Annotated in this window: 55 protein-coding genes; 44 read left to right on the top strand and 11 right to left on the bottom strand. The window is 65.1% G+C overall.

Translation table 11 applies throughout. From position 1 onward, the window contains the following. Positions 1 to 14: 14 nt before the first annotated feature. The 5 genes from ACMGE0_RS19910 to ACMGE0_RS19890 all read left to right on the top strand — a co-directional run bounded on the left by ACMGE0_RS19910 (position 15) and on the right by ACMGE0_RS19890 (position 6775). Complete coding sequence (locus ACMGE0_RS19910; protein ID WP_436817619.1) at positions 15 to 2690, top strand: heavy metal translocating P-type ATPase; 2676 nt, start codon at positions 15 to 17, stop codon at positions 2688 to 2690. Next, positions 2687 to 3148, top strand: coding sequence for a Cu(I)-responsive transcriptional regulator (gene cueR, locus ACMGE0_RS19905; RefSeq protein WP_436817618.1), 462 nt, complete (start codon positions 2687 to 2689; stop codon positions 3146 to 3148). Before ACMGE0_RS19910 ends, cueR begins: the two co-directional genes overlap by 4 nt. Before the next feature lie 293 nt (positions 3149 to 3441). After that, positions 3442 to 3642 carry a heavy-metal-associated domain-containing protein gene (locus ACMGE0_RS19900; protein ID WP_436817617.1) on the top strand — a complete coding sequence of 67 codons (201 nt, stop codon included), beginning with the start codon at positions 3442 to 3444 and terminating at the stop codon, positions 3640 to 3642. A gap of 158 nt (positions 3643 to 3800) precedes the next feature. Then, a complete protein-coding gene (locus ACMGE0_RS19895; RefSeq protein WP_436817616.1) occupies positions 3801 to 5225 on the top strand; it encodes an MFS transporter in 1425 nt (474 codons plus the stop codon). 89 nt (positions 5226 to 5314) lie between these two features. Then, the gene (locus ACMGE0_RS19890; RefSeq protein WP_436817615.1) at positions 5315 to 6775 is read left to right on the top strand and encodes a protein adenylyltransferase SelO; all 1461 of its coding nucleotides are present in this window, start codon (positions 5315 to 5317) and stop codon (positions 6773 to 6775) included. Positions 6776 to 6779: 4 nt separating this feature from the next. On the opposite strand, the gene ACMGE0_RS19885 is transcribed toward ACMGE0_RS19890, so the two are convergent. Beyond that, positions 6780 to 7391, bottom strand: coding sequence for a class I SAM-dependent methyltransferase (locus ACMGE0_RS19885; protein WP_436817614.1), 612 nt, complete (start codon positions 7389 to 7391; stop codon positions 6780 to 6782). 412 nt (positions 7392 to 7803) lie between these two features. Here ACMGE0_RS19885 and ACMGE0_RS19880 point away from each other — a divergent pair, with 412 nt between their 5' ends. Next, positions 7804 to 8370 carry a hypothetical protein gene (locus ACMGE0_RS19880; RefSeq protein WP_436817613.1) on the top strand — a complete coding sequence of 189 codons (567 nt, stop codon included), beginning with the start codon at positions 7804 to 7806 and terminating at the stop codon, positions 8368 to 8370. 238 nt (positions 8371 to 8608) lie between these two features. Continuing rightward, positions 8609 to 9985, top strand: a complete 1377-nt coding sequence (locus ACMGE0_RS19875; RefSeq protein ID WP_436817612.1) for a DNA-packaging protein — start codon at positions 8609 to 8611, stop codon at positions 9983 to 9985. A 359-nt stretch (positions 9986 to 10344) separates the two neighbouring features. Here ACMGE0_RS19875 and ACMGE0_RS19870 read toward each other — a convergent pair whose 3' ends face one another. Continuing rightward, the gene (locus ACMGE0_RS19870; protein ID WP_436817611.1) at positions 10345 to 10473 is read right to left on the bottom strand and encodes a hypothetical protein; all 129 of its coding nucleotides are present in this window, start codon (positions 10471 to 10473) and stop codon (positions 10345 to 10347) included. A gap of 156 nt (positions 10474 to 10629) precedes the next feature. On the opposite strand from ACMGE0_RS19870, the gene ACMGE0_RS19865 reads away from it, so the two are divergent. The 13 genes from ACMGE0_RS19865 to ACMGE0_RS19805 all read left to right on the top strand — a co-directional run bounded on the left by ACMGE0_RS19865 (position 10630) and on the right by ACMGE0_RS19805 (position 18369). After that, on the top strand, positions 10630 to 11244 hold the full coding sequence (locus ACMGE0_RS19865; RefSeq protein ID WP_436817610.1) for a hypothetical protein: 615 nt from the start codon (positions 10630 to 10632) through the stop codon (positions 11242 to 11244). Between the two features lie 54 nt (positions 11245 to 11298). Next, a complete protein-coding gene (locus ACMGE0_RS19860; RefSeq protein WP_436817609.1) occupies positions 11299 to 11607 on the top strand; it encodes a Dabb family protein in 309 nt (102 codons plus the stop codon). A 110-nt stretch (positions 11608 to 11717) separates the two neighbouring features. Continuing rightward, entirely contained in the window at positions 11718 to 12899 is a 1182-nt protein-coding gene (locus tag ACMGE0_RS19855; protein ID WP_436817608.1) for a phage portal protein, read from the top strand. 55 nt (positions 12900 to 12954) lie between these two features. Further along, positions 12955 to 13233, top strand: coding sequence for a CopG family ribbon-helix-helix protein (locus ACMGE0_RS19850; RefSeq protein ID WP_436817607.1), 279 nt, complete (start codon positions 12955 to 12957; stop codon positions 13231 to 13233). Then, a complete protein-coding gene (locus ACMGE0_RS19845; RefSeq protein ID WP_436817606.1) occupies positions 13230 to 13535 on the top strand; it encodes a type II toxin-antitoxin system RelE/ParE family toxin in 306 nt (101 codons plus the stop codon). Before ACMGE0_RS19850 ends, ACMGE0_RS19845 begins: the two co-directional genes overlap by 4 nt. A 243-nt stretch (positions 13536 to 13778) precedes the next feature. Further along, positions 13779 to 14099: a DUF6107 family protein gene (locus ACMGE0_RS19840; RefSeq protein WP_436817605.1), complete on the top strand. Its 321-nt coding sequence runs from the start codon at positions 13779 to 13781 to the stop codon at positions 14097 to 14099. Positions 14100 to 14361: 262 nt separating this feature from the next. Further along, entirely contained in the window at positions 14362 to 14943 is a 582-nt protein-coding gene (locus ACMGE0_RS19835) for an HK97 family phage prohead protease (protein ID WP_436817604.1), read from the top strand. Continuing rightward, entirely contained in the window at positions 14940 to 16211 is a 1272-nt protein-coding gene (locus ACMGE0_RS19830; RefSeq protein WP_436817603.1) for a phage major capsid protein, read from the top strand. Before ACMGE0_RS19835 ends, ACMGE0_RS19830 begins: the two co-directional genes overlap by 4 nt. A 118-nt stretch (positions 16212 to 16329) precedes the next feature. Beyond that, a complete protein-coding gene (locus ACMGE0_RS19825; protein ID WP_436817602.1) occupies positions 16330 to 16899 on the top strand; it encodes a head-tail connector protein in 570 nt (189 codons plus the stop codon). Continuing rightward, the gene (locus ACMGE0_RS19820) at positions 16899 to 17231 is read left to right on the top strand and encodes a phage head closure protein (protein WP_436817601.1); all 333 of its coding nucleotides are present in this window, start codon (positions 16899 to 16901) and stop codon (positions 17229 to 17231) included. The genes ACMGE0_RS19825 and ACMGE0_RS19820 overlap by 1 nt, the downstream gene beginning before the upstream one ends. Continuing rightward, positions 17228 to 17626: a DUF3168 domain-containing protein gene (locus ACMGE0_RS19815; RefSeq protein WP_436817600.1), complete on the top strand. Its 399-nt coding sequence runs from the start codon at positions 17228 to 17230 to the stop codon at positions 17624 to 17626. The genes ACMGE0_RS19820 and ACMGE0_RS19815 overlap by 4 nt, the downstream gene beginning before the upstream one ends. Before the next feature lie 54 nt (positions 17627 to 17680). Next, positions 17681 to 17935, top strand: coding sequence for a hypothetical protein (locus ACMGE0_RS19810; protein WP_436817599.1), 255 nt, complete (start codon positions 17681 to 17683; stop codon positions 17933 to 17935). After that, positions 17932 to 18369 (top strand): hypothetical protein, encoded by a 438-nt coding sequence (locus ACMGE0_RS19805; protein WP_436817598.1) that lies wholly within the window; start codon positions 17932 to 17934, stop codon positions 18367 to 18369. Before ACMGE0_RS19810 ends, ACMGE0_RS19805 begins: the two co-directional genes overlap by 4 nt. On the opposite strand, the gene ACMGE0_RS19800 is transcribed toward ACMGE0_RS19805, so the two are convergent. Beyond that, the gene (locus ACMGE0_RS19800) at positions 18353 to 19579 is read right to left on the bottom strand and encodes an MFS transporter (protein WP_436817597.1); all 1227 of its coding nucleotides are present in this window, start codon (positions 19577 to 19579) and stop codon (positions 18353 to 18355) included. The two genes, ACMGE0_RS19805 and ACMGE0_RS19800, sit on opposite strands and share 17 nt — an antisense overlap. A gap of 95 nt (positions 19580 to 19674) precedes the next feature. Between ACMGE0_RS19800 and ACMGE0_RS19795 the strand changes: the two genes are divergently transcribed. From ACMGE0_RS19795 to ACMGE0_RS19695, 21 genes are all read left to right on the top strand, one after another. Continuing rightward, positions 19675 to 20082 (top strand): phage major tail protein, TP901-1 family, encoded by a 408-nt coding sequence (locus tag ACMGE0_RS19795; RefSeq protein WP_436817596.1) that lies wholly within the window; start codon positions 19675 to 19677, stop codon positions 20080 to 20082. Next, positions 20082 to 20447: a gene transfer agent family protein gene (locus ACMGE0_RS19790; protein ID WP_436817595.1), complete on the top strand. Its 366-nt coding sequence runs from the start codon at positions 20082 to 20084 to the stop codon at positions 20445 to 20447. Before ACMGE0_RS19795 ends, ACMGE0_RS19790 begins: the two co-directional genes overlap by 1 nt. Beyond that, entirely contained in the window at positions 20444 to 20656 is a 213-nt protein-coding gene (locus tag ACMGE0_RS19785; protein ID WP_436817594.1) for a rcc01693 family protein, read from the top strand. The genes ACMGE0_RS19790 and ACMGE0_RS19785 overlap by 4 nt, the downstream gene beginning before the upstream one ends. Positions 20657 to 20680: 24 nt before the next feature. Then, a complete protein-coding gene (locus ACMGE0_RS19780) occupies positions 20681 to 21217 on the top strand; it encodes a phage tail tape measure protein (RefSeq protein ID WP_436817593.1) in 537 nt (178 codons plus the stop codon). A 21-nt stretch (positions 21218 to 21238) separates the two neighbouring features. Further along, complete coding sequence (locus ACMGE0_RS19775; protein WP_436817592.1) at positions 21239 to 21877, top strand: phage distal tail protein, Rcc01695 family; 639 nt, start codon at positions 21239 to 21241, stop codon at positions 21875 to 21877. Next, positions 21874 to 22749, top strand: a complete 876-nt coding sequence (locus ACMGE0_RS19770) for a phage/gene transfer agent baseplate hub protein (protein ID WP_436817591.1) — start codon at positions 21874 to 21876, stop codon at positions 22747 to 22749. The genes ACMGE0_RS19775 and ACMGE0_RS19770 overlap by 4 nt, the downstream gene beginning before the upstream one ends. Beyond that, entirely contained in the window at positions 22746 to 23186 is a 441-nt protein-coding gene (locus ACMGE0_RS19765; RefSeq protein ID WP_436817590.1) for an NlpC/P60 family protein, read from the top strand. Before ACMGE0_RS19770 ends, ACMGE0_RS19765 begins: the two co-directional genes overlap by 4 nt. Before the next feature lie 400 nt (positions 23187 to 23586). Further along, positions 23587 to 27387: a baseplate multidomain protein megatron gene (locus ACMGE0_RS19760; RefSeq protein WP_436817589.1), complete on the top strand. Its 3801-nt coding sequence runs from the start codon at positions 23587 to 23589 to the stop codon at positions 27385 to 27387. An 18-nt stretch (positions 27388 to 27405) separates the two neighbouring features. Then, positions 27406 to 27618, top strand: a complete 213-nt coding sequence (locus ACMGE0_RS19755; RefSeq protein WP_436817588.1) for a hypothetical protein — start codon at positions 27406 to 27408, stop codon at positions 27616 to 27618. A 116-nt stretch (positions 27619 to 27734) separates the two neighbouring features. Then, positions 27735 to 28001: a hypothetical protein gene (locus ACMGE0_RS19750; RefSeq protein ID WP_436817587.1), complete on the top strand. Its 267-nt coding sequence runs from the start codon at positions 27735 to 27737 to the stop codon at positions 27999 to 28001. A 54-nt stretch (positions 28002 to 28055) separates the two neighbouring features. Further along, positions 28056 to 28727, top strand: a complete 672-nt coding sequence (locus ACMGE0_RS19745; RefSeq protein WP_436817586.1) for a response regulator transcription factor — start codon at positions 28056 to 28058, stop codon at positions 28725 to 28727. Next, on the top strand, positions 28717 to 30141 hold the full coding sequence (locus tag ACMGE0_RS19740; RefSeq protein WP_436817585.1) for an ATP-binding protein: 1425 nt from the start codon (positions 28717 to 28719) through the stop codon (positions 30139 to 30141). The genes ACMGE0_RS19745 and ACMGE0_RS19740 overlap by 11 nt, the downstream gene beginning before the upstream one ends. Before the next feature lie 271 nt (positions 30142 to 30412). Beyond that, on the top strand, positions 30413 to 30847 hold the full coding sequence (locus tag ACMGE0_RS19735) for an RT0821/Lpp0805 family surface protein (RefSeq protein WP_436817584.1): 435 nt from the start codon (positions 30413 to 30415) through the stop codon (positions 30845 to 30847). 149 nt (positions 30848 to 30996) lie between these two features. After that, on the top strand, positions 30997 to 32133 hold the full coding sequence (gene ccmI / locus ACMGE0_RS19730) for a c-type cytochrome biogenesis protein CcmI (RefSeq protein WP_436817583.1): 1137 nt from the start codon (positions 30997 to 30999) through the stop codon (positions 32131 to 32133). Further along, positions 32130 to 32630 (top strand): cytochrome c maturation protein CcmE, encoded by a 501-nt coding sequence (gene ccmE / locus ACMGE0_RS19725; RefSeq protein WP_436817582.1) that lies wholly within the window; start codon positions 32130 to 32132, stop codon positions 32628 to 32630. The genes ccmI and ccmE overlap by 4 nt, the downstream gene beginning before the upstream one ends. Beyond that, entirely contained in the window at positions 32627 to 34615 is a 1989-nt protein-coding gene (locus tag ACMGE0_RS19720) for a heme lyase CcmF/NrfE family subunit (RefSeq protein WP_436817581.1), read from the top strand. The genes ccmE and ACMGE0_RS19720 overlap by 4 nt, the downstream gene beginning before the upstream one ends. A gap of 182 nt (positions 34616 to 34797) precedes the next feature. Next, positions 34798 to 35235 carry a cytochrome c-type biogenesis protein gene (locus ACMGE0_RS19715; RefSeq protein ID WP_436817759.1) on the top strand — a complete coding sequence of 146 codons (438 nt, stop codon included), beginning with the start codon at positions 34798 to 34800 and terminating at the stop codon, positions 35233 to 35235. Positions 35236 to 35385: 150 nt separating this feature from the next. Continuing rightward, positions 35386 to 36963, top strand: coding sequence for a Do family serine endopeptidase (locus ACMGE0_RS19710; protein WP_436817580.1), 1578 nt, complete (start codon positions 35386 to 35388; stop codon positions 36961 to 36963). 74 nt (positions 36964 to 37037) lie between these two features. After that, positions 37038 to 37796 (top strand): response regulator transcription factor, encoded by a 759-nt coding sequence (locus tag ACMGE0_RS19705; RefSeq protein ID WP_436817579.1) that lies wholly within the window; start codon positions 37038 to 37040, stop codon positions 37794 to 37796. An 87-nt stretch (positions 37797 to 37883) separates the two neighbouring features. Continuing rightward, positions 37884 to 39275: a sensor histidine kinase gene (locus tag ACMGE0_RS19700; protein WP_436817758.1), complete on the top strand. Its 1392-nt coding sequence runs from the start codon at positions 37884 to 37886 to the stop codon at positions 39273 to 39275. Between the two features lie 33 nt (positions 39276 to 39308). Further along, positions 39309 to 42260 (top strand): bifunctional [glutamine synthetase] adenylyltransferase/[glutamine synthetase]-adenylyl-L-tyrosine phosphorylase, encoded by a 2952-nt coding sequence (locus ACMGE0_RS19695; protein ID WP_436817578.1) that lies wholly within the window; start codon positions 39309 to 39311, stop codon positions 42258 to 42260. Positions 42261 to 42452: 192 nt separating this feature from the next. Here ACMGE0_RS19695 and ACMGE0_RS19690 read toward each other — a convergent pair whose 3' ends face one another. Further along, on the bottom strand, positions 42453 to 44789 hold the full coding sequence (locus tag ACMGE0_RS19690; protein ID WP_436817757.1) for a PAS domain-containing sensor histidine kinase: 2337 nt from the start codon (positions 44787 to 44789) through the stop codon (positions 42453 to 42455). A gap of 166 nt (positions 44790 to 44955) precedes the next feature. Then, complete coding sequence (locus tag ACMGE0_RS19685; protein ID WP_436817577.1) at positions 44956 to 46155, bottom strand: MFS transporter; 1200 nt, start codon at positions 46153 to 46155, stop codon at positions 44956 to 44958. A 140-nt stretch (positions 46156 to 46295) separates the two neighbouring features. Between ACMGE0_RS19685 and ACMGE0_RS19680 the strand changes: the two genes are divergently transcribed. Continuing rightward, complete coding sequence (locus ACMGE0_RS19680) at positions 46296 to 46847, top strand: TetR/AcrR family transcriptional regulator (RefSeq protein WP_436817576.1); 552 nt, start codon at positions 46296 to 46298, stop codon at positions 46845 to 46847. 166 nt (positions 46848 to 47013) lie between these two features. Here the strand turns inward: ACMGE0_RS19680 and pepN are convergent, their stop codons facing one another. Further along, a complete protein-coding gene (gene pepN, locus ACMGE0_RS19675; protein WP_436817575.1) occupies positions 47014 to 49662 on the bottom strand; it encodes an aminopeptidase N in 2649 nt (882 codons plus the stop codon). 308 nt (positions 49663 to 49970) lie between these two features. On the opposite strand from pepN, the gene ACMGE0_RS19670 reads away from it, so the two are divergent. Continuing rightward, the gene (locus ACMGE0_RS19670; protein ID WP_436817574.1) at positions 49971 to 50909 is read left to right on the top strand and encodes a DMT family transporter; all 939 of its coding nucleotides are present in this window, start codon (positions 49971 to 49973) and stop codon (positions 50907 to 50909) included. A 13-nt stretch (positions 50910 to 50922) separates the two neighbouring features. On the opposite strand, the gene ACMGE0_RS19665 is transcribed toward ACMGE0_RS19670, so the two are convergent. From ACMGE0_RS19665 to ACMGE0_RS19645, 5 genes are all read right to left on the bottom strand, one after another. Further along, positions 50923 to 51078 (bottom strand): hypothetical protein, encoded by a 156-nt coding sequence (locus ACMGE0_RS19665; RefSeq protein ID WP_436817573.1) that lies wholly within the window; start codon positions 51076 to 51078, stop codon positions 50923 to 50925. 26 nt (positions 51079 to 51104) lie between these two features. After that, positions 51105 to 51296: a hypothetical protein gene (locus tag ACMGE0_RS19660; RefSeq protein ID WP_436817572.1), complete on the bottom strand. Its 192-nt coding sequence runs from the start codon at positions 51294 to 51296 to the stop codon at positions 51105 to 51107. A 172-nt stretch (positions 51297 to 51468) separates the two neighbouring features. Further along, positions 51469 to 52365: a uracil-DNA glycosylase gene (locus tag ACMGE0_RS19655; RefSeq protein ID WP_436817571.1), complete on the bottom strand. Its 897-nt coding sequence runs from the start codon at positions 52363 to 52365 to the stop codon at positions 51469 to 51471. A gap of 285 nt (positions 52366 to 52650) precedes the next feature. Next, entirely contained in the window at positions 52651 to 53943 is a 1293-nt protein-coding gene (locus ACMGE0_RS19650) for an Hsp70 family protein (RefSeq protein ID WP_436817570.1), read from the bottom strand. A 144-nt stretch (positions 53944 to 54087) separates the two neighbouring features. Further along, positions 54088 to 54978: a LysR family transcriptional regulator gene (locus ACMGE0_RS19645; protein WP_436817569.1), complete on the bottom strand. Its 891-nt coding sequence runs from the start codon at positions 54976 to 54978 to the stop codon at positions 54088 to 54090. Positions 54979 to 55082: 104 nt separating this feature from the next. On the opposite strand from ACMGE0_RS19645, the gene blaOXA reads away from it, so the two are divergent. After that, positions 55083 to 55889: a class D beta-lactamase gene (gene blaOXA, locus ACMGE0_RS19640; RefSeq protein WP_436817568.1), complete on the top strand. Its 807-nt coding sequence runs from the start codon at positions 55083 to 55085 to the stop codon at positions 55887 to 55889. Positions 55890 to 56101 lie beyond the last annotated feature (212 nt).

Below are 56101 nucleotides of genomic sequence, written 5' to 3'. Positions count from 1 at the left end.
GAGAATTTCCGCCCATGAATGAGACCGTAAAACCGATCCGTCCCGCCGAACCCTTCACCGTTCCCGTCGAGGGGATGACCTGCGCCTCCTGCGTGCGCCGCGTGGAAAACGCTGCGGCAAAAGTGCCGGGTATCGACAGGAGCGCCGTCAATTTCGCGACGAAGAAGCTGACTGTCGAATCCGCGGAAGGCTTTTCGCCGGAGGCTCTCGAAAGGGCGATCAGCAAGGTCGGCTACGAGATCCCGCCCGCCGCCATGCAGCATGCGCTGCGCGAGGCGGGGATGGCGCGTGGAGGAATTGCCCCTCACCCCGGCCCTCTCCCCGCAGGCGGGGAGAGGGGGCAGGAACGTGCGGCGTATGACCTTCTCCCCGTGCACGGGGAGAAGGTGCCCGGCAGGGCGGATGAGGGGCGAAACCATTCCCATGCCGCGCTTGATTACGCCGCTCATTACGACCCCCACGACCATATGCACATGCATGCGGGCGAGGAGGGGGCGCTGAAGCGCGATCTCGGCCTCGCATTCGTGCTCACGCTGCCGCTCTTCGTGCTGGAAATGGGGAGCCATTTCTACGATCCCTTCCACCACTGGCTGATGGGCGTGATCGACACGCAGAACCTCCATTACCTCTATTTCGTGCTGGCGACCGTGGTGATCTTCGGGCCTGGCTTTCGGTTCCTGAAGATCGGGATTCCCGCGCTCCTGCGCGGCGCACCCGAAATGAATTCGCTGGTCGCCGTCGGCGTGCTGGCGGCCTACGGCTATTCGCTGGTGACGACGTTCGCGCCGCAATGGCTGCCGGAAAGCGCCCGTTTCGTCTATTACGAGGCGGCGGCGGTGATCGTCACGCTGATCCTGTTCGGCCGGCTTCTCGAAGCCCGTGCCACGGGCCGCACCGGCGAGGCGATCGAAAAGCTCGCGGGCCTGCAGGCCAAGACCGCCCGCATCGAGCGCGACGGCAGGGTCCTGGATATCCCGGCGGGCGAGGTCGTCGCGGGCGATATCGTGGTGATCCGGCCGGGCGAGCGCATTCCGGTGGACGGCACGGTGATCGACGGCCAGTCGAACGTGGACGAATCGATGATATCAGGCGAGCCGCTGCCGGTGGAAAAGGCGGCGGGCGCCACCGTGGTCGGCGGCACGATCAACAAGACAGGCGCCTTCCGTTTCCGCGCCGACAAGGTCGGCCGCGACACGATGCTGGCGAATATCATCCGCATGGTCGAGCAGGCCCAGGGGGCGAAACTGCCGATCCAGACGCTGGTCGACCGGATCACCGCCTGGTTCGTGCCCGCCGTGATCGGGCTGGCGGTCGTCACCTTCGCCGTCTGGTTCTTCGTCGGGCCGGAACCGGCGCTGACCCATGCGCTGGTCAACGCGGTCGCCGTGCTGATCATCGCCTGCCCCTGCGCCATGGGGCTTGCGGTTCCGACCTCGATCGTCGTCGGCGGCGGCCGCGCGGCCGAGCTCGGCGTGCTCTTCCGCAAGGGCGAGGCGCTGCAGGAGCTGCGCAACGTCGAGCTGATCGTGCTCGACAAGACCGGAACGGTGACCAAGGGCCGGCCGGAACTGACCGACCTCGTCACCGCCGAAGGTTTTGCCGGGGACGAGGTGCTGAAACTGGTGGCGGCCGTCGAGGCGCAGTCGGAACACCCGATCGCCGACGCCGTCGTCAAGGCGGCGGAGGCAAAGGGGATCGCCGTGCCGAAGGCGGAAGGGTTCGAAGCCGTGACCGGTTACGGCATCCGGGCCGAGGTGGAAGGACGTGCGATTGCGGTCGGCGCCGACCGGTTCATGCAGAAGCTGGGGCTTTCGGTGGAGGCCTTCGCCGAAGCTGCGGCAAGGCTCGCAGACGAGGGCAAGACGCCGCTTTATGCCGCGGTGGACGGCAGGGTGGCCGCGGCGATCGCCGTTGCCGACCCGCTGAAGCCGTCGAGCCGCGCGGCGATCAGGGCGCTCAAGGACATGGGCGTCGAAGTGGCCATGGTGACCGGCGACAACCGCCGCACGGCCGAAGCCGTCGCCCGCCAGGTCGGCATCGACAAGGTGGTGGCCGAGGTCCTGCCGGAGGGCAAGGTCAGGGCGATAAGGGAGTTGCGTATGGGCAGTGCCGAGATATTGCACGAAGGACGGCACGGCAGACTCCCGGTGATCTCCCCCCTTGAGGGGGAGATGTCGGCGAAGCCGACAGAGGGGGGTAAAGACGGTGCGGCCGGCGAAGACGCCAATGATGTGCCCGCGCGGCACCCCCCTCTGCCCTGCCGGGCATCTCCCCCTCAAGGGGGGAGATCGGCAGGTGGCAGCGCATCCGCTTTTCGAACTGTCGCCTTCGTCGGCGACGGCATCAACGACGCGCCGGCGCTGGCGGAGGCCGATATCGGCATTGCCATCGGCACCGGGACGGACGTGGCGATCGAGAGCGCCGATGTGGTTCTGGTCGGCGGGGAACTCACCGGCGCCGTCTCGGCGGTATCGATGAGCCGCGCGACGATGACCAATATCAAGGAGAACCTGTTCTGGGCCTTCGGTTACAATGTGGCGCTGATCCCGGTCGCGGCCGGCGCGCTCTATCCGGCCTTCGGCTGGCTGCTGTCGCCGATGATCGCGGCCGGCGCCATGGCGCTGTCGAGCGTCTTCGTGCTCGGCAATGCGTTGAGGCTGAAGACCGTCAGGATTGGAGAGACAAGATGAACATAGGCCAGGCATCCGAGGCCTCCGGCGTATCCGCCAAGATGATCCGCTACTATGAGGAGATCGGGCTGATCCGGCCGATGGGTCGCACCGGCAACAATTACCGGGTCTACGGCGAGGACGAGGTGCATATCCTGCGCTTCATCAGACGGGCGCGCTCGCTGGGCTTCTCGCTGGAGGAGACCGAGACGCTTTTAAAGCTCTGGCAGGACCGGAGCCGCGAGAGCGCCGCGGTCAAGGAGGTGGCGACCGCCCATATCGCCGATCTTGAACGCCGCATCGCCGAGATGCAGGGCATGGTGAAGACCTTGAAGCACCTCGCCGATTGCTGCGGCGGCGACCACCGGCCGAACTGCCCGATCCTCGACGATCTAGCGGGCGATGGCTCCGCAGAGGGCGACTTGGCATCGGGCGATACGTTGCGGCCTGTGGAGAAGAAAACGACACAGCATGCTTGAGGCTTTAAGACGAGGGTGAGCGTGGAGGAAAGCGGAGCGGCATACCGATCTCCCCCCTTGAGGGGGAGATGCCCGGCAGGGCAGAGGGGGGTGTCGCCTCGATACTCCGCGGCCGCGTCGTTTGCAGCACCGCCGCCACCCCCCTCTGTCGCTTCGCGACATCTCCCCCTCAAGGGGGGAGATCGACGGGAGTGTGCCGCGGTGGTCCACTCCCCTTTGACCTTCCTCCGGCAGCAGCTTGCCTGTCCGCGACGGGAGGTGCAGAAGACAATCACCGAAAAGGAGAACCTTGAATGACGACGATTTTCACCGTGCCGGACATGACTTGCGGCCATTGCGAAAAGACGGTGCGCGGCGCGCTCGCCGAGGCTCTGCCGGGTGCCGCCGTGGCGATCGATCTGACGGCGCAGACGGTGGCGGTGGAGGGCGATGCGGCGAGGGCCGAGGAAGCGATCCGCGAAGCGGGATACAGCCCGGAGAGGGCTGCGGGCTGAGATCGGCGCAGGGTTCTGTTCACTCCGCGCCTCAATGGGATGTTCGGAAAGCCCGGGATTGTCGTCGGCGCAAAAACTGACGGTTTCGCAACCTATTGAAGTGAAACGATTTTATTTTCATTCCCTTGCTTGACCTCAACGGCGCTTGAGGTTGTAGCGTGCCCGCCGACAGTGAGAACAGGAAAGGGCGTGGCGTGCTGCAGGACGTGAATGCGGGGTGGTCGAGGCTTATGAAAGGCCGCGACGGGGCGATGCTCGGGCTGATTTCGGCGGGTATCGGGTTGCATGCCTTCAACCAATTCGCGATCGTCGCCGCACTTCCGCCGGCGGCCGAGGAGATCGGCGGCACCGCCTATTTCAGCTGGGCCTACAGCCTCTATTTCATGGGTTCGATCGCCGGCGGCACGGGGGCGGCGGCGCTGCGCGACCGGTTCGGCGTCCGCGCGAGCCTGATGTTCTCGACGCTTCTCTTTGCGGCGGGCGGCCTTCTGGCGCTGGCGGCGCCTGCCTTTTCCTGGATCATGGCGGGACGCCTGCTGCAGGGCGTTGCCGACGGGCTGATCGTGGCGATCTGCTACAGCCTGATCCCGGCGAATTTCCCCTCCGCGCTGATCGCCCGGGTCTTTGCCGTGGAGGCGATCGTCTGGGCGGTCGCGGCGATCGCCGGGCCGCTCGCGGGCGGGTATCTCACCGAGGCTTTTTCCTGGCGGGCGTCGTTCCTGGCGGTTGCGCCCTTCGTCCTGCTGCTGCCGGTCCTGACGCTGGTCGCAAGACCGCGGGTGACCGAAGCCGCACCCGTGCCGCTGTCCTCCGCGACGATCGCGCTCTGCCTCGCCGCCTCTTTCGTTCTGTCGCTGTCGTCCGTCGCGACCGGCGGTGCGATGCAGGCGGCGGCGATCGCGGCGGGAGCGGCGCTTTTCCTGGCGGTGCTGAAGCTCGACGGGAAGATCGGTCCGAGATTGTTTCCGGCCGGCGCCTTCCGGCTCGGCTCTGTGCTGGGGCACGGGTTCTGGGTGCTGTTCCTGATGTCCGCCAGCCATTCGGTCGGCAGCGTCTATCTGGCGCTGATGATCGGCGCCGTCTTCGATTTCCGGCCTGCCGTCGTCGGCTATGTCGTCGTCACCATGGCGCTCACCTGGAGCGCGGTCGCGGTGCTCGCGAGCCGGGTGGTGGCGCTTGCGCCCCGGCATATGTGGATGCGCAGCGGTGCGCTGTTCCAGCTTGCCGGTTTCCTGGCGCTCGGCACGGCCTTCGCGACGGGTTCGGTCACCTTGCTGATTCTCGGCCAGGTGGCGATCGGCGCCGGTTTCGGAACCGCCTGGGCGAGCGTCAACCAGGCGGCGATGGAGGCGGCCGGCCGCTCCGAGCGGGACCTGACCAGCGCGCTTCTGCCGACCATCTCCACTGCCGGCTATGCGATCGGTGCCGGGATATCCGGCATGATCGCCACCGCCACCGGGCTGGTCGCGGCGCTGGAGAACGGCGGGACCGCCGGGCCGGCATTCTGGCTTTACGGCACGGCGGCGGCGGGGGCCGCGGTGACCTTCCTGCTCGGCTTCGGCGTGCGGCTGAAAGCCGGTTGAGCCGCGCAACAAAAGCGCATTCCGCTTGTTCGGCGGGGGAGATTCCCCATATTGGGGAGGGTCGCTTCGGCCGAAGGAGTCCTTTTCCCGTGTTCCAGTTCGACAATTCCTATGCCCGCCTGCCGGACAGGTTTTTCGCCTCGGTCTATCCCGAACCGGTCGAGGGGCCGAAATTGTTGAAGTTCAACGAGGAACTGGCCGGGGAACTGGGCATCGAGACGGATTTTTCCGACCCCGCGCGGCTCGCGGCGATCCTCGCCGGCAATGTCGTGCCGCCCGGCGCCGAGCCGATCGCCATGGCCTATGCGGGCCACCAGTTCGGCAATTTCGTGCCGCAGCTCGGCGACGGGCGGGCGATCCTACTCGGCGAGGTGGTCGACCGGAACGGACGGCGCCGCGACATCCAGCTGAAAGGCGCGGGGCCGACGCCCTTTTCCCGCCGCGGCGACGGACGCGCAGCACTCGGGCCGGTGCTCAGGGAATATATCGTTTCGGAAGCGTTCGCCGCACTCGGGCTTCCGGCGACGCGCGCACTGGCGGCGGTCGCGACCGGCGAGCCGGTCTATCGCGAGCGGGTCGAACAGGGCGCCGTCTTCGTCCGCGTCGCGGCAAGCCATGTCCGGGTCGGCACGTTCCAGTTCTTCGCCGCGCGGGGCGACAACGAGGGCGTGAAACTGCTCGCCGATTACGTGATCGAGCGGCACTATCCCGAATTGAAGGCGGCGGAAAACCCTTACTCTTCGCTGCTGCGGGCCGTGGCGTTCCGGCAGGCGGATCTCATCGCCCGATGGATGGGCGTCGGCTTCATCCACGGCGTGATGAACACCGACAACATGACGATTTCCGGCGAGACGATCGATTTCGGCCCCTGCGCCTTCCTCGATGAATATAATCCTATGAAGGTCTTCTCCTCGATCGACCAGGCGGGCCGCTACGCCTATCGCAACCAGCCGGGCATCGGCCAGTGGAACATCGCGCGGCTGGCGGAATGCCTTCTGCCGCTGCTCGACGAGGATCAAGACAGGGCGGTGGGTGCGGCGAATGCCGTGCTGAAGGAATTCGGCGAGCGGTTCCAAAGCGAGTGGCTCGGCGTTTTCGCGAAGAAGATCGGGCTCTTTTCCGAAGCCGGGGGCGACGGGGAGCTGGTGCAGCACCTCCTGGCCGCCATGCACGAAGGGGAGGCGGATTTCACGCTCGCCTTCCGGCGGCTTGCCGACGCGGCGGAGGCTGACGACGAGGCGTTTCTTGCCTGCTTCGCCGATGCGGAAAAGGCGCGGGACTGGCTCGGCGTCTGGCGGGAAAGGCTGGCGGGAGAGGCGCGATCGGGCGAAGAGCGTGCGGCGGCCATGCGGGCCGTCAATCCGGCCGTCATCCCCCGCAACCACCGGGTGGAGGAGGCGCTTTCGGCCGCCAACTACAACGATCTCAGCTTCTTCGAACGGCTGCTTTCAGCGCTGGAGAAGCCTTACGAGGAACGGCCGGAATTCGCCGATCTGATGGTCCCGCCGAAGCCGGAAGAGCGGGTTTCGGCAACGTTCTGCGGGACGTGACGCGTCACGCCGGGCGAGCGCTGCCTTCATACATGAAGGTCATCGGCTTCGGCCCGGGCATATAGCCCATCTCGACCCGGTCGATCCGAAATCCGTTCCGTTCGATCATCGACCGGATCGGGCGGTTGAGATGGCAGCCGCCGCTGATGGGCCGCCAGGCAGGCGTGATGGCGTCCTGCCACCAGCGCACGCCCCGGTCTGGCGACCTGCCGTGTTCGACGAAGAGCAGCCGGCCTCCGGGCCTTAGGACGCGGCGCATTTCCGAAAGTGCCGCGGCGGCGCCCGGAATGGTGCAGAGCGTCCAGGTCGTCACGACCGTGTCGACGCTCCCGTCGTCGAGCGGGATATTCTCCGCGGAAGCCTCGATGAAATCGACGGGGATTCCGGCGGGGACGGCGCGGCGAGCCATGTCCAGGAGGCGGGGAGAAGGCTCGAGCGCCAGGATTTCCCGCGCCGGCGGGCGGTAAAAGGGCAGGTTGAGGCCGGAACCGCTGCCGATCTCCAGCACGCGCCCCTCGGCCGCGCCGATGACTCGTTCGCGATACGGGCGCAACCGCTCGTGCCGCATGGCAAGATCGCAGAGCTTCGGCAGGATGACATCGCCGTAGAACCCCATGGAAAGCTCCTCCGTCCCGAGTTCCTCAGCAGTTTACCATGGATTTTCCCGCGGGGTTATTACGCCGGATGGATGACATCGGCCGCCCAGGCGGCACGTGCTGCCGGAAGAGTGGTTCCGCCGGCGATCCGGCCCCTTCCGGATTTCCGCTTATAAATTTTCGCTAATTAGGAAAATAGTCCTTGACGGCGTGACGGTGGTTTGATAGTGTCCTGCCATGGTCGAAGAATTGCGTCGGCGGGCAGCCTTCAAAGGGCTGTCGGCGCAAGGCTTCCAGTCATCGGCCCGGTCCTCCAAACCGGGCCTTTTTTTCGCGACATCGGCATCGGAGCGTCAAGCGACCGGAAACGGGCGCGGCGCGATGCCGTCTGCGCCAAGGACACGCGCCCAGAGACACGCATGGGAGACGGCCATGGATGAATTGGAAAATTTCGATCCCGCGCTTTTCGGGCTCTGGGCGGAACGGTCCGTCTATGGCGACGGGGTGCCGATGGAGGACGCGGCGCTGGCGGACGAGGTGCGCGGCGTGCTGCTGGAGACCAAGTCGGCCGAAGGCGCGGCCTCGCCTGCCGAGGAATTGCGCCGCCTGCTCAATGAGATGACCGTCGAGATGCGCGACCAGTTCGCCACCTTCCGGCGCATGCGGGCCTCGGCCGAAAAGGCGCTGACCGACGGCGACGAGGCGGCGCAGAAGCTGGCGCGCGCCGACGTGAAGGCGGCGACCGACGGCATGTCGCTGATCGTCCGCACGCTCGAAAAGGTCGACGGCCTGCAGCGCCAGCTCGCCCGCGACCGGGAGATGGAAGCGGAGCGCGCGGCGGACGAGGGCGGATATGAGGAGGCCGTACGTGAGGTCGAAAGGCTTATCGAAGAACGGGCTCAAGCGCTTTTTAAGAAGCAGTGTCTCGCCGCTGGCATTGATCCAGGCGAGCCCGGCGGTGAGAAAAGGAATCAACCGGAACCGTCCGACACCGGATGAACAGAACGCAATTGAGGTGCTGACCGAGTACGGAGAGACGATGACCGGGATCAACGAGGTTCGCGTCGCGGCTTGCAAGGCAGTACAGGCCGGTGCGGCAGTTGCTTCTACGCCTCAGGGTGATGGATTGGCTGGCCGCCCAACCGATGAGGTGGAGGAGGGCAGGTGCGGTGCACTCCCTCTTCTCCCCAGCGGGGAGAAGTCCCGAGCAGAGCGAGGGGATGAGGGGGCCGATAGGATGGCTTCGCCCCCCTCATCCGGTCCTTCGGACCACCTTCTCCCCGATGGGGAGAAGAAGGAACCTGACGGCCTCTCGCCACTCCCACGCAAGCCGAGTAGGTGGCGCGATAGTCCTCTCGTCTACCACTCCCGCCCCCTCCGCCGTGATTGGCGAAATACCGCCCGCCCCGAACAGAAACCTCCGGCGGGCGACTGGCGGACCTGGCTGATCATGGGCGGGCGCGGCTCCGGCAAGACCAGGGCCGGCGCCGAATGGGTGCATGCGCTGGCCTCGGCCGGCGAACGGTCGGAGCTGCGGATCGCGCTGGTGGCGGAAACGCTGGGCGACGCCCGCGAGGTGATGATCGACGGCGTTTCCGGCATCTGCCGGATCGCGCGGTCGAAGCGGCCGGATTTCGAGATATCGCGGCGCCGGCTCGTCTGGCCGAACGGCGCGGTGGCGCAGATATTTTCCTCCGAGGACCCGGAGGCGCTGCGCGGGCCGCAATTCCACTTCGCCTGGTGCGACGAGCTCGCCAAGTGGAAGCATGCCGAAGAGACCTTCGACATGCTGCAGTTCGGGCTGAGGCTCGGCGCCGATCCGCGCCAGCTCGTGACCACCACGCCGCGGCCGGTGCCGGTGCTGAAACGGCTGATCGCCGATCCGGGAACGCGGCTGGTGAGGATTTCGACCGGGGCGAATGCCGGCAACCTGGCGCCGGGCTTCCTGCAGGCGCTGGAGGCGCGCTACGGCGGCACGCGGCTCGGCCGGCAGGAGATCGCCGGCGAGCTGATCGAGGACCGCGAGGATGCGCTCTGGAAACGGGCCGACCTGGAAGCCTGCAGGATGGGTTTTCATGGAGGCCATCCGGGGGGAAGGTTCACCGGGGCGCTGAGGCGCATCGTGGTGGCGGTCGATCCGCCGTCCGGCTCGGGCGACGGGTCGTGCTGCGGCATCGTCGTGGCCGGCCTGGAGACGGGCGGCAGGGCGGTGGTGCTGGCGGATTGTTCGGTGGAAGGGGCAAGCCCGGCGGGCTGGGCGCATGCGGTGACGAAGGCTTATGCGCGCTTCCAGGCGGACAGGGTGGTGGCAGAAGTCAATCAGGGCGGCGAGATGGTGACCGCGATGCTGAGAAGCGTCGACGCGGCACTGCCGGTGACAATGGTCAGGGCGACGCGGGGGAAATTCCTGCGCGCCGAACCGGTCGCGGCGCTCTACGAGCAGGGGCGGATTGTCCATGCCGGGCGCTTCGCCGATCTGGAGGATCAGATGTGCGATTTCGGCCCGGACGGGCTCTCGTCAGGCCGCTCGCCCGACCGGCTGGACGCCCTGGTCTGGGCGCTGACGGCGCTTCGCCTGGAAAATTCCGGCGAGCCGCGCGTCAGGGGTATCTGAGACGGTTCAGAGCGAGCAGCCTTGCGCCAGCTCGCCGTACAGGCGGGCTTCCGTCCGAACCCTGTTCGCGTCAGGACCGCGGCCTGGGCTGATGCAGGCTTGGCCCGGGCGAACTTTGTCGGCAAAGAGGGCGGCACGCTCCCGATGGAAGTCGCACCGGTCCCCGATGCTGAGGGATGAGAGGCGGGCCAGCAGAGCCTCCGACTGCGACATGCGGCGATCGTGATCGGCACGGATGCTGGAGCAGGCCGGGTCCAGGCTGCTTCTCAGCATCAGTCCGAAGAAAAGCAGAAGCACCGCTCCCAAAAGGACCGACGCTACACGTGCACGCACGCTGGACATTCAGTTTGTCAGGAGGATCAACGAGGGGTGGCCGGCTTGGGCGGAGCGCTGTCGCGCATCTGCTTCCATTCGGATTCCATGCGCTCGACGACATGCTGGGGGATCGGCTTGGAAGGAGCGGTCTGCACCTGCTTCTGCATCGTCATGATCTCCTTGTTTACTGGACGGCTGACATGAACGTCGTGTGACGCAGTTGGTTCCACAGCGTTAGGAAAAAGTAAACTGCCGCGTAAGCGCTTAAAACGATTTAGTTTTTCTAAACCGATTGAAACCTTTGGAAGGCTGAAGGGGGTAAGCTTGAGATGGGACGCGAGCGGGCGGTTTTCTTCGATATCATCCGGCCGGAGCTTTTCAAGGGGCGGCTTTCCGCGAGGCAGGGCCAGGGATTGACGGCGATTCTCGACGGCTGGAGGCGGCATGCGCCGGATGGGCGCCCGGATGCTTTGGCCTATGTGCTGGCGACCGCCTTCCACGAGACCGCCGCCACGATGCAGCCTATCCGCGAGACGCTGGCGAAAACGGATGCGGTGGCGATCAGGAGGCTGGACGCGGCCTTCGCGGCGGGCCGGCTCCCCTCGGTGAGGACGCCTTACTGGCGGCCGGACGCGGAAGGAAAGAGCTGGCTCGGCCGCGGCCTCGTGCAGCTCACCCACCGGCGGAACTACGAGGCGATGTCGAAGGTGACGGGCGTGGATCTGGTCGCCGACCCGGCGCGGGCCATGCAGATGGAGGTATCCGTGGCGATCCTCATCGAGGGCATGCGGCGCGGGTGCTTCACCGGCAAGCGGCTCGATCACTATTTTGGGCCGGGAAGCTCCGATTGGGTGGGCGCGCGAAAAATCATCAACGGGACGGACCGGGCGGAACTGGTGGCGGGGTACGGGCGGGTGTTTTCGGGGGCGCTCGCCGGGCTTTGAGACCGGACGGATATGTGCTAGCCGCCGCGTTGTCGCCGCACAGGGAAATGAAGCATGATCCGCCATATCGTCTTTTTCACCGCCCGGGACGCGGAGGACCGCGACGCGGTGCTTTCCGGCCTGTCGCTGCTGACCGGGAACCCGCATGCGCGGCTCCTGGAAATCGGCATCAATGCGAAGACCGACCAGCTCGGCAATACGGTGGATTTCGTCGTCTACGGCGAGTTCGAGGACGAGGCGGCGCTGGCTGCCTACAAGGCGCATCCGCTCTACCGGGAATCCATCGAGCGGGTGAGGCCGATCCGCGAAATGCGGATCGCCGCCGATTACGACACGGAGACGGCGGCGAAACGGCCCGTCTGAGGCGGGTTGGCGCCTCTCACCAACAAAATCCGCGGCTTAGCTTCGGCCCGGGATCGTGATTCTGTAACCTCTCCCTCGCGGGAGATTTCGCAAGAACAGAGGCTTTGAACATGAAATCTCCATTCCGGCTGCCATGGGGCTCCACGGCGGCACGACAGGACGTGCGCGAGGAAAAGCGTGTCGAGACGAAGACCGCAGGCAGTTTCGCGATCGTCTCCGGCGAGGGCGCGGCGCACTGGTCCGGCCGGTCCTATGCGGCGCTGTCGCGCACAGGCTTCATGCGGAACCCGGTCGCCTACCGCGCCATGCGGATGATCGCCGAAGCGGCCGCCGCCGTGCCCTGGCTCGCCTATGAGGGCGCAGGCGAGGTGGCGGACCATCCGGCGCTCGCGCTGATTGCCCGCCCGAACGCGCGGCAGGGCGGCCCGGATTTCTTCGAGTCTCTCTACGGCCATCTCCTGCTGTCCGGCAATGCCTATGTGGAACCGCTGGCGATCGGCGGGGGGCTGAGGGAACTGCACCTGCTTCGCCCCGACCGGGTGAGCGTCGTCGAGGGGCGCGACGGCTGGGCGGTCGGCTACGACTACCGCGCCGGCGGCACGACCCGGCGGCTGCCGGCGGAGGCGGCCGGAGAGGGGAGACCGGCGCTGCTGCACCTGAAACTCTTCCATCCGCTCGACGACCATTGCGGTTTTCCGCCGCTGGCGGCTGCCGGCGCGGCGCTCGACCTCTCCAATGCGGCGGCAGGCTGGAACAAGGCGCTGCTCGACAATTCCGCGCGGCCTTCCGGCGCGCTGGTCTACCAGCCGAAGGATGGCGGCAATCTTTCTCCCGACCAGTACGAGCGGCTGAGGGAGGAACTGGAGGCCGGCTATTCCGGTGCGGTGAACGCCGGACGGCCGCTGCTCTTGGAAGGCGGGCTCGACTGGAAGTCCATGGGGCTCTCGCCCAAGGACATGGATTTCATCGAGGCAAAGAACGGTGCCGCGCGCGACATCGCGCTCGCCTTCGGCGTGCCGCCGATGCTGATCGGCATTCCCGGCGACAACACCTATGCCAATTACCAGGAGGCGAACCGCGCCTTTTACCGGCTGACCGTGCTGCCGCTGATCGCCCGCACCGCCGCAAGCTTTTCCGCCTGGCTGTCGGATGCCTATGGCGAAGCATTGCGGCTGGAGCCGGACCTCGACCGGATCGCGGGTCTGTCCGCCGAAAGGGAGGCGCTCTGGGCAAGGATCGGGGCGGCGACGTTCCTGACCGACGCGGAGAAGCGGGACGCGGTGGGGTATTAATCCGGCCGGATCCGGTGTATGTTGTAATACGCCGTATTACAAATTGGAGGCTCCGATGGCCAAGCCCGTTCTTTCCGATCCGATCACGCTCCGCCTGCCGCTCGACATCCTGGAGGACATCGAGAAGATCGCCGAGACGGCGGACCGAAGCCGTAGCTGGGTGATCGTCCGGGCGCTGAAATATTACCTGATGGCGGAGGGGAGTGAACTCCTAGAAATCGCTGCAGCGCGCCGGGAAGTGCGAGACGGCCAGGTCATGGATATGGACGACCTTCTCGACGAATTGGATGCGTTGAATGCGCAGGATGAGAAATCGCGGAACGATGCCGCATGAAAAAGGTCCGCGTTTCCACCATGGCCTCGGATTACATCCGGCAGGAGCGCACCTATCTTTCCAAATTCAGCGCTCCGGCGGCGGGTGAACTGAGCAGGAAACTGCGGAATGCCCAGACATTGCTGGCGCGGCATCCGGAACTGGGCAAGGTAAAACCGGGCTCCAATGGTGTGCGAATATTGGTCGTTGCTCCCTATGTGATCGAGTACGAACTCGATTCCGATGGGGTTCTGATCCTGATCATCAGACATGGCAGGCAGGACGACCGGCACGACGAGGACGAAGATATCTACGAAGAATAGCCCTTGTGACGCTTGGGCCAAAACAGCGATTTGCGTGGCTTAGCGTCATCGCAGCTAAGGTTTCTCATCGAGCTGACTCGATTTGCGAAGCGCCTGACTCAACTTCGCAAGAAGCACGCCTAAACGATTCCGAAGATTCGCAAAAACAGAACCGGCGGTCCGCGGGGAAGGCCGGAAAGGATCGCTCGCGGCCAGTCGGGCCATGCGCGTCTTTTGTGCGATATTTCCAAAAGAGAGATTAACATGTCTGACCTCGGAAGCGATCCGGGCGTCGGGATCGCCAAGGTCCTGGGCGCCACGGCGGGAGCCGGCGTTTCGCTGATCTACCTCCTGCCGAAAAGCCGCCGCGAGGCGGCGAGCCGGTTCCTGACCGGCGTGAGCTGCGGGCTGATCTTCGGCGCGCCGACCGGGCTGTGGCTCGTCGAGCGCCTTGGAATAGGGACTGAGCTTTCGGGCGCCGAGGTGATGCTGACCGGCTCGGCGGCGGCGAGCCTCTCGGCCTGGTGGGTGCTGGGAATGCTGGCACGGGTGGCGGAGAGATACGGGAGAAGGGTGGGCGGCTGAGGCGTTGGCCTTCACGCTAGTCGCTTCTCATCCATTTGCTTCGTGCCCCTCATCCGCCTGCCGGCACCTTCTCCCCGCAAGCGGGGAGAAGAAAGGATGCCGCGCCGATTTCCCTCTTCGTCGGCATGATCGAGACAGAACCTTCTTCATAGGCGGAGAAGGCGAGACGCCGCCGCTTGCTTCCTTCTCCCCGTCAAACGGGGAGAAGGTGGCGGCAGCCGGATGAGGGGCAAAATTCATGAAAATCGCAGGGAGAATGCCAATGCACGCTTATCGCGGGCCGCGCCCGACCGCGCGCAAATTCGCCAATCTGGAACTTTCGGGGCTCACCGGCGACGGAGTGTTCTCCGGTTATGCCAGCGTCTTCGGCGAGATCGACCTCGGCAAGGACCGGATCGAGCAGGGCGCTTTCCTGAACTCGCTCGTCGAGCGGGGGCCGGGCGGCGTGCGCATGCTCTACCAGCACGATCCGAACGAGCCGATCGGCGCCTGGAAGACGATCCGCGAGGACGCCCGCGGGCTTTATGTCGAGGGCGTGCTGTCGCCCGGCGTGGCGCGGGCCCGCGAGGTGCTGGCGCTGATGAAGTCCGGCGCGCTCGACGGGCTTTCGATCGGCTTCCGGACCGTCAAGGCCCGCACCGACGCCAAGACGGGCGTCAGGCGGATCCTGGAGGCCGATCTCTGGGAAATTTCCGTGGTGACCTTTCCGATGCTGCCTTCGGCCAGGGTCTCCAACGTCAAGCATGCGCGGTTCTTCCGCGACCGGGAAACCGAGCTCGTCCGCCACATGCGGCGGGCGGCGAAGATGATGATGCAGTCAACCTTCAAAGGAAAAACGATATGACGGAACAGAATGCGACAGGCGCGGCGCCCGAGATGAAGGCTCCCGAAGTCAAGGGAGTACCGGAAACGGTGACGGCGGCCTTCGACGAATTCATGGAGGCTTTCGAAGCCTTCAAGGAGGTGAACGACCGCAGGCTCGGCGAGATCGAGCAGAAGCTTTCGGCCGACGTCGTGACGCGCGACAAGGTGGACCGCATCAACCGTGCGATGGACGACCAGAAGAAGGTGCTCGACCAGCTCGTGCTGAAGAAGGCACGCCCGCAGCTCGGCGGCGGAGCGGAGCTTTCGGCCGACGCGACGGAGCACAAGGCGGCTTTCGACGCCTATGTCCGCCGCGGCGACGAGGCAGGACTGCGCGAGCTGGAGGCCAAGGCCTTTTCCGGCGCGACCGGTGCCGACGGCGGTTATCTCGTGCCGCCCGAGACGGATACGGAGATCGGCCGGCGCATTTCCGTCGTCTCGCCGATGCGGGCGCTCTCGACGGTGCGCACCGTCTCTTCCGCCGTGCTGAAGAAACCCTTCGCGGCGGCGGGGCTTTCGACCGGCTGGGTGGCGGAGACGGCGGCGCGGCCGCAGACCAACACGCCGCAGCTTGCCGAACTTTCCTTCCCGACCATGGAACTCTACGCCATGCCGGCGGCGACTCAAGGCTTGCTGGACGACTCGGCGGTCGACATCGAGGCCTGGATCGCCGGCGAGGTGGACATCGTCTTTGCCGAGCAGGAGGGCGATGCCTTCATCCGCGGCGACGGTGTGAACAAGCCGAAGGGTTTCCTTTCCTACACGACCGTGGCGGAGGCCTCCTGGAGCTGGGGCAATATCGGCTATGTCGCGTCCGGCGCCGCGGGCGCCTGGAAGGCGACCGGTCCGTCCGACACGCTGGTCGATCTCGTCTATGCGCTGAAAGCCGGCCACCGCCAGAACGGCACGTTCATGATGAACCGCAAGACGCAGGGCGATGTCCGCAAGTTCAAGGATGCCGACGGCAACTATCTCTGGCGCCCGCCGGCGACCGCCGGCCAGCCCGCCTCGCTGATGGGCTTCCCGATCGCCGAGGCGGAGGAGATGCCCGACGTCGGCGCGAATTCGCTGGCGCTCGCCTTCGGTGATTTCCGCGCCGGCTATCTCGTCGTCGACCGGGCGGGCGTGCGCATCCTGCGCGATCCCTACAGCGCGAAACCCTATGTGCTCTTCTACACGACCAAGCGCGTCGGCGGCGGGGTGCAGAATTTCGAGGCGATCAAGGTGGTGAAGTTCGCGGCGGCGTGAGGCGCCGTTAAAGCGAATAGGGAGTAGCGAATAGAGGGCGGCCGCTGGCCGCCTCCTTTCCTTCGATCTGCCCCCTATTCGCTCATTCCTATTCGCTATTCGCTCCCGAAGGACCCCCATGACCTACGCCCTTGTTACTCCGCCCGCCGCGGAGCCGCTGACGCTTGCCGAGGTGAAGGCGCATCTGCGCATCGACGGAAGCGAGGAGGACGCGTTGCTCGCCTCGCTCGTCAGGACCGCCCGCGAACATCTGGAACGCGAGACCGGACTTTGCCTGATCGCGCAGGCATGGCGGCTTTATCTCGACCGCTGGCCGAAGGACGGCGTGATCCGGATTGCGAAATCGCCGGTGCAAGCGATTCAGAACGTTACCGTTTACGAAGCGGACGGAACCGCTTTCGAGGTTCCGCTTCAAGATCATCTGCTCGATGGCGCGGGCCGGCCGGCGCGGCTCTGGTTGAGGAATCCACCGATGCCGGGGCAGAGCGTCAACGGTATCGAGATCGATTTTTCGGCCGGTTTCGGCGAGGCGGGAGCGGACGTGCCGGACACGCTGAAGCGGGCGATGTCGATCCATGTCGCGCACATGTTCGCCTTTCGCGGCGTGGTTTCGCCCGACCAGCAGCCGGCCGGCATTCCCGACGGCTACGAGCGGCTGATCGCACCCTTCCGGATGCGGAGGCTCTGATGGTCGTCTTCTTCGATCCCGGCCAGATGACGGCGCGGCTCGATCTCGAAGCCCCGCAGGCCATGCCGGACGGGCAGGGCGGCGCGGTTGTGACCTGGCAGGTGGCCACCTCGCTCTGGGCGCGGATCGAGCCGGTCTCGTTCGTGACGACCGAGGAAGCGGCTGCCGGGAGCGGCAGGATCAGCCACCGTATCTGGATCCGGTTCCGCGAGGATATCGTTGCCGGGCAGAGGTTTCGCAAAGTCGCCCGGGTCTTCATGGTGAGGCTGGCGCGCGATCCGGACGAGACGCGGCGCTATCTCGTCTGCCAATGCGAGGAGGAGGTCCGATGACGGCGGCGAATGCTCTTCTGGCCGCGATCCACCAGCGGCTTGCCGGTGATGCGGCCTTGGCGGCGATCGTCGGGACGGACGGCATCCGCGACCGGCTTCTGCCGCGCCCGGTCCTGCCCTGCATCGTATTCGGGGAGATGGAGACGCGGGATTATTCGACTTCGACGGAGGGCGGCGAGGAACATTTCCTGACGCTCGAAATCTGGTCCGACGGCGAGGGTCGGCGGGAGGCGCAGGAGATCGCCGGGCTCGTGCGCGGCCTGCTGCACGATGCCGCGCTGACGCTCACGGGTGCTGTGCTGGTCAGCCTGCTGCAGGTGAGCATGCGGACGCGCCGTGAGCCGAAGACGAGGTTCTATCTGGCGGAGATGCGGTTTCGGGCGGTGACGGAATAGGCTTGCCGGTTTTGCGTAATTTGCGTATTTTACGTAAAATCAATGGAGAGACCCATGGCCGAGCCAGTTCGCGTTTCGGCGACCGAGTTCGCCCGCAACTTTGCAAGATATCAGGACGAGGCGATCAGCGCCAAGGTGATCAGCGTCACCAGTCACGGACGTGTGGTGGGCGGCTATCTTTCCGCCAGCGAGCTCGCCCATTACGAGATGCTCAAGCGCAAGGAACGTGAAATCCTGACCACCGGCGAGTTGGATGAGGAAACGCTTGCCGCCATCCAAGATGCTGAATATGGCGTGATCTCCAGGTGAGCTTTCCGGAGCCGAAACCAGGTCTCGTCATCCGCTACGCGTTTCTCTGGAGCGGCGAGGCCGATCGCGGTACCGTCGAGGCGGCAAAGGATCGCCCCTGTGCGATCGTGGTTGCTGCCTATGACAAGGCGGATGCGATTCATACGATCGTGGCGCCTGTGACGCACTCGCCGCCTGCCGGAAGCGATCTCACGGCATCGCTCGAAATACCGGCGGCGATCTGCCGGAACCTTGGTTTTGACGATGGCCGGCATTGGCTGCGGCTTGATGAGCTAAACCGGTTTCTGTGGCCGGGATATGATTTGAGGCCGCGGCCGGACGATCCGGGCCGCTGGGATTACGGCATGCTGCCGAAGGATTTCTTCGATCTGATGCGCAAGCGGATCATTGAACTGGACCGCGAGCGGAAGAACAGGATCATGAAGAGGGATTGAGTTTCGCAGACCGCGCATTCGCTTTCCGCACCAGTGCCACCAGCATCAATACGAAGGCGAGCGAGATCGCCGAAAGGACGGCGCCGGTGAAAAGCGCGGCGGTTGCGCCGATGCGGTCGAGGATCGCCGTGAAGATGACGGGTGCCACGGCATTCGCGAGGTTCTGCGGCAGGGAGAGGCGGGCGGACTGCAGGCCGAATTCCCGGGCGGAGAAGAGGGACAGCGGCAAGAGCGCGCGGGCGACCGCGACGACCCCGGTGCCGAAGCCGTAAAGCAACACGAAGATCACCAGGACCGACGCGGAGGACGGCAGCGTTGCGGCGATGAGGAAGCTTGCGAGCATGAGGCCCGTTCCGATGAGCGAGGTGAGCAGCGCATTGCCGCGCCGGCCGAGCAGCATATCCACGAAACGGGCGGAAACGCCGATGGCGCCGCGCGCCGAGCCGAGCTGCAGGGCAAGCGCCGGCGAGGCGCCGGCCTCCCGCAAGAGTGCAAGGAGAGAAGGCGACAGGCCGAAGCTGACAAAGGAACTGATGGCGGTGGCCGACGCGAGCAGGAAGAAGGCCCTGCGCTTTTCCGGTGGAGTGAAATCGACCGGGACGATTTCGGCCGCCTGCGCCTGCTCGCGGCTTTCGACCCTCTTCGGCAGGCCGAAGAGATAGAGCGGCAGGCAGACGAAAATCTGCAAAGCGGCGCACATCACGAAGGTCAAACGCCAGCCGACGAGATCGTTCACGAGCGCGAGGATCGGCCAGAAGACGGTGGCCGAAAGCCCGGTGAACAGCATGAGGATGGCAATGACCCGCTTGCCGTTCAGGCCTTCGCGCTCGACGACGGCCGTATAGGCCGGCGCCGACAGGCCGAGCGCGCCGCCGATGCCGATGACGACCCAGGCCGCGGCATAGGCCACGAACTCATGCGCGGCGGCAAGCAAGAGAAGACCGGCGGCAAAGATGACGGAAGCCGTCGCCATGACCCTGGCGGCGCCGTGGCGATCGAGCAGCCGGCCGGTCGCCGGGCTTGCCAGCGCGCTCACCAGCATCATGATCGTCAGCCCGAAGAAGATCACCTCGTTCGGCAAGCCGAGATCGGGCGCGATGACGCGGCCCATCACGCCGAGCATGTCGAAGCTCGTGCCCCAAGAGATGATCTGGGTGACGGCAAGCACGGCGATCGTCTGCGCCGAGTGCAGGGGGGAAGGTTTGGACATGCGGGAATCGCGGAAGGGCTGCGGATGCAAAGGCTGTAGCAGGTCAACAGGCCGTGCGGAAGCGATAACCGGATCATAGCGGAAAGGATTGGAACATGGTGGCGCAGAAGGGCAAGGACCTTCTCCTGAAGATCGACAATGGCGGCTCGTTCGTGACCGTCGCGGGGCTGCGCTCGAAACGGCTGGCCTTCAATGCCGAGACGGTCGACATCACCGATGCGGAAAGCGCCGGGCGCTGGCGGGAGCTTTTAGGGGGAGCCGGCGTACAGCGGGCGTCGCTGACCGGCGCCGGCATCTTCAAGGATCAGGCAAGCGACGGACTGGTGCGGACGGCCTTCTTCGCCGGCAGCCTCCTGAACTGGCAGATCCTGATCCCGGCCTTCGGCACGGTGACCGGGCCGTTCCAGGTGACAGCGCTCGAATATTCCGGCGAGCACAATGGCGAAATACGCTTCGAACTGGCGCTGGAATCGGCCGGTTCCTTGAGCTTCGGAGCGCTCTGATGTTGCCAGGCAATCGATTCAGCGGCGGGCGGGCGAACCGCAGGCGCGGCGAGGTGGAGGCGATGATCGACGGCGAGCGCCGCATCCTCTGCCTCACCTTGGGTGCGCTGGCGGAATTGGAGACGGCTTTTGCCGCGGGCGACCTCAACGGTCTGGCGGAGCGCTTCTCCTCCGGCCGGCTGAAGGCGGCGGACATGATCCGCGTCATCGGCGCCGGCCTGCGGGGCGGCGGCAACCTCTTCTCCGACGAGGAGGTGGCGGCGATGGCGGTCGAGGGCGGGATCGCCGGCTATGCGCGCATCCTCGGCGACCTGCTGGCGGCGACTTTCGGCGCGGCGGACGGGGAGGCCTCTGCAAACCCTTGAAGGCCGCAGCGGGTATCGAGGCAGGGACAGAGCCGTTTCCCTGGGAGGCGGTGATGCATGTCGGCCTCTGCCGGCTGCGGCTGAGTTCAAGGGATTTCTGGGCGCTGACGCCGAGAGAGTTCTTCGCCATGGCCGGAGGTTCGAGACCGCGGGGCGAGGCGATGGAGAGGGCCGGACTGGAGGCGCTGATGAGGGCGTTTCCGGATTGAGGGCAATTCAATCGAGAGACAACCATGGAAGACGACGAGAGCGATTTTTCGAGCACGCTTGCCAACGTCGAGGCGCTTGCTGGCGTGATGGCCGATCTGGAGAGCCGGTCGCAGCGATTCGGTGCGGCGCTGACGGGCGCGTTGCGCTCGGCGACCGCCGGCGGGCGGGGGCTGGAGGACGTGCTGCGGGGGCTCGGTAGCCGCTTGGCTGATGTTGCGCTCGCTGCCGGGCTGAAGCCGCTGGAAAACATGCTTGGCACTGCCATTGGCGGGCTCGCCGGCTCGGTGACGGCCTTTGCCGACGGGGGCGTGGTGCGTTCGCCGAGCTTCTTCTCCATGGGCGGGGGTATGGGCCTGATGGGCGAGGCGGGGGCGGAGGCGATCCTGCCGCTCAGGCGCGGGCCGGACGGCGCGCTGGGCGTTGCGGCATCCGCAGGTGGGACGGCGCCGCAGATCGTCTTCAACGTGACGGCCACCGATGCCGCGAGCTTCCGCAAAAGCGAAGGGCAGATTTCCGCCATGCTGGCGCGCAGCGTCGCGCGCGGGCGCAGGGGCCTTTAGGTCGGACTTTAAGGTGAAACGATGAGCGGTTTTCACGAAGTGCGGTTTCCGCTGCGGCTGGCGCTCGGCGCCACCGGCGGACCCGTCAGGCGCACGGACATCGTCAATCTTTCCAACGGGCGCGAGCAGAGGAACCAGCGCTGGCGGGATTCCCGCCGTAGCTACGATGCCGGATCGGGCGTGAAATCGCTTGCCGACCTCTATGCGGTGCTGGAATTCTTCGAGGCGCGGGGCGGGCAGCTCTATGGCTTCCGCTTCCGCGATCCGCTCGACTGGAAGTCCTGCGCGCCCGGCGAGACGGTGTCGGCCACCGACCAGGTGATCGGCACGGGAGACGGCGCGGCTGCGGCGTTCCAGCTTGTGAAGACCTATGCGGATAGCGGCGGAAGCTGGGTGCGGCGGATCGCCAAGCCTGTGGCCGGGACGGTTGCCGCGTCGGTGGACGGGGTGGCGAAGCAGGCCGGCTCGTTTTCGGTCGACATGGCGACGGGGATCGTGACCTTCTCCAGCGGGCACGTTCCGGGGACCGGAGCGATCGTGCGCGCGGGCTTCGAATTCGACGTGCCGGTGCGCTTCGATACCGACCGGATCGACGTCAACCTGGCGCATTTCGACGCCGGGCGCATCCCGACCATTCCGTTGACGGAGATACTGGCATGAAGACGATGCCCGCGGCGCTCGCCGCGCACTTAAAACAGGAGGCGACGACGACCTGCCATTGCTGGCGGGTGACGCGGCGCGACGGGACGGTGCTCGGTTTTACCGAACACGACCGCGATCTCGTTTTCGGCGGCACGACCTTTCTGGCGGCGGGCGGATTTTCCGCGAGCGAGGCGGAAGCCTCGGCGGGGCTTTCCGCCGGCGCCGACGAGGTGGCGGGCGGATTTTCGAGCGCGGCGATCCGCAAGGACGATCTGGCGGCAGGGTGGTATGACGGGGCACGGGTCGAACTGTTCCTCGTCAATTGGGCCGTGCCGGGAGAGCACATGCTGCTGAACGTGCGCGAGATCGGCGAGGTTTCTCGCGCCGGCGGGCAGTTCAGGGCGGAGCTGCGGAGCCTGGCGCACCGGCTGAACCAGCCGCAGGGGCGGGTTTACGGCCGCCGTTGCGATGCGGTTCTGGGGGATGCGCGCTGCGGCGTGAATCTGGCGGCCTGGCGCGGCCATGGGGCGGTCGTTGCCGTGAAGGATGCGAGCCGGATCGTCGTATCGGGGCTCGGCGGCTTCGAAGGCGGATTCTTCCGGCAGGGCGCGCTGACCTTCTCCGGCGGGGCGACGGTGGATATCGAGACGCACGAGCGGAAGCCGGACGGCACGGCGGAGCTGACGTTCTGGCTGCCGCTGGAGGAGCCGGTCGCGATAGGCGAGACGTTCACCGTGACGGCGGGCTGTGACAAGACCTTTTCGACCTGCAAGGCGCGCTTTGGAAACCAGCTTAATTTTCGCGGCTTCCCCCATGTGCCGGGGGCGGACTTCGCCTATTCCTATGCGGATGGGGAACGGCTCCATGACGGCGGCCCGATCTTCGGATGAGCGGGATGGGTGACAGGGTGGTGGCGCTGGCGGAGGGCTGGATCGGCACAGCTTACCGGCATCAGGGGGCGGCGAAGGGGATCGGCTGCGATTGCATCGGCCTGATCCGCGGCATCTGGCGCGAGCTTTACGGTGAGGAGCCCGAGGCGGTGCCGGCCTATGCGCCGGACTGGGCCGAACGGAGCGGTGAGGACCGGTTGATGGATGCGGCGCGGCGGCTGTTCGGGGAGGCGGTACCGGCGGGCGAGGCGGAGCCGGGCGATCTCCTGCTGTTCCGCTGGCGGCCGGATTGCGCCGCCAAGCACGCCGGCATTCTTGCCGGGCCGCGGCACTTCATCCATGCCTATGAGCAGTCGGCCGTGACACGCTCGGCGCTGGTGCCTTCGTGGCGGCGCAGGATTGCGGCGGTGCACCGGTTTCCGGAAAAGAATGATTGATGCAACTTTATGAAATCAAAAATAGAAATAACAATCTAAGATTGCATTCATCAAAAGTTGCATTCGCGAAGATATGATTTATATTGATGGAGTGATGAGCGAGGCGGCTACCTCGCCCATCTTTTGCTTATCTTATGAAATTGACCCGGACGGCTATAGACCAGCCCGTCCGGGTTATCCGCAAGCTAAGCGTAATGCCAATCGGCAGAAGCCTCATCGCATCACCTCCAGGATTGAGAACTAAGGCATCTGCCCACGTCGGCGGAGCCCACCTTCGCCGACGCGCCGGCTGGCACGGCGCATTCTGCTTCTAATCCTCAACCGACATAAGCCTAACATGCAATCATAGAGGGCGAACAGTAGCAATTTCGCCCTATTGAGATGCAGGAGGTTGTTATCTATGGCCACTCTTCTCTTCCAGGCGGCGGGCGCGGCGCTCGGCGGCGTGTTCGGTCCTGTGGGCGCGATCATCGGCCGGGCGGCAGGCGCGCTGGCCGGGAGCATGGTCGACCGGGCACTGATCGGCGGCGGAACGACTGTCTCCGGCGCGAGGCTCGCGACCGCACGCATTCCGGGTGCCGACGAGGGGACCGCGATCAGCCGCGTCTACGGCACCGCGCGGATCGGCGGCACGCTGATCTGGGCGACGCGCTTCGAGGAAGAGGTGACGCGAGAGCGCTCCGGCGGCAAGGCAACCGGGCCGCGGGTCGAGACCTTCCGGTATTTTGCCAATCTCGCGGTGGGGCTTTGCGAGGGACCGATCGCCGGCGTGCGTCGCGTCTGGGCGGACGGCCGCGAGCTCGACCTGGCGGCGATCGAGATGCGCGTCTATCGCGGCGACGAGGAGCAGTTGCCCGATCCGCTGATCGAGGCGAAACAGGGCGAGGGCAATGCGCCGGCCTATCGCGGTCTGGCTTATGCCGTGTTCGAACGGCTGCCGCTCGACAGCTTCGGCAACCGCATTCCGCTGCTGCAGTTCGAGGTACTGCGGCCGGTGGGCGATCTGGAGCGGCGGATCCGTGCGGTGACGATCATTCCCGGCGCGACCGAGCACGGGTATGCGACGGTGCCGGTGACCGAGAAGACGGGCGAGGGGAGCGCGCGCATCCTCAACCGCAATACACTGGTGGCCGGGACGGACTGGCAGGCCTCGCTCGACGAGTTGCAGGCGCTATGCCCGAACCTCGAACGGGTGGCGCTGGTGGTGTCGTGGTTCGGGACCGACCTGCGGGCGGGACACTGCCGGATCGTGCCGGGCGTGGAAGTGGCGGCGCGGCAGGACGAGAGCACCGAATGGTCGGTGGCCGGAATATCGCGTGCAGATGCGCGTCTGGTGAGCCAGGAAGGCGGACCCGCCTTCGGCGGCACGCCGAGCGACGCGAGCGTCAGCCAAGCGATCGCCGATCTCAAGGCGCGTGGGCTACAGGTCTATCTCTATCCTTTCGTCATGATGGATATCCCGCCGGGCAACGGTTTGCCCGACCCGTATGGCGGGGCGGAGCAGGCGGCCTTTCCCTGGCGCGGCCGGATCACCTCGTTTCCGGGGCCGGGACGGCCGGGAACTGCGGACAGGACGGCAGCGGCGCGGGTGCAGGTCGAGGCGTTTTCGAACGGCGCGGAAGGCTATCGCCGGATGGTGCTGCACTATGCGGGTCTGGCGGAGACCGCAGGCGGCGTCGACGGTTTCATCATCGGCTCGGAACTGCGCGGCCTGACGCAATTGCGGGATGAAACGAGCGCGTTTCCTTTCGTGCAGGAACTGATGGGGCTTGCAGCGGACGTGCGGGCGACCGTCGGGCCGGAGACGAAGCTGACCTACGGCGCCGACTGGAGCGAATATTCCGGCTACCATCCGCAGGACGGTTCGGGCGAGGTATTCTTCCATCTCGATCCGCTCTGGGCTTCGCCGGATATCGATGCGGTCGGCATCGACAACTACATGCCGCTCGCCGACTGGCGGGACGGGGATCTTGCGGCGGACAATCCGGACGGGTTCCGCTCGGCGGAAGACGTCGAGGCCATGGCGGCGCAGATAAATTCGGGCGAGGGCTTCGACTGGTATTACGCGAGCGAGGCGGACCGGGAGAACCGCCTGCGCTCGCCGATCACCGACGGACTGGCGGGAAAGCCGTGGGTGTTCCGCACCAAGGACCTCTCCGGCTGGTGGTCTAACCGGCACTACGACCGGGTAGGTGGGTCGGAGAGACCGACGCCCACGGCCTGGCTGCCCGGCATGAAGCCGATCTGGTTCACCGAACTCGGCTGCCCGGCGGTGGACAAGGGGGCCAATCAGCCGAACGTCTTCATCGACCCGAAATCGGCGGAAAGCGCCGCGCCCTACTTTTCGAGCGGCGGGCGGTCGGACAGCATGCAGCGGCGGTTTCTGGAGGCGCACCACGGCTGGTGGCAGGGTGAGGGCGCGCCGACGGGCATGGTCGATCCGGACCACATTTTCGTCTGGACCTGGGACGCGCGACCGATGCCGGCATTCCCCGACGACCTTTCGATCTGGAGCGACGGCGGCAACTGGCGCGCCGGCCACTGGCTGAACGGGCGGCTCGGCGGCACGACGCTCGCGGATGCGATCGGGGCGATCCTGACCGAGCACGGTTTCGAGGATTTCGACGTCTCGGGGGTGAGCGGCGACCTGACCGGTTATGTCCAGGGCGAGGTGACGTCGGCGCGTGCGCTGCTGGAGCCGATGCTGGAGGTATTTCAGGTGGACGTCGCGGAAGATGGCGGAAGATTGCGCTTCCGGTCGCGGCTGAAGGCCAGCCTCGCGCCGAGGGAGATTTCGGTGATTGCAGACATCGACGGCGAGCCGCTCTGGTCGGAAAACCGCGGCCACGACAGCGATTTTGCGGCCGAGGCGGTGCTGACGTCGTACAACCCGGTCCTGGATTACGAACAGGGGAGCGTGCGATCGCGCAAGGCGCGGGCGGAGAGCCGGCGGACGCTGAGCTACGACCTTCCGGCGGTGCTGCCGGGGGAAACCGCTCTCGGGGCGGTCGAGACGCTGCTGCGTACCCAACGGATCGGCCGGCGAACGCTCGGCTTCGCGCTGTCGCCTGCGGATATCACCGTCGAGCCGGGCGATGCGGTGCGGCTGGCCTTGCCGGATGCGAAGGGTCCCGAGGGGATTTTCATCATCGACCGGATCGAGGAAGGCGCGACGCGGCGGATCGAGGCGCGCCATCATGCGCCGCTCGCGCCGGCGAACCATGCGGGCGAACCCGGGCGTAGGATGAGCGGCGGCACGGTTTCGGATGCCTTTGCGCCGGTCCTGCACTTCCTCGACCTGCCGCGGTTTTCATCGGGCGAGGCCACGGGCTTCGCGCGGGTCGCCGGCTTCTGCCGGCCGTGGCGGCGCATGGCACTGTCGTCCTCGGCCGGAACGGAAGGGTACCGGGTGCGCGCCGCGCTCGACCGGCCGGCGAGGGTGGGCGTTCTGACGGCTTCGTTGGCGGCCGGTTTGACTGGGCGTTTCGACAGGGCCGGTGCGTTGGACGTCGAACTCTTCTTCGGCGGATTGTCGTCGGCGGACGAGCGGGCCGTGCTGAACGGCGAGAACCGCGTCGCAGTGATGGCGGAAAACGGCGTCTGGGAGGTGATCGGCTTTGCAGATGCCGAGGAGGTCAGCCCCAACCGCTGGCGGCTCACGAACCTGTTGCGCGGTCTGGCGGGCACCGAGGATGCGATGCTTGCGGGTGCCGTCATCGGGGCTTCGGTCGTGGTGCTCGACGAGGCGGTGGTGCCTTTGGGGCTTTCGGCGGAAGAGCGCGGCCTCGCATTGAACTGGCTGGCGGAGAGCCTGGGGCAGGGCGGCGGGCGCTCCGGCCCGCATGGGTTGGCGGCCGGACTGCGCGCGGAGATGCCGCTTTCGCCGGTGCATATCAAGGGCGAGCGTCAGCCGACGGGGGACGTGCGGTTCACCTGGATCAGGCGGGGCAGGGTGGAGGCGGACGGCTGGGACGGCGCGGACATTCCGCTCGACGAGCCGGAAGAGCGTTACCGTGTCGAGCTTCTCGACGGAGAGACGGTCAAGCGCACGATCGAGGTGGCGGAGCCGGCCTTCCTTTATCCGGCAACCGACGAGATCGCGGATTTCGGCGCGCCGCAGCCGAACCTTTCGTTGCGCATCCGGCAGATGGGCCGCGCGGTGCCGCTCGGCATTCCGGCCGAAACGGTCATGACATTCTAGGTCGAAAAGGAGACGAACATGGACGGAACGAAGGCGTGGTATCAGTCGAAAACGGTCTGGGGCGCGCTGATCGCGGTCGGCGCATCGCTTTTGCAGATGGCGGGAATCGAACTCGGCCAGGATGTGCAGGCCGATCTCGCGGATATCGCGGTGACGCTGGCGGGCGTTGCGGGCGGGCTTCTTGCAATCTACGGGCGGATCGCGGCCCAGTCGGGAATCGGGGGAAAATAGGCTTGTGAACGGCAGCATTACCGACCATTCATTTGCCATTCAGCCGCCTTTGGCTACATAATCCATCACATGCTTTGGACATGAATCCTGTTGTCTCGTGAGTGGAAAGTGTAACCATGGCGCGATTGCCGATCATCGCGATTTTGGCCGCCGGCATAGCCGGTTTTGCCGGCCTGCAGCCGGAAAAGGCCTCCGCGCGTGATTATCTCATCCTCGTCGCAGGCGACTGCGGCTCGGCAGCGTCCAGGGTGGTGCGGGAAACCGGCGGCCAGCTTCTTTCCGCCCAGCCTTCCTCCGATGGCCAGACCTGTGTCGTGACGGTGCTCGTCCAGGGCAGCGGCAGCGAAAGACCGCGCAAGGTAACCGTAAGGGTTCCGATGTAAGCGGTGTCCGGCGGCTACTCTTAATCTGCCGGCATATCATTCGAGGGACGGTTCATGCGCATTCTGGTGGTCGAAGACGACGTCAATCTCAACCGGCAGCTTGCCGATGCCTTGAAGGAGGCCGGCTACGTGGTCGATCAGGCTTTCGATGGCGAGGAAGGCCATTACCTCGGCGATACCGAGCCCTATGACGCGGTGATCCTCGATATAGGCCTGCCTGTGATGGACGGCATCACCGTCGTGGAGAAATGGCGCGCCGAGGGCAAGGGCATTCCCGTGCTGATGCTGACCGCTCGCGACCGCTGGAGCGACAAGGTGGCGGGCATCGACGCCGGCGCCGACGATTACGTGGCGAAACCCTTCCATGTGGAGGAAGTGCTCGCGCGGGTGCGCGCGCTGATCCGCCGGGCGGCCGGGCATTCCTCCTCGGAAATCGTCTGCGGCCCGGTCCGGCTCGACACCAAGGCCTCCAAGGCGAGCGTCGACGGCGTGACGCTGAAGCTCACCTCGCACGAATTCCGTCTGCTCTCCTACCTGATGCACCATATGGGCCAGGTCGTTTCCCGCACCGAGCTTGTGGAGCATATGTATGACCAGGATTTCGACCGCGATTCCAATACGATCGAGGTTTTCGTGGGCCGGCTTCGCAAGAAGCTCGGCGTCGACCTCATCGAAACGGTCCGCGGCCTCGGCTACAGGATGCAAGCGCCAACAGATGCGCGTTAGGTTTCGCCCCATCGGACCGAGGTCGCTGACAGCCAGGGTGCTGCTTCTGGCAACCGCGTGGTCGGCGCTGGCGCTGGTGGTGATCTCGATCGTCATTTCGCAGCTCTACCGGCAATCGGCGGAACGGGCCTTCACCGATCTCCTGCGCGCCCAGCTCTACAACGTCATCAACTCGATCACGATCGGCGACGACAACCAGCTCTCCGGCAGTCCGCAACTCGGCGACCTGCGCTTCTCGCAGCCGGAAACGGGCTGGTACTGGATCATCGAGCCGCTCGGCACGTTCGCGGCAAGGCCGCTGTCCTCCTCGTCGCTCGGCACTTCGAACATCAGCGTGCCGTCGATCCTGGCGGTGCCCTTCAACAACCGCTACGAGCGCTTCTATCCTGTCACCGATGCCTTCGGGAACCACGTTCTCGTCGCGGAGACCGAAGTCGTGCTCGACGGCGAAGGCCGCGCGGCGCGCTTCCGCGTCTCGGGCAATCTGGCTGTGGTGGAGGACGACATCCGCGCCTTTTCCCGCAGCCTCTATATCGCGCTTGCCGTCTTCGGCTTCGGCAGCCTGGTGGTGAACGGCCTTGCCATCCTCTACGGATTGCAGCCGCTCGACGGCGCCCGCCGCGCGCTCGAAAGGGTGCGCAGAGGTGAGGTGGAACGGCTGGAAGGCGAGTTCCCGCGCGAGGTCATGCCGCTCGCCAACGACATCAACGCGCTGATCGAAAGCAACCGCCGCATCGTCGAGCGGGCGCGCATGCAGGTCGGCAATCTGGCGCATTCGCTGAAGACGCCGATCGCGGTCCTGCTCAACGAATCGCGCATGCTCGACAAGGTGCAGTCCGATCTCGTCCGGTCGCAGGCGGAAGCCATGCAGGCGCAGGTACAATCCTATCTGAACCGCGCGCGCATCGCCGCTCAGCGCGAATCCCTGCTCGCCCGCACGGATGTCGAGCCGGTGCTGGAAAGGCTGGTGCGCGTCATGCGCCGGCTCAATCCGGAAAAGGAGTTCCATCTCTCCGTCTTGCCGCCCGGCGTGGCGCTCGCCATGGAACAGCAGGATGTCGAGGAGACGATCGGCAACCTGCTGGAAAATGCCGCCCGCTTCTGCAAGACGGGCGTCTGGATCACCGCCATGCCGACATCGGGACCTCAAACGGTCGAAAGTGAACACGCACGGCGCAGTTGGGTGGAAATGGTGGTCGAGGATGACGGGCCGGGGCTCGAGCCGGATCAGATCCGCGAGGCGATGAAGCGCGGCACGCGGCTCGACGAGAGCAAGCCGGGCGCTGGCCTGGGGCTTTCGATCGTGCGCGAGATCACTGGCGAATATCAGGGCACGGTCGAGCTGACGCGCGGGACCCGCGGCGGCCTGAAGGCGCAGCTTCTCTTGCCCGGAGTGACGAAAGATGCGGCCTGACACCGGCAAGTCCAGCAGGTCCAGGTCCCGGCGGGTGTGGCTGGCGGACAACATTTCACCAATCCCGGTCGCAGGGGCATGGACGGATGGATCGCCTGCTATATCTTTGCCGGCGAGGAAAATGACGTTAACGTGTACTAATGCATTGGGAGGGCTGGAAGATCACCCGGATGTGCGTGTTACCCCGTGATAAAGATGCTATGCCGGTACAAAGGCTGTCCCGGCAGGGATGCCCGAACGAAAACCGACCCGAGAGCCAGTTTCTGACACGATGCGATCCTTGAGCTTCCGAAATGTCGTTTCATTGCTTGTCGCTGCAGGCCTGCTCGCCGGCTGCGGCACGTCTTCCAACACCCGGACGGCCGGGGCGCGGGGCTTGCTTTCGCCAAAGCCTTCGGCATCCGCTTCCTATATTTCTGCGCTGCAGGGCGGCATTGTCGGTCGCACCGGCGCCACGCTCTCGGGGAGCGACCGTTCGCGCGCGCTGGAGGCGGAATACCGGGCCCTGGAGACGACCGCCAGCGGTCAGACGATTCCCTGGAAGGGTAATGACGCGAACGGCGAGGTGGTGGTCAACGCGCCTTACCAGGTCGGAACGCAGAACTGCCGCCAGTACCGCCACACGGTGACGGTGGACGGCAAGGAAGCGACGGCGCGCGGCGCGGCCTGCCGCAATTCCGACGGAACCTGGACGCCGCTGACGTGATATCGACCTCTGCGGCGGTTTGACCTGGGCCATGGCCGCAGGCACGGGCGAGGCCCATATCCAGGACGAGCTTGCGGCGAAACGCCTCAAATTCGCGTCAACACCGGCTCCGCGGTTGGAAAGAGCGGGTGGTTGCAGTATGGGACCCTATGGTTTTATGGATCGTCTTCGCAGTTCTGACGGCGGCCGTTGCGGCAGTCCTCATCATGCCCTTCGCCCGCGGCGCCAAATCCGCGCCCGCAGATCGCGCCGGTGAAGTCGAAGTCTATCGCGACCAGCTGAAGGAACTGGAGCGGGACCGCGCCCAGGGCCTTATCGAGCCGCAGGAGGCCGAGTATGCCCGTGCCGAGATCGGCCGGCGGCTCATCGCCGCGGCGGGTGCCGGTGAGGGCGGGCAACAGGCCGCTCCCAGGACACGCAGATATGCGCTTGCCACCGCCGTCGTGACGCTCGTTCCGTCGGCTGTCGGGCTCTGTCTCTACGTGATGCTGGGAAGCCCCGGCATCCCCGACCAGCCGCTCGAAGCGCGGCTCGAAAATCCCGGCAACAATATCGCGCTGCTCGTCGCCAAGGCCGAGCGGCATCTGGCGCAGAATCCCAATGACGGTGCCGGCTGGGATCTGCTGGCGCCGATTTATTTCCGCTCCATGCGCCTAGGCGACGCCGAGATGGCCTACCGCAACGCGATCCGTCTCCTGGGGCCGAACGCGATGCGGCTCGCGGGCCTCGGCGAGACGCTGGTGGCGTCGAACGACGGGATCGTCACCGAGGATGCGCGCTCCGCCTTCGAGGAGGCGGTGAGGCTCGATCCGGACAATCCGCGTCCGCGCTTCTATGTCGGGCTCGGGCTGGAACAGGCGGGCAGGGTAGCGGAGGCTCGGACGGTGTTCGAGGAGATAGCCAAGGATTCCCCGCCGGACGCCCCATGGATGCAGCTCGTCAACCAGCATATCGCCAAGAACGGCGGCAGCGCCGCGCCCGAACGGGACACGGCGCAGGCGCCCGGCAGCCCGAGCCAGCAGGATATCGCCGCTGCCGAAAACATGTCGCAGGACGATCGGCAGGCGATGGTCCGCGGCATGGTCGACAGCCTCGCGGCGCGCCTGAAGGAGGACCCGGACAATCTCGAAGGCTGGCTGAGGCTGGTGCGTTCCTATTCCGTGCTCGGCGACAGGGCGAAGGCCGAGGAGGCGCTGAAGAGCGGCCTGAAGCAGTTCCCGTCCTCCGGCGAGCTGGTGGCGCTTGCCAACGAGATCGGTATCGCCGTGGAAGGGACTGCCCAATGACGCGCAAACAGAAACGGCTTGCGGTGATCGCCGGCGGCATGAGCTTCATCATCGTCGCGGTGCTGCTCGTGATGTTCGCCTTCAGCCAGTCGGTGGCCTATTTCTTCATGCCGGCCGATATCGCCACGGCCGACATCAAGCCGGGCACGCGCATCAGGCTCGGCGGACTGGTGGCGGAGGGCTCCGTCAAGCGCGGCCAGGGTTCGACGGTGAGCTTTACCGTGACCGATGGCAGCGGCAACGTGCCGGTGACCTATACCGGCATCCTGCCCGACCTCTTCCGCGAGGGGCAGGGCGTGGTGACGGAAGGCGCCTTCGACGCGGCCAGCCATGAATTCGTGGCCGACAGCGTGCTCGCCAAGCATGACGAGAACTACATGCCGAAGGAAGTCGCCGACCGGTTGAAGGAGCAGGGCGTGTGGAACGACGGCAAGGCGCCTGACAGAAAGACCTCCGAGGGCGCTTCGTCCAAGGCAGAAGGAGTGGCGACGCAATGATCATCGAGATCGGCCATTACGCGCTCGTGCTGGCGCTCGCCACCGCCCTGATCGTTTCGGTCCTGCCGGTGATCGGCGCGCGGCGTGGCGATGCCGCTATGATGGCGCTGGGCACGACCGGTTCTTTGACCATGTTCGCGCTCGTCGCCTTTTCCTTCGGCGTGCTCACCTGGGCCTATGTGGTCTCGGACTTTTCGGTCGCGAACGTCTGGGAGAATTCCCATTCGCTGATGCCGCTGATCTACAAATATTCCGGCGTCTGGGGCAATCACGAAGGCTCCATGCTGCTCTGGCTGCTGATCCTCGCCTTCTTCAGCGCGCTCGTGGCCGTCTTCGGCCGGAACCTGCCCGATACGCTGCGCGCCAATGTGCTGGCCGTGCAGGCCTGGATCTCGACGGCTTTCCTGCTGTTCATCCTCTTAAGCTCCAATCCCTTCCTGCGTCTCGATCCGGCTCCCGCCGAAGGGCAGGACCTGAACCCGATCCTGCAGGATCTCGGGCTAGCGATCCACCCGCCGCTGCTCTATCTCGGCTATGTCGGCTTCTCGGTCTGCTTCTCGTTCGCGGTCGCAGCGCTGATGGAAGGCCGCATCGATGCGGCCTGGGCGCGCTGGGTGCGGCCCTGGACGCTTGCCGCCTGGACCTTCCTGACGGCAGGCATCGCCATGGGCTCGTACTGGGCCTATTACGAGCTCGGCTGGGGCGGCTGGTGGTTCTGGGACCCGGTCGAGAATGCTTCCTTCATGCCCTGGCTTGCCGGCACCGCGCTGCTGCATTCCGCGCTGGTGATGGAAAAACGCGAGGCGCTGAAGATCTGGACCGTGCTGCTCGCGATCATGACCTTCTCGCTGTCGCTGCTCGGCACCTTCCTGGTCCGCTCCGGCGTGCTGACTTCGGTGCATTCCTTCGCGACCGACCCGGCGCGCGGCATCTTCATCCTCTGCATCCTGGGCGTCTTCATCGGCGGCGCTTTCGCGCTGTTTGCATGGCGGGCGCCGATGCTGAAGGCGGGCGGGCTGTTCGCGCCGATCTCGCGCGAGGGCGCGCTGGTGCTGAACAACCTGATCCTGACGGTGGCGACCGCGACGGTGCTGACCGGCACGCTCTATCCGCTGATCCTCGAAACGTTGACCGGCGAGAAGATTTCGGTCGGCGCGCCCTTCTTCAACATGACTTTCGGGCTTCTGATGCTGCCGCTTCTGGTCGCCGTGCCGTTCGGGCCGATGCTCGCCTGGAAGCGGGGTGATCTGCTCGGCGCGCTGCAGCGTCTCTATGTATTCGCAGCCCTGGCGCTGTTTGCGGGCCTTGCCTTCTACTATGTCCAGCACGGCGGCCCGGTTCTGGCGATCTTCGGGCTGGCGCTCGGCTTCTGGGGCATGGCCGGCGCGCTCGCCGACCTCTGGTATCGCGGCAATTTCTCCAAAGTGGGCTTTTCGGTGGGTTTGAAGCGGCTCGCCGGTCTGCCGCGTTCCGTGTTCGGCACGGCGATCGCCCATTTCGGCCTCGGCGTGACGGTGCTCGGGATTTTTGCGGCGACGACCTTCGGCACCGAGACGGTGGTCGAGATGAAGCCCGGCGCTTCGGTGGACGCGGGCGGCTATTCGCTGACCTTCGACGGCATGCGCGAGGCGGTCGGGCCGAACTATACCGAGGAGCGCGGGCACTTCACGGCGAGCCGCGGCGGGGTTGCGGTCGCCGACGTCTGGTCGTCGAAGCGGCTTTATACGGCGCGGCGCATGCCGACGACGGAAGCCGGCATCCTCACCTTCGGCTTGAGCCAGCTCTACGTCTCGCTCGGCGATCCGATGGAAGGCGGCGGCATCGTCGTGCGCGTCTGGTGGAAGCCGTTCATCCTCTGCATCTGGGGCGGCGCGCTGATCATGATGGTGGGCGGCTTCGTTTCGCTGTCGGACCGACGTTTGCGGGTCGGGGCGCCGAGCCGGAAGGCCAAGCCTGCAAGGCCGGTGCTGGAGGCGGCGGAGTGATGGCGGCAAATTCCTCATCAACACTTCGTCTCATAAACCCCTCCCCAACCCCTCCCCACAAGGGGGAGGGGCTTGGCTGCCCTGCTCATCCGTTTCTGTCTGGACAAGGCCGTGCCACGGGCTTTCTCCCCCCTTGTGGGGGAGATGGCCGGCAGGCCAGAGGGGGACTTTTTCTCGCTTTTCTGCTTTTTCTTTCATTCCTCACTCCCCTCCCGGCGCTTGCCGTCAATCCGGACGAGGTGCTCTCCAACCCGGTCCTCGAACAGCGCGCCCGCAACCTTTCGGCGCAATTGCGCTGCATGGTCTGCCAGAACCAGTCGATCGACGATTCCAATGCGGAGCTCGCCCGGGATCTCCGCGTGCTGGTGCGCGAACGGCTGACGAACGGCGATACGGACCAACAGGTCATCGACTACGTGGTGTCGCGCTACGGCGAATTCGTGCTTTTGAAGCCGCGTTTCAGCGCCAGGACGGTGATTCTCTGGGCGACGCCGGTCCTGCTGCTTGTCATTGGCGCCATTGCGATTTTCGTCTTCATCCGCACCCGGCCGAGCGGGCGGGCGGTAGCGGCGCTGACGGCCGAGGAACAGGCTCGTATCGAGGAGCTTCTGAAGAAGTAGCGACCGGCTTTTTCGCGTCAGCCGAACATTACGAAGATTTCATTCGCCCGCCACGTGCAGTTAACGTGTTGCCGCCTATATCTCTTGTCATCCACCGCCCGCCGGACCTCCGGCCAACAAATGACTGAAGAGAAGAAGGTAGCTTTAAAGATGCGCAATATTGGACGTCCCTCCCTGAAGACCGTCTTGCAGACGACCACGGTTGCTGGTCTTGCCGCGGTCATGCTGTCGAGCGGCATCCCGGCTGAGGTCATGCAGTCCTTCGCCGCTCCGGTCAGCGTCACCGCGCCGCAGGCCCCGAGCTTTGCCGATGTCGTCTCCGCCGTTTCCCCCGCCGTCGTTTCCGTCCGCGTCCAATCGGACGCCCAGGTCGCCTCCGATGACAGCGGCAATTTCTCCTTCAATTTCGGAGGCCGCGGCTTCGACCAGCTTCCCGACGACCACCCGCTGAAGCGCTTCTTCCGCGAATTCGGCGGTGAGATGCCGGGCGGCCCGGGCGACCGCAACCAGGACCGCGCCGATCGAAACGGCCCGCGTGACCGGGACAACGGCAACCGCCCGCACCGCCTGCGCCCGTCCGCGCAAGGTTCCGGCTTCTTCATTTCCGAAGACGGTTATCTCGTCACCAACAATCACGTCGTTTCCGACGGCTCGGCCTATACGGTCGTGCTGAATGACGGCACCGAGCTCGAAGCCAAGCTGGTCGGCAGGGACAGCCGCACCGACCTCGCCGTGCTGAAGGTCGACGCCACCAGCCGCAAGTTCACCTATGTCAACTTCGCGGATGACAGCAAGGTTCGCGTCGGCGACTGGGTCGTCGCGGTCGGCAACCCGTTCGGCCTCGGTGGCACGGTAACGGCCGGCATCATTTCGGCCCGCGGCCGCGACATCGGCTCCGGCCCCTATGACGACTACATCCAGGTCGATGCGGCCGTGAACCGCGGCAATTCGGGTGGCCCGACCTTCAACCTCTCGGGCGAAGTGGTCGGCATCAACACCGCGATCTTCTCGCCATCGGGCGGTAACGTCGGCATCGCTTTCGCGATCCCCGCCTCCACGGCGCGGGATGTCGTCGCCGACCTCATGAAGGACGGCAAGGTCGAACGCGGCTGGCTCGGCGTGCAGATCCAGCCGGTCAACCAGGACATCGCCGACTCGCTCGGCCTCAAGGAAGCCGCCGGCGCCCTCGTCGTCGCTCCTCAGGAAGGCTCGCCCGGCCAGAAGGCCGGCATCAAGGAAGGCGACGTCATCACCGCCGTCAACGGCCAGCCGATTAAGGATGCCCGCGACCTCGCCAAGCGCGTCGCCGCCTTCGGCCCGAACACCAAGGTCGACGTCGACCTGTGGCGCGACGGCAAGGCCGAGACGATCCCGGTCACCCTCGGCAACCTCCAGAGCGACGAGGCTGCCCAGGCCGCGCCCGAGCAGCCGGACGCACCGGCTCCCTCCAGCGAAAAGGCGCTCGCCAGCCTCGGCATCACGGTCGCCCCGGCCGAGGACGGTTCCGGTCTCTCCGTGACGGACGTCGATCCGGACAGCGAGGCTGCTGCCCGCGGCTTGAAGAGCGGCGAAAAGATCGTCTCGGTCAATAACCGCAAGGTCGCGAGTGCTGCCGATGTCGGCAACGTGATCGACCAGGCCCGCAAGGACGGCCGCACCCGCGCGCTCTTCCAGGTCGAATCCGGCGGCAACAGCCGCTTCGTTGCCCTGCCGATCGACGAAGGCTGATCCTTCGGGCCGCCAAGTGGTTGAGGGCGCCGCCGGCAACGGCCGGCGCCCTTTTCACGAGGGGAGAGTGAGAGATGGTGATGGATATCCGTTATTCTGCCGAAACCGACGAATCCCATGATGCAAAAACGGGCGGTGACGCTATTGTTCCGCACATGAAGATTCTGGTGATCGAAGACGACCTCGAAGCCGCAGCCTACATGACCAAGGCCTTTCGCGAGGCCGGGATCGTGGTCGATCATGCAAGCGATGGCGAAAGCGGTCTCTTCATGGGCACGGAGAATTCCTACGACGTGATGGTCATCGACCGCATGCTGCCGCGCCGCGACGGCCTTTCCGTCATCAGCGAGCTCAGGAAGCGCGGCGTCAACACGCCGGTTCTCATCCTCTCGGCGCTCGGCCAGGTGGACGACCGCGTGACGGGCCTACGCGCCGGCGGCGACGACTATCTGCCGAAGCCCTATGCCTTTTCCGAACTGCTCGCCCGCGTCGAAGTGCTCGGCCGCCGCAAGGGCGCGCCGGAACAGGACATGGTCTACCGCGTCGGCGACCTGGAACTCGACCGGCTTTCCCATGAAGTGCGGCGCGCCGGCAAGGAAGTGCTCCTACAGCCGCGCGAATTCCGCCTGCTCGAATACCTGATGAAGAATGCCGGCCAGGTGGTGACCCGCACCATGCTGCTCGAAAACGTCTGGGACTATCATTTCGACCCGCAGACCAACGTCATCGACGTGCATGTCTCGCGGCTGCGCTCGAAGATCGAGAAGGACTTCGACAAGCCGCTGCTCAAGACCATCCGCGGCGCCGGCTACATGATCAAGGACGAAGGGTAATTGCTTGAACGCCCACGCCTGAAGTTTCCCTTCCGCCGGCGGCGCTTGCGCAGCCCGAGAGCTCCGCTGCTGGCACGCGCCCGCCTGATGTTCCGTTCGACGGCCGTGCGGCTGTCGGCGCTTTACATCCTGCTTTTCGCGCTTTGCGCCGCTTTCCTCGTCTTCTACGTGACGGCGATGTCCGAGCGGCTGCTCGCCCAGCAGACGCGCCAGACGCTGCAGGAGGAAGTGCTGGACATCCAGCGGGCCTATGAGAGGGGCGGCGTCAATCTTCTGCTCAGGATGATGGAGCGGCGCGCACGCCAGCCGGGCGCCAATCTCTATGTGATCGCCGGACCGAACGGCGAGATGCTGGCCGGCAATGTCGCTTCGGTGCAGCCGGGCGTGCTCGACGAGCAGGGCTGGACCCCTTTTCCTTTTACCTATGAACCCTATTCGGAAGTGGATGGCCCGCGCCGGCATTTGGCGCTTGCCAATGTGGTGCTTCTCGACAACGGCTTGCGGGTCATGGTCGGGCGCGATCTCGGCGATCCCGGCCGGTTCCGCGGCCTCGTGCGGCGGGCGCTCATGGTCGCCCTGACCATCATGGGGGTCGGGGCGCTGGTCATCTGGTTCGGCATCGGCCGCAACGCCCTGAAACGTATCGACCGCATGTCGGCGGCGAGCCAGAAGATCATGGCCGGCGACCTTTCCCAGCGCCTGCCGGTTGGGAAATCCGGCGACGAGTTCGACCGGCTTTCGGATTCGCTGAACGCCATGCTGGGACGCATCGAGAAGCTGAACGAGGGCCTCAAACAGGTCTCCGACAACATCGCCCACGACCTGAAGACGCCGCTGACGCGGCTGCGCAACAAGGCCGCCGACGCGCTCGCCGAGGGTCGCGAGGACGTGCGGCGCGGGGCGCTCGAAGGCATTATCGGCGAATCCGACCAACTCATCCGCACCTTCAATGCGCTATTGATGATCTCGCGCGTCGAAGCGGGCTCGATCGCGGCGGAAATGTCCGACATCGATCTTTCGGCGATCTCCGCCGACAGCGCCGAGCTTTACGAGCCGGTGGCGGAAGAGGCGGGGCTTTCGCTTGCGACCGATCTGGAGCCGGGGCTGGCGGTGCACGGCAACCGGGAGCTCATCGGCCAGGCGATCTTCAATCTGCTCGACAATGCGATCAAATACGCCGCGGAAGGCAAGGGCGAGCCGAAGATCGGCGTGAAGCTTGCGAAAACCGATGGCGCCATCCGGCTGTCGGTCTGCGACAACGGTCCCGGTATTCCGGCCGACAAGCGCAACGAGGTGGTCAAGCGGTTCGTGCGGCTGGACGAAAGCCGCTCCAAGCCGGGTACTGGCCTGGGCTTGTCGTTGGTCGAGGCGGTGATGGAACTGCATGGCGGTTCGCTGGAGCTTTCCGCCACCCGTCAGGACAACAAGGAGGCGCCCGGCCTTACCGTCACCATGGTCTTTCCCGCGCCGAAGCCCTAAGTGGGAAATGGAGGACGATTCGAGGAGGACGTGGTGTCGGAAAGACTGAGCCGGCTCGATGCGGTGAAGGCGGAGGTGATCCGGCCGCTGAACCAGACGGAAGCGAAGGCGGCGACGGCCGTTCTGAAGGATATCGGCAAGGCCGAACCGACGGTCGCCAGGCTGCTCGCCGGCGACAGCCCGCTCAAGGATTTCATCGTCGCGGCCTTCACCCTCTCGCCCTACCTGCGCGATACCGCGGCGGTCTCCCCCTCGCTTCTGACAACGGCGATCGGCGAGCCTCTGGAACCGGCATTGGAACGGCTGATCGGGACGGCCCGCAACGCCTGGCGGCCGAAGGACGGCAGGACGCCCTCCGAAAACGAAGTGATGACGGCGCTCCGGGCCGCGAAAAGAGGCCTGAGCTTTCTCGTCGCGCTGGCCGACCTTGCCCGCATCTTCACCGCCAGGGACACGACGCGCTGGCTGAGCGCGATCGCCGAGGCTTCCGTGGCGGCAACGGTCGACCACCTGCTGCTTGCGGCGCACGAGAGCGGCAAGCTGAAGCTCGTGGATGCCGCCGAGCCCAGCAAGGGGTCGGGTCTGATCGTGCTCGGCATGGGCAAGCTCGGCGGCCGCGAGCTCAACTATTCCTCCGACATCGACATCGTCGTCTTCTTCGATCCGGAAGCGGGCGTCCTGACCGATCCGCTGGATGCCTCCGAAATGTTCGGCCGGATGATGCGGCGGCTGATCCGCATCCTGCAGGAGCGCACCGCCGACGGTTATGTCTTCCGCACCGATCTGAGGCTGCGTCCGGATCCCGGCTCGACGCCGCTCGCCGTCTCGCTCGATGCGGCGCTGATCTATTACGAAGGCAGGGGGCAGAACTGGGAGCGCGCCGCCTTCATCAAGGCGCGGCCGATCGCCGGCGACATCGCGGCCGGCGAGAATTTCATGCGCCTGCTGACCCCCTTCGTCTTCCGCAAATATCTCGACTATGCGGCGATCGCCGACATCCATTCGATAAAGCGGCAGATCCATGTGCACAAGGGCCACGGTGCGATCGCGGTGAAGGGCCATGACGTGAAGCTCGGCCGCGGCGGCATCCGCGAAATCGAGTTCTTCGCCCAGACGCAGCAGCTGATCGCTGGTGGCCGGATGCCGCCGTTGCGCGCCCGCGAGACGGAGACCGCCCTGAAAGCGCTCGCCGAGGCGAAATGGATCACGCCGGAGATCGCCGCCGAACTCACCGAATGCTACTGGTTCCTGCGCGACGTCGAGCACCGCATCCAGATGGTGCACGACGAGCAGAGCCATAACCTGCCGGAGACCGATGCCGAGCTGAAGCGCATCGCCTTCATGCTGGGCTTTGCCGATGCGCCAAGTTTTTCCGAAAAGCTGGAGGATGTCCTGCGCACTGTCGAAAGGCGTTATGCGCGGCTCTTCGAGCAGGAGGTGAAGCTTTCCGGCGGCGACGGCAACCTCGTCTTCACCGGCCAGGGGGACGATCCGGGTACGCTGAAAACACTGGCGGCACTCGGTTTCGAGCGGCCGGCGGATATCTCCCGCGTCATCCGCACCTGGCATTACGGCCGCTACCGCGCGACGCAATCGGTCGAGGCGCGCGAGCGGCTGACCGAACTCATGCCGGCGCTGCTCCAGGCCTTCGGCGAAAGCAAGCGCGCCGACGAGGCGTTGCTGCGTTTCGACCATTTTTTGAAAGGCCTGCCGGCGGGCATCCAGCTCTTCTCGCTGATCGGCAACAACCCGGCGCTTCTGGCGCTGATCGTGACGATCATGTCGTCGGCGCCGCGGCTTGCCGATATCGTCGCCTCCAAGCCGCATGTCTTCGATGGCATGCTGGACCCCGGCCTGATGGCCGAATTGCCCACCCGCGACTATCTCTCCCATCGCCTTTCCACATTCATGGGCGGCGCAAGGGCTTACGAGGAACTGCTCGACCGCCTGCGCATCTTCGCCGCCGAGCAGCGCTTCCTGATCGGCATCGGTCTGCTGACCGGCGCGATCTCCGGCGTCGAGGCGGCGCGCGCCTTCACCCATCTCGCCGACCTCTTGATCGAGGCGGCGCTGAAGGCGGTGATGGAGGAGATCCGGGCCGCCCATGGCACCTATCCAGGCGGCCGCGTGGCGGTGATGGGCATGGGCAAGCTCGGCAGTTTCGAACTGACCGCCGGCTCCGACGTCGATCTCATCCTCCTCTACGACTACGATAGCGAAGCGATGGAAAGCGAGGGGCCGAAGCCCATCGATTCCACCCGCTATTTCACCCGCATCACGCAAAGGCTGATCGCCGCGCTGTCTGCGCCCATGGCCGAGGGAGTGATCTTCGAGGTCGACCTTCGCTTGCGGCCCTCGGGCAACAAAGGCCCGGTCGCGACCCGCATCAACGCTTTTCGCAAATATCAGCGCGAGGAAGCCTGGACCTGGGAGCACATGGCGCTGACCCGCGCCCGGCTGGTCTGCGGCGACGAGAGCCTTGTGAACGAGGCGAGGGACGTGATCGGCGAGGTGCTGTCGGCGAGGCGGGACGTCGGCAGGATCGCCAGGGACGTCGCCGAGATGCGCGAACTGATCGAAAAGGAAAAGCCGCCGCGCGACATCTGGGATTTCAAGCTCATCCCGGGCGGGCTGATCGACATCGAATTCGTCGCCCAGTATCTGCGCCTCATCGCTCCGGCCAAGGGGGGCGTTTCGGATGCCTATGGCTTCTCGACTGCCGAAGCCCTGAAGACGCTTGGCGAAAGGCTGATGCGACCCGGCGACCTCGACACCTGCCTTGAAGCGCTGCGTCTGTTCACCGAACTCTCCCAGATCATAAGGCTTTGCGTCGACGGTCCGTTCGAACCGGAAGATGCGCCCGCGGGTCTCCTTGAGCGTGTTTGCCGGGCCGGCGACTGCCCGGATATCAGGACGCTGGAAGGGGAGGTGAAGCGGCTGTCGAAGGCGGTGCGGGAGGTTTTCGGGAAGACGGTGGGGGCTTGATCGAGGCATGGGATTTGCCCCTCATCCGCCTGCCGGCACCTTCTCCCCGCACGCAGGGAGAAGGACCTATGCCGCGCCGTCTTCCCCTAACCGTAATGTTGTGCAGGGCACGTCCCCTCTCCCCGTCAGAACGGGGAGAGGGTTGGGGTGAGGGGCGATTGTAAAATGTCCAGCTCCCCTTAAACCTGTCCGTCAGGCCGATCTTCTCCGGGTCGTCGCCTGCTGCGGCAGGTCGGGAATATGCAGCGAGACGACCGTCCCCCTGCCGACCTGCGAGCGGATGCGCATCGTGCCGCCGTGGAGCGCGATCAGCGAGCGGGAAATGGCAAGCCCGAGGCCCGAGCCACCCTTGCTCTTCGCATACTGGCTCTGCACCTGTTCGAAGGGCTGGCCGATCTTGGAAAGCGATTCCTGCGGAATGCCGATGCCGGTATCGGCTATGGTCAGCACCACGCCCTTCTCCAGCCTGCGGGCGCGGAGTTCGACCTTGCCGCCTTCGTTGGTGAACTTCACGGCATTGGAGAGAAGGTTGAGCATGACCTGTTTCAAGGCCCGCCGGTCGCCGGCCATGTTCAGGTTGTCGCAGAGGCGCTGGCGGATGGCGATCGCCTTGTGCTCGGCGGCGATCGAGGTCAGCCGCAGGCTCTCCTCGATCAGCGGTTTGAGATCGACCGGTTCGCACTGGATGCGCATATGGCCGGCTTCGATCTTCGACATGTCGAGGATGTCGTTGATGACATTGAGCAGATGCTTGCCGCTGTCGTGGATATCCTTGCAATATTCCGAATATTTCGGCGAGCCGAGCGGGCCGAACATGCCGTTCACCAGGATTTCCGAAAAGCCGAGGATGGCGTTGAGCGGCGTCCTGAGCTCGTGCGACATGTTGGCGAGGAATTCCGACTTCGCCTTGTTGGCGGCTTCGGCGCGGTCCTTCTCCGCCTGGTAATTGGCATTGGCGACCGAAAGCTCGGCCTTCTGGCGCTCCAGCTTCTTCTGCGAGGAGGACAGGTCGCCGATCGTCGCCATCAGCCGGCGCTCGCTGTCGCGCAGCCGCTCCTGATGGCGCTTCAGGAGCGTGATGTCCGTGCCGACCGAAACGAGGCCGCCGTCGCGGGTGCGTCGCTCGTTGATCTGCAGCCAGCGCTCGTCGGCGAGCTGAACTTCCGTGGTGCGGGAAAAGCCGCTGCCGTCCGGATCGGCGACGCGCCGCTCGATGACCGGCCGGGCTGCGGCGGCATTGACGGCGGCGCGCTCGGTGCCCGGCACCAGTACGGTGTCCGGCAGGCCGTAAGCCTGCTGGAAATGGGTGTTGCACATGACGAGCCGGTCGTTCTTGTCCCACAGCACGAAGGCTTCCGACGTGCATTCGATCGCGTCCGCCAGGCGCTGGTCGGCCTCCGCGTAACGCTGGGCGAGACGGTGCTGTTCGGTCACGTCCATGGCGATCCCGATGACATGGGTGCGGCCGGCGGCCGTTTTCACCACCTGGGCGCGGGCGCGCATCCAGACATAGTGGCCGGCCGCATGGCGCATGCGGAAAACCTGATCCACCTGCTTGGCGTTGCCGCGGCTGATGGCGCGGGCGAGCGCATAGATGTTGCCGTCGCTCGGATGCATCATCCGCGCCGCGTCGGTAAACGAGATCACGTTGCCGGCCGGCGGCAGGCCGAGCATCTCGTACATCGAGCCGGACCAGAAGAGGCGCTTGTTGGTGACGTCGAAATCCCACAGGCCGCAGCGTCCGCGCGACAGTGCCGTCTCGATTCGCAGGTTGGATTCGACGAAGGTGTCGTCGGCATCGCGGGCGCGCTTCACCTGCATGTAATAGGCATAGAGGATGACGAGCAGGATCGCCGAAATGCCGGTGAAGAGCGTGACGTTGAGCGAAACTTCGTGACGCCACAGGCGGTTGATGCCTTCGAGCGAATGGGCGGCGACGATCAGTGCGCCTTCGCTGCCGATCGGCTGGATTGCGGCATAGTGGGGGATTTCGCCGAAATAGGTCTCGATCACGCTGCTGTCGTCGCCGAAGCGGCGCAGCGCGGCGATTTCCGGCAGCACGGATGTGAGGCGCCGGCCGATATAGGAGGCGGCGTCGCCTGCGCCGCCGAAAACACGCCCCGCCTGATCGACGAGGAGGACGAAGGCTCCGGATTGGAGCTGGCCCTGCGGCAGGAAGGAGCCGAGACGCGTTTCCGCTGCCGCACGGTCGGCGTTGGAAAAGACCGTTGCGTCGCCGGAGAAGGCCGCGCGCGCCGCCGTTGCGATCAGCGCTGTCGACTGCTGCGCGGCTTCCTGCATCCGGCCGTGTTCGGCCATGATGCCCAGGATGCGTGCGGCCGCGACGACGGTGAGAAAGGCGATGATGAGGAGCGGAATGGAGCGCTTCAGGACCAGTTCCACCCGCGGCATCTGCCGAGCAAGCGGCCTGACGGTCTCGTTTGGAATGGCGCGCCCCAAACTTGCCAGGCTCGGAAATTTGAAACGCAGCCATCCTTCGGCCGCGGTTGCCCGCCGCACGTCCGCCATCGTCTTCATGTGGTCCCTCGTGATGATTCGAGGCGCCGCTCGCCCGAATCTGACTTAATGAATCACTAGTGATTCTTCGTGTCCAGAGGGTTGCTAAGATTTTTTTAACGATTTGATTCGGCTGCGAATCGGATTGATTCCTGCGCCGGGAAGACGAGGCGCTGCGTCAGACAGCCGGGCTTTCGATGAGGCTGGTGCGGGTTGCGGCGATGGAAATCGCGGCAAGCACGATGATCACTGCGCCGTAGATATAGGCGGTCATGGACAGTCCGAGCACGGGAGCGGCAAGGCCAGCGACGATCGCCGGAACCGCAAAGGCCAGGTAGCTTTCGACCAGAAAGGCGGCAAACAGGCCGGCTCGTTCATGGCCTTCGGCAAGCGGCAGAACGATCTTCAGAATGTTGGCGAAGATCGATCCGAGGCCGAGACCGGCGACGGCCGTGCCAAGAAAGAGAAGCCCGACGGCCTGTTCCTCGATGCCTGCGAGCGTGATCAGAACGCCGACGATCAACCCGGTCGTGCCGATGAACAATACGCGTTGCGGCGCGAGCGCGCGAAAGACGAAGACCGAAGCCGTGGCGCTCAACATCAGGGTCGCCACGACCGCGCCGCCGACGAAGGGCGAGGTGATGCCGGTCGCGACCGCCACCAGTGTCGGCATCAGCGAGAGATAGAAGCCGGCGAGCGCCCAGCCCGCGACATTGACCGGCGTCACCCTGATCAGCAGTCCGCGGGCACGGCGCGGCACGCTGATGCGGGGCCGCATCGCGGCGAGCGCGCCGGACCGTCCTGCGGTGGTCTCTGGCATGAAGGCGAGCGCGACGATGCCGATGACGGTGACGAGGAACAGGATCGCATAGATGAGATGCGTCGGTTGCGGCGCGAAGGCGACGAGCGCGCCGCCCGAAAGTGTGCCGATCATCAGGCCGAGAAACGCCGTGATGCTGTTGAGAATGGGGCCGTTCCGCTTGTCCGTATCGAGGATTGTCGCGCCGAAGGTCGGGAAGGCGATGCCGGTGGCAATGCCCTGGACGACGCGGCCGGCAATCAGCATGCCGCCCGATTCCGCCAGCATGAAGATGACCAGCGCGGCTGCGTTGAAGAGGAGGGCGGCGAGGATCACCGGCCGGCGTCCGACATAGTCGGAAAGGCCGCCGAGCGTCAGAAGCGCCGCAAGCAGCGCGAAGGCATAGGAGCCGAAGATGAAGGTGATCATCGCCGGCGAGAGATGGAAGAGTTCCTGATAGAGATGGTAGAGCGGCGTCGGGGCGCTGCTCGTCGCGGAGATCAGCACCGCGAAAATGAAGCTGTAGACGGTCATCCGGAGGGCGGCCGGAGAAGGGGAGGCGGAGAGCAGGCTTGTCATGGCTTTCACCTTAACGCAATTTCTTAGCGTTATGGGCATGTAGTTGCATTTCGCCGCTAATGCAATATCTTTGCATTAAGAGAAAATGATATCCGGCCCCCAATCCCGTGAGGAAAGGAGGCGCCGGCAAGGAGAAAAAAATGGCCAGGGAGATGTTGCGGCAGGGCGGGCGTAGCGCCCGGATTCAGGAAGCGGTGCATAGCACGGTCCACGAACTTCTCAAGAAGATGGACCGCAGCGAGATCACCGTGCCGATGATCGCCGAGAAGGCGGGCGTGACGCCTTCGACCATCTATCGCCGCTGGGGCGATCTTTCCGAGCTTCTGGCGGATGTCGCCGTCGCCCGCATGCGGCCGATCGCCGATCCGGAGGATACCGGCGCGATGGCCTCCGATCTTGAAACGTTCATGGTGCAATATGCCGAGGAAATGTCCTCGAAGGTCGGGCGTGCGATGATGTCGGACGTGCTGGGGAGCATGGAAGGCGATGCCGCGGCACGCTGCTGCCAGTATACCTACCATCACCTGGAGACGCTGCGGGAACGGGCCGCGGCACGCGGCGAGACGCCTTTCGACATCAACGGGGCCATAGACCTTGTCGTGGCGCCGATCGTCTATCACATCCTGTTTCAGGATCGCGATCCGACGCCGGACTATTGCCGGAAGCTGGTGGCACGGTTTTTCGGGAGATAACTCCATCTACAGATGAGCCGCGACTGCTCTTTTCGTCATCCTCGGGCTTGCCCCGAGGAACTGCGGAGTTTCAATGGGCCATGGTTGCAGATGCTCGGGACAGACCCGAGCATGACGGATGCATAGTTGGATGCTTCGCAGAGCACTCCTCCCCGCGCTCCGGCTTTCACCCCTTCAGCATGCGCTCGACGATGTCGCGCACGTCGGTCGAAAGCGTCTCGGCGCGTTCGATCGTCATCAGTGCCGCGCGGGCATGGTCGGCGCGCTGCGGCTCCAGCGATCGCCAGGAGCGCATCGAGGTGAGGATGCGCGCCGCAAGCTGCGGGTTCCTCGGGTCGATCGCCAGGATCTGTCCGGCCAGGAACCGGTAGCCCTCGCCGTCCGGGCGGTTGAAGCCGGTCGGATTGCCGAAGGCGAAGGTGCCGATCAGCGAGCGGACCCGGTTCGGATTGGTGGCGACGAAACGTGGGTTTTCCATCAGCTTCCCGACGCGGGAAAGCGCGTCCGTGCCCGGAATGGTCGCCTGGATCGAGAACCATTTGTCGATGACGAGCGCATTTCCGTCGAACCGCTTCAGGAACGTGTCGAGCGCCTGGACCGCCTCCGGTGCTTCCGGGAAGCGATGGGCGATGAGCGTCAGCGCCTGCGCAAGGTCGGTCATGTTGTCGGCGGCGGCAAAGGCCTTGGCGGCGCGCTCCGGCGTTCCTTCCGCATAGGTGAGATAGGAAAGCGCGGTATTGCGCAGGGACCGCCTGCCGGCGCTCGCCGCGTCCGGCGTATACGGCCCGGCGACCTTCATATCGTCGAAAAGCGCAAGGAAGGTCTTGCTCCCGGCCTTGGCAATCGCCGAAAGGATCGCGTTGCGGCCGGCATGGATGGCGTCGGGATCGTTGTTGCTGCCGAGTTCGCGTGCGATGTCCGCTTCGCTGGGCAGCGTCAGCGCCTGGGCGCGGAAGGCGGGTTCCAGCGCCTCGTCGGCGGCGGCTTCGAGGAGTGCTGCGATGAGCGCCGGATCGCAGGTGACCTCCCTGCCTTCGCGGGCATCGCGCGCCGCTTGCATCAGGTTCGGCATGGCGAGGTCGGTGAGCGCCTGCCAGCGGGCGAAGAGGTCCGTGTCGTGGCGGGCGATATGGGCGAGATCGGCGGGCGTCTGGTCGAGATGCAGATTGATCGGCGCCGAGAAGGAGCGGTTGAGCGACAGCACCGGGCGCGACGAGATGCCTGAGAAGGTGAAGGTCTGGCGGCGATCGGTCAGATGCAGCACGTCGCCGGTCACTTCGCCGCCCTTGACGGCGGAAGGCGTCGCAAGCGAACCGTTGTCGAGGATGAGCGCGAAGGAGAGCGGGATGTGCATCGGCTCCTTGTTCGGCTGACCCGGCGTGGCCGGGATCATCTGCTCGAGCGAAAGCGTGAACGTTCCCTTCTTCTGGTCGTAGTCGCTCGAAACGGTGACGAGCGGCGTGCCGGCCTGGTGGTACCAGAGCGAGAACTGGGTGAGGTCGCGGCCGCTCGCATCCTCGAAGCATTTCACATAGTCTTCGACGGTGACGGCCTGGCCGTCATGGCGCTCGAAATAGAGGTCCATGCCCGCCTTGAAATCCGCCCTGCCGAGCAGCGTGGCAATCATGCGGGTGACTTCCGAACCCTTCTCGTAGACGGTCGTCGTATAGAAGTTGTTGATCTCGCGGTATTTCGTCGGGCGGACGGGGTGGGCGAGCGGGCCTGCATCCTCCGGAAACTGTTCCGATTTCAGGTGTCGAACCTCGGCGATGCGCTTGACCGGACGGGAACGCTGGTCGGCCGAGAATTCGTGGTCGCGATAGACCGTCAGGCCTTCCTTGAGGCAGAGCTGGAACCAGTCGCGGCAGGTGATGCGGTTGCCGGTCCAGTTGTGGAAATATTCGTGCGCGATGATCGCCTCGATATTCGCGTAGTCCTGATCGGTCGCGGTCTCGGGGTCGGCGAGCACGTATTTGTCGTTGAAGACGTTGAGGCCCTTGTTCTCCATGGCTCCCATGTTGAAGTCGGAGACGGCGACGATCATGAAGATGTCGAGGTCGTATTCGCGGCCGAACCGTTCCTCGTCCCATTTCATCGAGCGCTTCAGCGCGTCCATGGCATAGGCCGCACGCGGCTCCTTGCCATGCTCGACATAGATCTTCAGCTTCACCTCGCGTCCGGACATGGTTTCGAACATATCCTCGACCACGCCGAGATCGCCGGCGACCAGCGCGAAGAGGTAGGCAGGCTTCGGATGCGGGTCGAACCAGGCGGCGAAATGCCTGCCTTCGTCGTAATTGCCGCCCCCGAGAAAATTGCCGTTCGACAGCATGACCGGATTGGCGGCCTTGTCGGCGATAATGGTGATCGTGTAGGGGGCCAGCACGTCCGGCCGGTCCGGGAAATAGGTGATGCGGCGGAAGCCTTCGGCCTCGCACTGGGTGCAATAGACGCCGCTAGTGCGGTAGAGACCCATCAGCTGGCCGTTGGCTTCCGGGTTGACGAAGGTCGTGACGGTGATCTCGAAGGGCGCTTCGGCCGGCAGGTCGCAGATCGTCAGGCTTTCCGGCGTCGCGTCGTATTGGCTGGCGGGAATTTCCGACTGGTCGAGCAGGAGGCCGGAAAGGGTGAGTTCGTCGCCGTCGAGCACGAGCGGAACGGAAGGATCGACGCCCTCGCGCCGGTGGAAGATCAGCCGTGCTTCCACCTTCGTGTTGGTGGGATCGAGCTCGAAGGTCAGATCGACGCGTTCCAGGACGAAATCGGTGGGGCGGTAATCTGCCAGATGGACGATCTGGCCCGTATCTGTTCGCATGTTGCTTCCTGAACCGGCTTTTTATGAAATGGCGTCTGGAGCGCTTTCGCGCCCCTTAATCTTCAGCATTGCTCGATGCCGGGCACATACTTGCACGCAATGCTAAACGATTGTTGAAACCGAAGCGAAATGACACATTCTGCCCCTCTATATTTCGCGGAAATTTTCATCGAGTCACGGATATTGATGGACCTATCATCAGTTTTGATCCCCCTCACGCCACTTTTCCGTTACTCTGCCGACAAACTGAATCCTCCCCTCCAGCCAGGCTCCGTTCCTCCCGGGGCCTGGAATTTCTTTGAGTTGTTATGGCCGCCGATGCGCTGAATCCCCTGCGGGGGATCATGTTCAAAGTCTCCTCCGTCGTGATTTTCGTGATGATGCAGACCTGCATCAAGTCCGCAGGTCCCGATATCCCCGCCGGCCAGATCACCTTCTACCGCTCCGCCTTCGCGCTCGTGCCGATCATGGCCTATCTCGCCGTCCAGGGTGAGCTGCGCGGCTCCTTCCACACCGAAAGCCTCTCGGGCCACCTGAAGCGCGGCTTTCTCGGCATCCTGTCGATGATCTGCGGCTTCTACGGGCTCGTGCACCTGCCCATGCCGGATGCGATCGCCATCGGCTATTCCTCGCCGCTGCTTGCCGTCGTCTTCGCGGCGATCTTTTTGAAGGAGACGGTGCGCGTCTATCGCTGGACGGCGGTCATGGTGGGCATGATCGGCGTCGTGATCATCTCCTGGCCGAAGCTGACCATGTTCCAAGAGGGCGGTATGGGGTCGGAACAGGCGATGGGGGCGGCGGCCGTCATCCTCTCCGCGGTGCTTGCGGGCTTTGCGATGATCCAGACGCGCCAGCTCGTTCGCACCGAGAAGACGGCGACGATCGTACTCTATTTTTCGCTGACGGCGGCGCTGTTCTCGCTGCTCAGCCTGCCCTTCGGCTGGGTGACGCCGACGGCGTCGGAGGCGCTGTTCCTGATCGGCGCCGGCTTCTGCGGCGGGATCGGCCAGATATTCCTGACCGAAAGCTATCGCAATGCCGACGTCTCGACGGTCGCGCCGTTCGAATATACGTCGATCCTGCTCGGGATCGGCATCGCCTATGTCCTGTTCGGGGATGTGCCGACGGTGCCCATGCTCATCGGCACGGCGATCACGGTATCGGCGGGGATTTTCATCATCTACCGCGAACACCAGCTTGGGCTGGAGCGGAAGGCGGCGCGCAAGGCCTCGCCGCCGGGGGCGTGAGACCTGAAATTCTTCAGAGCGGGATGGCCGCCGTGACCGGGTTGACCTTTTCGGAACTGTACCGGGCCGCACCCGCGCGGCTGAGTTCACGCGAGGCGTTCACGGCAACGCCGATATGCGAGAGGTTTTCACGCAGCGCACGAATCGGATGGAGGAGGACCGTCGTCATGGCAGCTTCCTTCTGTTCGGTTTCGATCAGCGTTCGCGGAAATCGGCGAAGACGGCAGCCGGGCGGGTAATGCCGGTCGGGCGCGAAAGCGCGCGGGACGTCATCTGCTCGTTCGTCGCGGAGCCGAAACGGTGATAGCCCTGCGTCGACCGCGGCGGGAGGCCTGCGAGCCGGAGGGTTTCGAAGCCCGAATGGATCGGGCGGAAGCGCGTCGTCATGGCCTTGGTTCCTTAAACCTATTCCTCCCAAGACACAACCTTAATATTGCACTGCAACATCGATTCTGCAATGCAACAGAACGCTGCGCTGCCATGCGCTAAACGCATGGCGATCTTCATATTTTTGTAACTTTGCGCAAATTTCGGACGTGTTTGCCGGAAATGCGGGCAATTAGTGGGCGGAAAGCCGGATTTTGAAAGTCAGAAGGTCTTGCCAGGCGAGCGCCTTGTTGGCCGGTGCGGCAAGAAGCTCCTGCGGATGCAGCGTCGCGATGACCGCCGCATCGATCCCCGCAAACGAAATGTCGCGCCACTCGCCGCGCATCGAATGGATCGTGCCGTTGCCGCCGAAGAAGAAGTGCGCCGGGAAATTGCCGAGCAGCAGCAGAAATTTCGGCTCGGCGAGCGCCACCTGCCGTTCGAGGAACGGCCGGCAGATGTCGATCTCGGCCTGCGAAGGCATGCGGTTGCCGGGCGGCCGCCAGGGGATGATATTGGTCAGCACGACCGTTTCGCGCGAAAGCCCGATCGCGCCGAGCATACGGTCGAGAAGCTGCCCCTGCCGGCCGGAAAAGGGAATGCCGTCGCGGTCGTCGTCGGCATTCGGCATCGGGCCGATCACCATGATGCCGGAAGCCGGATCGCCGCTCGCGAACACGGTGGAACGGGCGCCGTTCTTCAGGTTGCAGCCGTTGAAGGCTTCCAGCGCCGTCTTGAGTTCGGAAAGCGACCGGGCGCTTTCGGCGGCGAACCGCGCCGAGGCGACCGCTTCTCCGTCAGGCACCGCGACCGATGGAGGGGAGGCGGGGGCTGCGGGTCGCGCGGCGGGAGCGGTGCGCTTCTGCGTTGAAGCGGCGCCCTCCGTTCGGGACGTGGGGTTCTGCGCGTTCTCCGCCGGCTGCCGCGCCGCTGCCGGCATCCGCGCTTCCGCCTGCGCCGCCTTCTGGGCGGCGAACTGCGCGAAACGGTCGACCGGCTCGTCCTCGACGAGCCATTCCACGCCCGAATCCGCATAGAAATGCAGAAGGGCGGCAAGCTCGGACGGATCGAGATCTTTGGCGGCGTTCATGGGATTACCCTATAGCATGCCGTCTAAAAGTGGGAACTGGTTTCGGGCAATGGGGGCGGAGGTTGGGGCAGGGCGGCGCGGCATACTTAACCCTCCCCCTTGTGGGGGTCCGGAGGACGGGACGGGGCAAGCGACCCGTCCCCGGTTGGTGGCCGGCAGGCGGGAGGGGTGTTTCTCGGGGCAACAAAAGTTCCCCCTCCCCAACCCCTCCCCACAAGGGGGAGGGGCTCCACGCACCGCTGCGTATCTCTAAAAGAGGAGAATTATTGGCCGCGACGTTCTCCCTCACGCCGCCCATTGCGCCACGTTGTCGCTTTCGCCGATCAGCGCGAGGCCGTGGGCGATCGACAGCAATTCTCCGCCGCTTTCGATCTTGTCCGCATCGAATCTTCGCGTGAAGATGCGCCTGACCGCCGGCACGAAGGAGGTGCCGCCGGTCAAGAACACCTTGTCGATGTCGGCGGGCTTGGTGCCGGTCTTCTCCAGCACCTCGTCCAGCGCGCCTTCGATGCGGGCCAGATCCTCGGCGATCCAGCTTTCGAAATCGGCGCGCCTGACGGTTTTGCGGCCGGCTCGCCCGAGCGGCGGGAAATGGAACTCCGCCTCTTCCGCGCCCGAGAGCGCCATCTTGGTGGCCGAGATCGCCTGATAGAGCGGATATCCCTCGTCGTGTTCGACGAGATCGATGAAGAGTTCCAGCTTGTCGGGATCGAGTGCCGAGCGCACCAGCGATTTCAGGTCGTTGAATTCGCGCGTGGTCTTGAAGATCGAAAGCTGGTTCCAGCGGCTGAAATTGGCGTAATAGCCGGACGGCACTTCCAGCACCTTGTCGAAGCTCTTGAAGAACGTGCCCTTGCCGATCTCGGGCGCAACCAGATTGTCGATCATCCGCGCGTCGAAATGGTCGCCGGCGATGCCGACGCCCGAATGGCCGATCGGCGTCGCCGCGAGCTTGCCGGCCTTCCGCTCGAAACGGATCAGCGAATAGTCCGTCGTCCCGCCGCCGAAATCGGCGACGAGAACGGTCGCGTCGGATTTCAGCGTCTGGGCGAAGTAATAGGCCGCCGCGACCGGCTCGTAGACATAGTGGATTTCCGGAAAGCCGAGGCGGGTCAACGCGACGTTGTAGCGTTCGACGGCGAGTTTCGGATCGGGATTGGCGCCGGCGAAATGCACCGGGCGTCCGGCGATGACACGCGAGACTTCGGTCGGCCAGTTGTCGTCGGCATAGGTCTTCAGGCGGCGCAGGAATATCTCCATCAGGTCTTCGAAGACATGCCGGCGCGCGAAGATCAGCGTGCCCTGGAAGAGCGCGCTCGCCGCAAAGGTTTTGATCGACTGCAGGAAACGGCAGTCGCCCGGATTGTCGATGAACTGGCGGATTGCCGCCTGTCCCGCCTCGACCTTCAGCGCCTGCGCACCCATCACCGGGTCCTTCATGAAGGAAAGCGCGGTACGCATCGTGTCGGCCATGCCGGCGCTGCTGGTGAACGACATGGAATGCGTGGCGGCACCGCCGTCCGAAAGCGCCAGAACCGTATTCGTCGTGCCGAAATCAAGCCCGAGCGCCCGTGCCATGGCCGTGCTCCTTTTATACCGCCGAAGATCATTGAACCGGAGCCAACAGGCCCCGAACAAGAAAAGGGCGCTGATGTGCGCCCGGAGATGTTTTGAGAGCGCGCGTGATCGCACAAGGGAAGGCGGATGGCAAGCCCGGACGCATCAGTTTTCCGAGGGTTGCCTCACCTCCGCGGCCTGTTCCGCGAGCCAATTGCGGAACATCTCCATGGCCGGCGTCACGGAGCGGGACTTGAGCCGCGTCAGCCAATAGCTGCCCTTGGAAATGTAGATGTCGAAGGGCTGTTCGATCGCGCCTGCCGCAAGCTGGCGGGAAAACATCAGGGGCGGGGCGAGCGCCACGCCGGCGCCCTGCAGCGCCGCCTCGATCATCAGCACGGATGAATCGAAAACCATGCCGCGGATCGGCGGCGAGGCGACGCCCGCCTCCTCGAACCAGCTCGGCCATTCGTCGGCGCGGTAAGAGCGGAGCAGCGTCTGATGCGCCACGTCTTCGGGCGATTTGAGCTCTCCGGCGATCGGCGGGATGCAGAGCACCGAAAGCGGCGCTTCGAACAGCGCTTCCGCCTCGATATCGTGCCAGGCGCCGTTGCCGAACTTGATCGTGTAGTCGAGCCCTTCGGCGGCGATGTCGACGCGGTTGTTGTTGGTGGAAAGCCGCAGGTCCACGAACGGATACTTCTCCCGAAAATCGTGAAGCCGCGGCAACAGCCAGCCGACCGCAAGCGTGCCGACCGCGCCGAGCTTCAGCACTTCCCGCACGTGGCCGCCCTCGAACCGGTCCAGCATGTCGGCCATCCGGTCGAAGCTTTCCTGGAGCGAGGGTAAAAGCGCCAGTCCTTCCTCGGTGATCATCAGCCCGCGCGGCAGGCGGCGGAAGAGCGTCACGCCGAGCCGCTGTTCCAGAAGCTTCACCTGATGGCTGACGGCGGCCTGCGTGACGCAGAGCTCGATCGCTGCTCGGGTGAAGGAAAGGTGTCGCGCGGCGGCCTCGAAGGCGCGCAGCGCGTTCAGCGGCAAATAAGGCCGGACCATGGCGATGCCCTAGTTTAATTCATGCCTGCCCGCAGTTATCATCGTTTGATTGGGGCTTGCAAGGCGACCTAGAAAAGCCGTGTCCAATCCAACGGAGTACGATCATGGCTTTCAGGAATTCTCTTCTTCTCGCCTTTTCTCTCGGAATTACAGCGGCTTTTCTCGATTGTGCATCCGTGAGGGCGGCCGAACCGATCCGTTGCACCGTCATCATCGATGAGGACAGCGGCGAGCCGCTCTATCGCCAGGGCGCCTGCGATCAGGGCTTTTACCCCCAATCCACCTTCAAACTGCCTTTGGCCATGATGGGCTATGATGTGGGCATCCTGGTGGATTCCGAGAACCCGCGCTGGAAATACCAGGCGAAGTTCGGCGGTCCGGAACGGGTGAAGAAGGATGTCGATCCGGTCATCTGGGAGAAGGATTCGATCGTCTGGTATTCGCAGGAGATCGCCCGCAAGCTCGGCAGCAAAGCCTTTGCCGATTACATTCAGCGCTTCGGTTACGGCAATCGCGACGTTTCCGGCGGCCTGACCGAATCCTGGCTGATGTCGTCGCTGAAGATTTCGGCGGACCAGCAGGTGCAGTTCATCCGCCGCTTCCTAACGGGCGGCCTGCCGGTCTCCGAACATGCCGTCGACATGACGCTTGCCATCATCCCGCACTTTCCGGCGGGCGACGGCTGGGACATCCAGGGCAAGACCGGCTCCGGCTGGCTGCGCGACAAGGCCGGCAAGGTGGACTATGACCGCCCGCTCGGCTGGTTCGTCGGCTGGGCGATGAAGGACGAACGGCGCGTCATCTTCGCAAGGCTGCTGGTGGACACGAAACGGTACAAGGGCGATCCGATCAGCTTTGTCGTGCGGGACGGGCTGATCAGGGAGTTTCCGGAGCTGGCGGAGGGGTTTTGAGACCGTGCGTCGCGCTTGATTGGCGTAATTGCCCCTCACCCTAGCCCTCTCCCCGCATGCGGGGAGAGGGGACGTGCCACACGCTGCGCTGAAGATGACGGAAACCGGTGCGGCATATCCCTTCTCCCCGCGAGCGGCAGGGGAATCGCATATGGAATTTCTTGAGTTGCATGCAGGTCTAAAAGGGATTCTTTGAGACGGCAGTTTTTTGA

Source organism: Neorhizobium descurainiae (genome assembly GCF_051400715.1).
GTDB lineage: Bacteria > Pseudomonadota > Alphaproteobacteria > Rhizobiales > Rhizobiaceae > Neorhizobium.
This window is presented reverse-complemented; position numbering and strand designations above follow the sequence as displayed.

Coding starts and splice junctions, on each gene's coding strand:
- ACMGE0_RS19910 (WP_436817619.1), top strand. CDS start 15: ATGAATGAGACCGTAAAACCGATCCGTCCCGCCGAACCCTTCACCGTT.
- cueR (WP_436817618.1), top strand. CDS start 2,687: ATGAACATAGGCCAGGCATCCGAGGCCTCCGGCGTATCCGCCAAGATG.
- ACMGE0_RS19900 (WP_436817617.1), top strand. CDS start 3,442: ATGACGACGATTTTCACCGTGCCGGACATGACTTGCGGCCATTGCGAA.
- ACMGE0_RS19885 (WP_436817614.1), bottom strand. CDS start 7,391: ATGGGGTTCTACGGCGATGTCATCCTGCCGAAGCTCTGCGATCTTGCC.
- ACMGE0_RS19880 (WP_436817613.1), top strand. CDS start 7,804: ATGGATGAATTGGAAAATTTCGATCCCGCGCTTTTCGGGCTCTGGGCG.
- ACMGE0_RS19875 (WP_436817612.1), top strand. CDS start 8,609: ATGGCTTCGCCCCCCTCATCCGGTCCTTCGGACCACCTTCTCCCCGAT.
- ACMGE0_RS19870 (WP_436817611.1), bottom strand. CDS start 10,473: ATGACGATGCAGAAGCAGGTGCAGACCGCTCCTTCCAAGCCGATCCCC.
- ACMGE0_RS19865 (WP_436817610.1), top strand. CDS start 10,630: ATGGGACGCGAGCGGGCGGTTTTCTTCGATATCATCCGGCCGGAGCTT.
- ACMGE0_RS19860 (WP_436817609.1), top strand. CDS start 11,299: ATGATCCGCCATATCGTCTTTTTCACCGCCCGGGACGCGGAGGACCGC.
- ACMGE0_RS19855 (WP_436817608.1), top strand. CDS start 11,718: ATGAAATCTCCATTCCGGCTGCCATGGGGCTCCACGGCGGCACGACAG.
- ACMGE0_RS19850 (WP_436817607.1), top strand. CDS start 12,955: ATGGCCAAGCCCGTTCTTTCCGATCCGATCACGCTCCGCCTGCCGCTC.
- ACMGE0_RS19845 (WP_436817606.1), top strand. CDS start 13,230: ATGAAAAAGGTCCGCGTTTCCACCATGGCCTCGGATTACATCCGGCAG.
- ACMGE0_RS19840 (WP_436817605.1), top strand. CDS start 13,779: ATGTCTGACCTCGGAAGCGATCCGGGCGTCGGGATCGCCAAGGTCCTG.
- ACMGE0_RS19835 (WP_436817604.1), top strand. CDS start 14,362: ATGCACGCTTATCGCGGGCCGCGCCCGACCGCGCGCAAATTCGCCAAT.
- ACMGE0_RS19830 (WP_436817603.1), top strand. CDS start 14,940: ATGACGGAACAGAATGCGACAGGCGCGGCGCCCGAGATGAAGGCTCCC.
- ACMGE0_RS19825 (WP_436817602.1), top strand. CDS start 16,330: ATGACCTACGCCCTTGTTACTCCGCCCGCCGCGGAGCCGCTGACGCTT.
- ACMGE0_RS19820 (WP_436817601.1), top strand. CDS start 16,899: ATGGTCGTCTTCTTCGATCCCGGCCAGATGACGGCGCGGCTCGATCTC.
- ACMGE0_RS19815 (WP_436817600.1), top strand. CDS start 17,228: ATGACGGCGGCGAATGCTCTTCTGGCCGCGATCCACCAGCGGCTTGCC.
- ACMGE0_RS19810 (WP_436817599.1), top strand. CDS start 17,681: ATGGCCGAGCCAGTTCGCGTTTCGGCGACCGAGTTCGCCCGCAACTTT.
- ACMGE0_RS19800 (WP_436817597.1), bottom strand. CDS start 19,579: ATGTCCAAACCTTCCCCCCTGCACTCGGCGCAGACGATCGCCGTGCTT.
- ACMGE0_RS19795 (WP_436817596.1), top strand. CDS start 19,675: ATGGTGGCGCAGAAGGGCAAGGACCTTCTCCTGAAGATCGACAATGGC.
- ACMGE0_RS19790 (WP_436817595.1), top strand. CDS start 20,082: ATGTTGCCAGGCAATCGATTCAGCGGCGGGCGGGCGAACCGCAGGCGC.
- ACMGE0_RS19780 (WP_436817593.1), top strand. CDS start 20,681: ATGGAAGACGACGAGAGCGATTTTTCGAGCACGCTTGCCAACGTCGAG.
- ACMGE0_RS19775 (WP_436817592.1), top strand. CDS start 21,239: ATGAGCGGTTTTCACGAAGTGCGGTTTCCGCTGCGGCTGGCGCTCGGC.
- ACMGE0_RS19770 (WP_436817591.1), top strand. CDS start 21,874: ATGAAGACGATGCCCGCGGCGCTCGCCGCGCACTTAAAACAGGAGGCG.
- ACMGE0_RS19765 (WP_436817590.1), top strand. CDS start 22,746: ATGAGCGGGATGGGTGACAGGGTGGTGGCGCTGGCGGAGGGCTGGATC.
- ACMGE0_RS19760 (WP_436817589.1), top strand. CDS start 23,587: ATGGCCACTCTTCTCTTCCAGGCGGCGGGCGCGGCGCTCGGCGGCGTG.
- ACMGE0_RS19755 (WP_436817588.1), top strand. CDS start 27,406: ATGGACGGAACGAAGGCGTGGTATCAGTCGAAAACGGTCTGGGGCGCG.
- ACMGE0_RS19750 (WP_436817587.1), top strand. CDS start 27,735: ATGGCGCGATTGCCGATCATCGCGATTTTGGCCGCCGGCATAGCCGGT.
- ACMGE0_RS19745 (WP_436817586.1), top strand. CDS start 28,056: ATGCGCATTCTGGTGGTCGAAGACGACGTCAATCTCAACCGGCAGCTT.
- ACMGE0_RS19740 (WP_436817585.1), top strand. CDS start 28,717: ATGCGCGTTAGGTTTCGCCCCATCGGACCGAGGTCGCTGACAGCCAGG.
- ACMGE0_RS19735 (WP_436817584.1), top strand. CDS start 30,413: ATGCGATCCTTGAGCTTCCGAAATGTCGTTTCATTGCTTGTCGCTGCA.
- ccmI (WP_436817583.1), top strand. CDS start 30,997: ATGGTTTTATGGATCGTCTTCGCAGTTCTGACGGCGGCCGTTGCGGCA.
- ccmE (WP_436817582.1), top strand. CDS start 32,130: ATGACGCGCAAACAGAAACGGCTTGCGGTGATCGCCGGCGGCATGAGC.
- ACMGE0_RS19720 (WP_436817581.1), top strand. CDS start 32,627: ATGATCATCGAGATCGGCCATTACGCGCTCGTGCTGGCGCTCGCCACC.
- ACMGE0_RS19710 (WP_436817580.1), top strand. CDS start 35,386: ATGCGCAATATTGGACGTCCCTCCCTGAAGACCGTCTTGCAGACGACC.
- ACMGE0_RS19705 (WP_436817579.1), top strand. CDS start 37,038: ATGGTGATGGATATCCGTTATTCTGCCGAAACCGACGAATCCCATGAT.
- ACMGE0_RS19700 (WP_436817758.1), top strand. CDS start 37,884: ATGTTCCGTTCGACGGCCGTGCGGCTGTCGGCGCTTTACATCCTGCTT.
- ACMGE0_RS19690 (WP_436817757.1), bottom strand. CDS start 44,789: ATGGCGGACGTGCGGCGGGCAACCGCGGCCGAAGGATGGCTGCGTTTC.
- ACMGE0_RS19685 (WP_436817577.1), bottom strand. CDS start 46,155: ATGACAAGCCTGCTCTCCGCCTCCCCTTCTCCGGCCGCCCTCCGGATG.
- ACMGE0_RS19680 (WP_436817576.1), top strand. CDS start 46,296: ATGGCCAGGGAGATGTTGCGGCAGGGCGGGCGTAGCGCCCGGATTCAG.
- pepN (WP_436817575.1), bottom strand. CDS start 49,662: ATGCGAACAGATACGGGCCAGATCGTCCATCTGGCAGATTACCGCCCC.
- ACMGE0_RS19670 (WP_436817574.1), top strand. CDS start 49,971: ATGGCCGCCGATGCGCTGAATCCCCTGCGGGGGATCATGTTCAAAGTC.
- ACMGE0_RS19665 (WP_436817573.1), bottom strand. CDS start 51,078: ATGACGACGGTCCTCCTCCATCCGATTCGTGCGCTGCGTGAAAACCTC.
- ACMGE0_RS19660 (WP_436817572.1), bottom strand. CDS start 51,296: ATGACGACGCGCTTCCGCCCGATCCATTCGGGCTTCGAAACCCTCCGG.
- ACMGE0_RS19655 (WP_436817571.1), bottom strand. CDS start 52,365: ATGAACGCCGCCAAAGATCTCGATCCGTCCGAGCTTGCCGCCCTTCTG.
- ACMGE0_RS19650 (WP_436817570.1), bottom strand. CDS start 53,943: ATGGCACGGGCGCTCGGGCTTGATTTCGGCACGACGAATACGGTTCTG.
- ACMGE0_RS19645 (WP_436817569.1), bottom strand. CDS start 54,978: ATGGTCCGGCCTTATTTGCCGCTGAACGCGCTGCGCGCCTTCGAGGCC.
- blaOXA (WP_436817568.1), top strand. CDS start 55,083: ATGGCTTTCAGGAATTCTCTTCTTCTCGCCTTTTCTCTCGGAATTACA.